The sequence below is a fragment of the Geodermatophilus sp. SYSU D01186 genome (assembly GCF_054050215.1).
On sequence record NZ_JBJGYW010000002.1, the window covers coordinates 1 to 57,290 of the forward strand.

Genomic DNA, 57,290 nt, shown 5'->3' on the forward strand with positions numbered 1-57,290 from the left:
TCCTCCTCGGTGACGGCCACGCAGATGTAGCCCGAGGTGTAGCGCACCATGAACGCCACCAGCTCCGGCGTGGCCAGCTCCGAGGCGAAGATCAGATCGCCCTCGTTCTCCCGGTCCTCGTCGTCCATGACGACGACCGGGCGGCCACGCTTGATGGCCGCGATGGCGTCCTCGATGGTGTCGAGCCGGGTCGAGGTGCTCACGAGCGCTCTCCCAACAGCCGTTCCACGTACTTCGCGATCACGTCGACCTCCAGGTTGACCGGGCTCCCCGGAGGCACCGCGCCGAGCGTCGTCTCGCGCAGGGTGGTGGGGATGAGGCTGATCTCGAACCAGGGCTCGGGGTCGCCGACCGCGCTGACGGCGCTCACCGTCAGCGAGACGCCGTCCACCGCGACCGACCCCTTCTCGACCACGTAGCGGGCCAGCTCGCGGGGCAGCGCGATCCGCACGACCTCCCAGTGCTCGCCCGGGGTGCGGGTGAGCACGGTGCCGACACCGTCGACGTGCCCCTGCACCAGGTGGCCGCCGAGCCGGGTGTGCGGGGTGACGGCGCGCTCGAGGTTGACCGGGTCGTCGTCCTGGAGGGCGCCGAGGCTGCTGCGGCGCAGGGTCTCGGCCATCACGTCGGTGGCCCAGACGTCGCCGTCGACGTCGGTCACGGTGAGGCAGACCCCGTTGACGGAGATGGAGTCACCCAGCGCCACACCCTCCAGCGCACGGTGCGCGCGGATGCGCAGCCGGGCGGCGTCCGCGAGGTCCTCGCGGACGAGCAGGGTGCCGATCTCCTCGACGATCCCGGTGAACACGATCAACTCCCTCCGGTCGCGGCCGGGCTGACCGCAGACCGACTGCCACCAGTGTGCCGGTTCGGACGCAGGCGGATGCCGACGTCCCCGCCCAAGCGGGTGACGTCGGCGACCGACAGGGTCAGCGCGTCGCCGATCCCGGTGATTCCCAGGTCACCGACGAGTGGTGCACCGGCGCCCAGGAGCTTGGGCGCCAGGTGCACCACCACCTCGTCGACCAGCCCCTCGCGCAGGAACGCGGCGGCGAGGGTCGGGCCGCCCTCGAGCAGCACCCGGCGGACGTCGCGGGTGAACAGCTCGGCCAGCAGCTCGCGGGGTCCGGGGGCGGCGCTGACCAGCGTGGGAGCCGCGTCGTCGAGGACGCGCGCCGCGCGCGGCAGCCGGCCGCGGCGGTCGAGCACGACCCGCAGGGGCTGGCGCTCGGCGTCCCGCCCCTCGGCGTCACGGACGGTGAGCTGGGGGTCGTCGGCCAGGACCGTGCCCGAGCCGACGAGGACCGCGTCGCAGGTGGCGCGCAGCCGGTGGACGGCGGCGCGCGCCTCGGGGCCGGTGACCCAGCGGCTGCTGCCGTCCGCGGCGGCCACGCGGCCGTCCAGCGTGCCGGCGACCTTCCACACCACCTGCGGCCGGTGCTCACGGACGCCGGTCAGCCAGGCACCCAGGGCGCCGTCCTCGGCCTCGGCCTGCTCCACGCCGAGCACCACCTCGACCCCGGCCGCCCGCAGCCGGGCGACCCCGCCACCGGCGAGCTCGGTGGGCTCGGGGACGGCGACGACGACCCGCGCCACCCCGGCCGCCAGCAGGGCGTCGGTGCAGGGACCGGTGCGGCCGGTGTGCGCGCACGGCTCGAGGGTGACGACGACGGTGCCGCCGCGGGCGCGGTCCCCGGCCTCGGCCAGCGCGCGGACCTCCGCGTGCGGCCCGCCGGGCGGGGCGGTCGCGCCCTCCCCCACCGGCGTCCCGTCGGCGGCGAGCACGACGGCACCGACCGGCGGGTTGGGGCTGGTGGCGCCGAGCACGCCGGCGCCGAGTTCCCGGGCGCGTGCCATCGCGCGCCGTTCCGGTGCCGTCGCCTCGCCGTCGGCGGCGGGGCCGGCGACCCGCTCCCCGGCCGGGCCGGGGCTCACCCGACCAGCGCCGCGGCCGCCTGCGCCCGCAGGCCGGCGATGGCGCGGGCGGGGTCGTCGGCGCCGTAGACCGCCGAGCCGGCCACGAAGACGTCGGCCCCCGCCTCGGCGGCGGCCTCGATGGTGTCGGCGTTGATGCCGCCGTCGACCTCGACGAACAGGTGCAGGTGGCCGGTGTCGACCAGCTCCCGGGCCCGGCGCACCTTGGGCAGCACCTCGGCCATGAACTCCTGCCCACCGAACCCGGGCTCGACGGTCATGACCAGCAGGGTGTCGAAGGCGGGCAGGACGTCGAGGTACTCCTCCAGCGGGGTGCCCGGCTTGAGCGCCAGCCCCGCCAGGGCCCCGGCGGCGCGCAGGTCGCGGGCGACGGCGCGGGGATCGGCGCAGGCCTCGGCGTGCACGGTGACGTTGCGCGCCCCGGCCTCGGCGTAGCCCGGCGCCCAGCGCTCGGGGGCCTCGATCATCAGGTGGCAGTCCAGCGGCACGGGGCTGACCGCCTGCACGGCCTGCATCACCGGGAGGCCGAAGGTCAGGTTCGGCACGAAGTGCGCGTCCATGACGTCGAAGTGCAGCCAGTCGGCGTCGGCCACCCGTCGCGACTCCTCCGCCAGCCGGGCGAAGTCCGCCGACAGCAGGCTGGGCGCGATCATCGGGGTCCGGGGCACGGCTGCCGAGTCTAGGCAGGCCGTCCGGGCCGCCCGGCGCGGGCGCGGCGGAACCACAGGCCGGCGGCGACCGCGGCGGCCGCGAGCACCCCCAGCGCGGCCAGCCAGCCGCCGCTGACCCCGCCCTCCTCGTCGGCCGGGACGGCGGCCGGGGTGGTCGCCGGGGCCGCGTCGGTCGCGGGCCCCGCCTGCGGTGCGCCGGACGGCGGGCCGGACGCGGCGGTGGCGGCCGGTGCCGGCGCGCCCGGGGCGACGGTCAGCACCGGCGCGGGCCGCTCGGGCTCAGGAGCACCGGCGGCCGGCAGCTCGATCCAGGCGTCCTCGCGGCCGTCGGCGTAGCGCTGCAGGGTCTTGAACACCAGCTCGGTGGTCCCGGCCGGGAGCCGCGCCACGGTCACCGCGTACTCGGCGTCCCCACCCGCCGGGAGCGCCGGGCCACCCACCTCGAAGCCGTCGGCGGTGGGCGCGAGCGTCCAGCCGGCCGGGCCGGAGGCCAGCGCCACGTCCGCGGGGGCGAGCCCGGCGGGCAGCTGGGTGCGCATCGCGACGATCCCGGTCGGCGCCTCCGACTCGGCGGTGAACGTGAGGGTGACCGGCCCGGTGCCGGCCGTCGCGCCCGGAGCGCTCACCTCGACGTGTGCGGCGGCCGCCCCGGGGACGGCGCCGACGAGGACGGCGGCCAGCACGCCGGTGGCCAGGGAGCGGCGCAGGGCCGCGCTGCGGGAGGTCACGTCCCTGTAGTCGCTCCGGCGGGCCGTCGGGTTCCCGGCGTGTCGCAACGGGGGGTGTCCTTGAAGGACCAGGTACTACGACCTAGGTCGAATGGAGCCGCGGCTGCGCGTCCCCCGAGGCTCCCGGGTGGTTCCAACGGAACGAAAGAGTCCGGCTTCCCGACCCTCACGGACACGCCAAGAAACGGCCCGCCCATGACGACGACGTCAGCGCCCCCTCCCTCCCCCCGTCCCGCACCGGGCACCCTGCGGCTGCGGCCGGCCGCCGCGGCGGTCTACGACGGCGGCCCACCCGCCCCCGAGCGGACCCTGTGGGACGTCCTCCAGGCCACGGTCCGGCGGTTCCCGGACGCGCCGGCCCTCGACGACGGGCGGTGGGTACGGACCTACGCCGAGCTGCTCGCCGAGGTGGCGGCGCTGCGGGACCGGCTCGCCGCGGCGGGGGTGGGCCGCGGGGACCGGGTCGGGGTGCGGGTCACCTCCGGGACCGCGGACCTGTACCTCGCGGTGCTCGCCGTCCTCGCCGCCGGGGCTGCCTACGTGCCGGTGGACGCCGACGACCCCGAGGAGCGCGCGCGGCTGGTCCTCGGGGAGGCGGGGGTGTGCGCCGTGGTCGGCGACGGCGGCCGGGTGACCGGGACCGGGACGCCTCCGGGCGGTCGGTCCGCCGCCGATCCCGGCCCGGACGACGACGCGTGGGTCATCTTCACCTCGGGGACCACCGGCACGCCGAAGGGCGTCGCGGTGACCCACCGCAGCGCGGCCGCCTTCGTCGACGCGGAGGCGCAGGTGTTCCTCCGGGCCGAGCCCCTCGGGCCCGGTGACCGCGTGCTGGCCGGGCTGTCGGTGGCCTTCGACGCCTCGTGCGAGGAGATGTGGCTGGCCTGGCGCTCGGGGGCCTGCCTGGTGCCGGCGCCCCGCGCGGTCGTGAAGTCCGGCCCGGAGCTGTGCGGGTGGCTCGCCGACCGGCGGGTCACGGTGGTGTCCACCGTCCCGACGCTGGCGTCGATGTGGCCGGTGTCCCTGCTCGGCGGCATCCGGCTGCTGGTCCTCGGCGGCGAGGCGTGCCCACCCGAACTGGCCGACCGGCTGGCCCGGGCGTGCGGCGAGGTGTGGAACACCTACGGCCCCACCGAGACGACGGTGGTCGCCTCCGCGGCCCGGCTGCGCCCCGGTGCGCCGGTGTCCATCGGACTGCCGCTGGCGGGGTGGGACCTCGCCGTCGTCGACCCCGCGTCCGGGGACCCGCTGCCGTGGGGCAGCACCGGCGAGCTCGTGATCGGCGGCGCCGGCGTGGCCCGCTACCTCGACCCGGCGAAGGACGCCGCCCGCTTCGGCCAGGTCCCCGCCCTGGGGTGGCACCGCGCGTACCGCAGCGGTGACCTCGTGCAGGCCGATCCCCGCGGGTTGCGCTACGTGGGGCGGGCCGACAGCCAGGTGAAGATCCGCGGCTACCGGATCGAGCTCGCCGAGATCGAGTCGGTGCTCGGCGAGCTGCCGGGCGTCGCCCGGGCCGTCGTCGGCACGTACGAGCCGCAGCCGGGGCTGGTCGAGCTGGTCGGCTACTACACCCTGGCCGACGGCGGGGCGCCCCTCGACGAGTCCGCCGTCCTGGACACCCTGCGCGGCCGGCTGCCGGCGCACATGGTCCCCGCCTCCCTGGAGTGCCTGGACCGGATCCCGACGGCCCGCAGCGGCAAGACCGACCGGGCCGCGCTCCCCCCACCGTCCCGTCGGGCGCCGGCCGGCGCCGCTCCGGCGACGCCGGCCGAGGCGGCCCTCGCGAGTGCGCTCGCGGAGGTGCTCGGCGTGGCGTCCGTGCCGGTCGACGCGCACCTGTTCGACCAGCTGCAGGCCAACTCGCTGGTGGTCGCGCACCTCGTCGCCCGGGCACGGGACGTCGACGGGCTGCCGCCGCTGTCCACCCGCCAGGTGTACCTGCACCCGACGATCCGCGAGCTGGCCGCCGTCCTGGGCGAGGACCCGGCGGGCGAGCCCGCGGCGGAGCCCGAACCGGCCGGACCGGCCCCCCGGTCCGGTACCGGCTCGGTCGTGCGGTGCGGCCTCCTACAGGGGCTGCTGCTCCTGGCCAACGTCTGGCTGGCGGCGGTGCTCCTGGACCGCGGCCTGGCCTGGCTGGCGCCCACGCCGGGCCTGCTGGACTCCTACCTGCGGGCGGTGGCCTTCGGCGCCGCCGGGTTCGCCGTCCTCTGCCTGCTGCCGGTCACGGTGAAGTGGCTGGTGGTCGGCCGGTGGCGGGAGGGGGAGATCCCGCTGTGGAGCCTGGCCTACGTCCGGTTCTGGCTGGTCCGGACCCTGCTGCGGGCCAGCCCCCTGGCCCGGTTCGGCGGCTCCCCCCTCTACGCGCTGTACCTGCGCGCGCTGGGAGCACGGGTCGGCCCGCGGGTGGTCATCCTGTCCCCCCACGTCCCCGTGTGCACCGACCTGCTGACCATCTCTGCGGACACGGTGATCCGGCGCGGCGCGCGGTTCTCCGGCTACACCGCGGTACAGGGCCGCATCCGCACCGGCCCGGTGACCATCGGGCGCGACGCCTTAGTCGGCCACGACAGCGTGCTGTCACCCGGGTCGGTCCTCGGCGACGGCGCCCAGCTCGGCCACGCCTCGTGCCTGTACGGCACGCAGGAGGTGCCCGCGGGCGAGCGCTGGCACGGCGTCCCGGCGCGGCGCAACGAGGTCGACCACGTGCGGGTGGAGCCGCTCGCGTGCAGCCGGTTGCGGCCGGCGCTGTTCGCCACCGGTCAGCTCGCGGTGCTCCTGCTGGTGACCCTGCCGGCCGCCCTGCTGCTCGCCGGGGTCGTCGTGCGCGGTCTCGCCGGGCTGGCCGGCGTCTCAGGCGGCGGGCCGGATTCGGCAGGGGGGCTCCTGCGCGACGCCGTGGTCGTCTCGGCGGTGTCCTACGCCGGTGGCCTCCTCGGCAGCCTCGCCGTCGCCACGACGGTCCCGCGGCTGGTGGGCCGGCTCCTGCTCCGCCCCGGCCGGACCCACGCCCTCTACGGCGTACACCACTGGGCGCAGCGGGTCGTCGAGCGGCTCACCAACATCCCGGTCCACCTCCAGCTCACCGGCGACACGTCCGCCGTCGTCCACTACCTCCGGCTGCTCGGGTACCGGATGCCCGACGTCGAGCAGACCGGTTCGAACTTCGGCGCGAGCCTGCACCACGAGAACCCCTACCTGGTCTCGGTGGGCCGCGGCACCCAGGTCTCGGACTCGGTGTCGTTCCTCGACGCCGACTTCTCCAGCACGTCGTTCCGGCTCACGCCGGTGTCTGTGGGCGCGCGCAGCTTCGTCGGCAACTCGGTGGCCTTCCCGCCCGGGCACCGGGTCGGCGCGGACTGCCTGGTGGGCAACAAGACGCTGGTCCCCCTCGACGGCGCGGTCCGCGAGGGGGTCGGCCTGGTGGGGTCGCCGCCGTTCGAGATCCCCCGCTCGATCGACCGCGACAGCCGGTTCGACCGCTTCCTGCACGGGGAGGCCTTCCGGCGGGGACTGGCCGGCAAGAACCGGCACAACCTCGCGACGATCGGCCTGTTCCTGCTCGTGCGGTGGTGCCTGTACCTGCTGCTCACGGTGCTGGTCATGGTGGCCTGGGGCCTGCACGCGCGCTTCGGGGTGGCCGCCCTCGCCGGGCTGCTCCTCGCCTCGTTCCTCCTCACGCTGCTCTACGACCTCGGCTCGGAGCGGCTGCTCGTGGGCCGGCGGCGGCTGCGGCCCACCGTGTGCTCGATCTACCAGCCCTACTTCTGGTGGCACGAGCGCCACTGGAAGCTGCAGTCGGCCGACCACACGCTCCCGATCCTCGACGGCACCCCGTTCAAGCCCCTGGCCTGGCGATTCCTCGGGGTCCGGACCGGCCGGCGGCTGTTCGACGACGGCTGCTCGCTGCCCGAGCGGTCCCTGGTGACCCTCGGGGACGACGTCGTCCTCAACGCCGGCACCGTCGTCCAGTGCCACTCCATGGAGGACGGCACCTTCCGCTCCGACGCCACCCGCCTCGGGGACCGGTGCACGCTCGGAGTCTCCGGCTACGTGCACTACGGGGTCACGATCGGGGACGACGCCGTGGTCGGGCCGGACAGCTTCGTCATGAAGGGGACGACGGTCCCGCCCGGCACCCGGTGGAGCGGCAACCCCGCCGCGGAGACCCGCGTCCCCGCGCCCCGGCCGGCGTGATCGAGCACCTGCTGCCCCCGGCGGTGGTGGCGGCCGAGGCCTTCGGCGACGGGCCGGCCGGCGTCCCCGTGCCGGGCGAGGAGCTGCCGGCCGGCGCGGCACCCGGGCGGAGTGCGGAGTTCGCCGCCGGGCGCGCGCTGGCCCGCGCCGCCCTCGGCCGGCTGGGCGTGCCGCCGTCGGCGGTCCCTCGCGGGCCGGGCGGGGCACCGGTGTGGCCGGCCGGCGTCCTCGGCAGCCTCACCCACTGCGCCGGCTACCGGGCGGCGGCGGTCGCGCGGGCCGGCACGGTGCCGGTGCTCGGGGTGGACGCCGAGCCGGCCGACCCGCTGCCACCGGGGGTGCTCTCGGTCGTGGCCCGGCCCGAGGAGCGCGTGCGGCTGCGCCGGCTGGCCGCGACCCACCCGGGCACCTGCTGGGACCGGCTGCTGTTCTGCGCCAAGGAGGCGGTCTTCAAGGGGTGGTTCCCGCTGACCCGGGCGTGGCTGGAGTTCGGCGACGTCCGCGTGCGCCTCCATCCGCACGGCCGGCTCTCGGCGCGCCTGCTCGTCGCCGTCCCCCCGCTCGACGGCACGCGGGTCGGCGGGTTCACCGGGCGCTGGCTCAGCCGCGACGGGCTGTTGCTGGCCGCCGTCTCCGGGCTCGCGGGCGGCGCCCGGAGCTGACCGCGCCCTCCCCCGCGCCGTCACGGGGTCGCCGGCCTCGCCGACCGCCCGCCGTCAGCGGGTGCGGCGCAGCAGCGCCATGAACATCGCGTCGGTGCCGTGCCGGTGCGGCCACAGCTGCCCGTACCGGCCGCGGGCCAGCCCGGGGACCTCCGGGAACAGCGGGGCGACCGGCAGCACCTCGACGTCGTCGCGCGCGGCGGCGGCGTCGGCCACCGCGACGGTCTCCGCGGCGTGCGGGGAGCAGGTCACGTAGGCGACCACTCCCCCGGGCCGCACCGAGGCCAGCGCCCCCTCGAGCAGTGCGGTCTGCAGCTCCACCAGCGGGGGGACGTCCTCGGGGGTGCGCCGCCAGCGGACCTCGGGCCGGCGGCGCAGCGCCCCCAGGCCGGTGCACGGGGCGTCCAGCAGCACCCGGTCGAACGACCCGGGCGCCCACGGCGGCTGCCGGCCGTCGGCGACGAGCACCTCGGTGCCGGCCTGCCCGGCCAGCGCCGACCGCACCAGCTCGGCGCGGTGCGGGGAGCGGTCGGCCGCGGTCAGCGCGACGCCGTCGGGACGTACCGCGGCCAGCAGGCCGGCCTTCCCGCCCGGCCCCGCGCACACGTCGAGCCAGGCGGTGTCCGGGCCCTCGAGCGGGGCGCGGGTCAGCAGGAGCGCGGCCAGCTGGCTGCCCTCGTCCTGCACGGCGGCGGCGCCGTCCCGGACCGCGGGCACGCGCCCCGGGTCGCCGCCGCCGAGCCGCACCGCGTACGGCGACCAGGGGCCCGGCGTCCCGCCGGACTCCTCGGCCAGCCGCTCGCGGGTCACCCGCCGGGCCACCAGGTGCACCTCCGGCGCGGCGTCGTCGGCCAGCAGCGCGGCCTCCAGCTCGGCGTCACCGCCCAGCGCCTCGCGCCAGGCCTCGACGATCCAGCCGGGGTGGTCGGTGGCGAGGGCCAGCCGCCGGTCGCCCTCGGCGTCGAGCCGGTCCAGCCAGGCGGCGCGGTCCCCGCCCGCGGCGACCTTGCGCAGGACGGCGTTGACGAGCCCGGAGGCACCGGCGCCGACGATCGCGCGGGTGAGGTCGACGGTGGTGTCCACCGCCGCGTGGGCCGGCACCCGCAGGTCCAGCAGCTGGTGGGTGCCCAGCCGGAGCAGGTCGAGGACCCGGGGGTCCAGCTCGCTCAGCGGACGGTCGACCAGCCCGGCCAGCACCGCGTCGAGGGTGCCCTGCGCGCGCAGCGTGCCGTAGGCGAGCTGGGTGGTGAACGCCGCGTCGCGCTGGTCCAGCTCGCGCTCGCGCAGCAGCTGCGGCAGCAGCAGGTTGGCGTAGGCGGCGCGGGAGGAGACGGCGTCCAGGACGTCGTAGGCGGTCAGCCGGGCACCGTCGAGCCGCGGGCGGGCGGGACGGCGTCCGCTCCGGTGTCCGGGCCGGGGCCGGCCGGGCCGGCGGGGCGGGCGGGTCACGGCTCCCCGAGCCTCTCCCCCGGCGCCGGGCGGGCGCCGCGGGCCCAGTCGGCGGCGGGCAGCACGCGCTTGCCCGCCGGCTGCACCTCGCCGAGCCGGACCGCGCCGCGACCGGTGCCGACGAGCACCCCGGTCGGCCCCACCGACAGCTCCCCGGGCGTCAGGCCCAGGGACGTCGGCAGCGGCTCGACCGGGCCCAGGCGCAGCCGGTCACCGCGCCAGGTGGTCCACGCGCCCGGGGCCGGGGTCACCCCCCGCACGCGCCGGTCGACGACGTGCGCGGGCAGGGCCCAGTCGACGCGGGCGTCGGCCGGCTCGATCCGCGGCGCGAGGCTGACCCCCTCGGCCGGCTGCGGCTCGGGGAGGACGGTGCCGGCCGCGATGCCGTCGAGCGTGGCCAGCAGCAACCGGGCACCGCTCCGGGCCAGCCGGCCCAGCAGGTCCCCGGCGGTGTCGCGGGGGGCGATCGGCTCGGTGACCACACCGAAGACCGGGCCGGTGTCCATCCCGGCCTCCAGCCGGAAGGTGGACGCGCCGGTCACCTCGTCCCCGGCCATGACCGCGTGCTGCACCGGGGCGGCCCCGCGCCAGGCCGGCAGCAGCGAGAAGTGCAGGTTGACCCAGCCGTGCCGGGGCAGGTCGAGCGCCGCCTGCGGCAGCAGCGCGCCGTAGGCGACCACCGGGGCGCAGTCGACGGCGAGGTCGGCCAGCTGCGCCAGGAACTCCGGCTCGCGCGGCGACCGCGGCTGCAGCACCGGCACGCCGGCGGCATCGGCCCGCTCGGCGACCGGCGAGCGGCTCACCCGGCGGCCGCGGCCGGAGCGGGCATCGGGACGGGTCAGGACAGCGGCCACCTCGTGCCCGGAGTCCAGCAGCAGGTCCAGCGAGGGGACGGCGACCTCCGGCGTCCCGGCGAACAGCAGCCTCAGTGGGGGCTCACCTCCACGCGCGGGACCCGGGCCCCCATGCCGGCCCACTCGGCCTCGGCGATGGCGGCCAGCGCGGCCTCCTTGGCCCCCGGCGCCAGGCGGTCGACGAACAGGACGCCGTCGAGGTGGTCGACCTCGTGCTGCACCGCGCGGGCCAGGAGGTGCGAGCCCTCCACCCGGACCGGCTCGCCGTGCACGTCGAAGCCGGTGGCGGCCACGTAGAGGTGCCGGCGGCAGTCGTAGGCGAGGCCGGGGATGGACAGGCAGCCCTCGGGCCCCTCCTCGGTCTCCTCCCCCACCAGCACGACCTCCGGGTTGACCAGGTGACCGAGCTGCCCGTCGACGTGCCAGGTGAACACCCGGACGCCGACACCGATCTGCGGTGCGGCCAGCCCGGCGCCGCCGGCGGCCAGCATGGTGTCGGTGAGGTCGTCGACGAGCCGGCGCAGCTCGGCGTCGAAGTCGACGACGGGGGCGGCGGGCGTGCGCAGCACCGGGTCGCCGTAGAGGCGGATGGGGGTCACGCTCACCGGTCGATCGTAGGGGGCGCCCCGCGGCTCCCCTCAGCCCCTCGGGGTGCGGCCGCGGTGTCAGCCGACGGCGACGGGCGCGGGGCGGTCGGCGCCGGGCCGCTGCGTCAGCAGCCCGTCGGCCCAGTCCGGCCAGGGCCGCTCGTCCTCGTCGCCGGCCAGCCGGATCAGGGCGCTCATGGCCTCCTCGACCGACGGCCGGCGGTCCGGGTCGTCGTCGGTCATCCGGTCGATGACCGCGTGGATCCTGTCCGCGCCCTTCGCCGCGGGGTCGAGCACCGCCCGCAGGGTCGCACCGACGCCGTAGACGTCGAACGCGGTCGTCACCGGTCGCACCCGGGACCGGTCCGCCTCCGGCGGGGCGTATCCCTGCGTGCCGATCCCCTCGCCCACCTGCAGCTGTGTGCCGAGGAGACGGGAGGAGCCGAGGTCGACCAGCCGCGGCCGCCGGTCCACGACGAGGACGTTGTACGGGTCGACGTCCATGTGCGCGATGCCCCGGGAGTGGAGCGCGCGCACGGCGCCGAGGACCTGGACCCCGAGGGAGGCGGTGTCGTCGGCGCGGAAGGCACCGTCCTCCTCGACGCACTCGGCGAGGTTGAAGCCGTCCATGTACTCGACGGCGATGAACGGCACGGGCTCGGTGTGACCGTCGTGCAGCAGCCGCGGCAGGGCCGGGTGCCGCAGCGCCGAGAGCGCCCGGATCTCGCGCTTGAGCGCGGTGACGTACTCGGGCTTCCAGTTCGGGCGGACGACCTTCACCACGGCCGGCGCCCACAGGTCCACCGACCAGCACAGCCAGGTCTCCCGGCGGTGCCCGACCATGAGGAGGTCCCAGGCCAGGTGACCCGGGACGATCGGGCCACCGGGTTCGGGGTCCCATCGGGGGCGGCCGTCCTCCTCGGCGAGGGCCACGTTCGGTTCCACTTCTGCTCCCTCGGCGGTTGAACGGCGTACTCGGGGGGAACTGGGGGTGCTGGAGGGTGACGAACGGGGTCGCCGCCCCGCCGGATGTCGGCCGGCGGGACGGCGACCGTGCGTTGCTGTGTCACCAGGAGTGCGAGTGGCTCTTGCTGCGGCTCTTCCACGTCTTGCTGGTGGTGCTGCTCCACCACCAGTGGCGACGCTTCCGCCTGCGGTACCCAGGGGCGGAAACCTCACCGACGATGCGACGGAAAGTGGTCATTGCGTTTCACCTCCTCTCGACCGGCTCGTGGTGCGCGGTGGAGGCGAGGGCACGACCGCGCCGACGGCCTCCGGAGTGTGATGTGCCGGCCGCGGCGCCGTCCCGGTGGGCACCCGACTCGCGGGGGGTGTCGTCGGACGGGCCGGTCCCGGCGGGTGTCCTCTCGGCCGGGACCGCGGGCGGGCGGTGGGCGGAGACGGCCACGGTCCGGTCGGCGATGGCCGCGAGGACCGGGTCGTGCGTCACGAGCAGGACCGTGCGGTCCCGGGTGGCCGAGCGGATGGCGCCGACGACCTGCCGTGCGGCCTCGGCGTCCAGCGACGTCGTCGGCTCGTCGAGCAGCACGACCGGCGCGGTCGACACCACGGCCCGGGCCAGGGCCACCCGGCGGCGCTGACCGCCGGAGAGCATGGCTCCGCTCTCGCCGAGCGGGGTGTCGTAGCCCTGCGGCAGGGAGAGCGCGAACTCGTCGACCCAGGCGGCCCGGCCGGCGGCGAGGACCTCGGCCCGGGTGGCGTCCGGGTTCCCGAAGGCGATGTTCTCCGCCAGCGTGCCGTCGAGCAGCCACGGGTCCTGCGGCACGAAGGCCAGCTGCCGTCGGAGCTCCACCGTCGCCAGCTCGCGGATGTCGACGCCGTCGAGCAGCACCCGCCCGGCGTCGGGGTCGTAGAGCCGCAGCAGCAGGGACAGGACCGTGCTCTTGCCCGCTCCGCTGGGACCGAACAGGCACACCGTCTCGCGCGCCCGGATGGTGAGGTCGAACTCGTGCAGCACCGGGCGGTCCGGGCCGTAGGAGAAGCTCACGGACTCCAGCCGGATGCCCTCCCGCACCGGCGGCACCGGCCGCGGCTCGGCGGGCTCGGGCACCGCCTCGGTGCAGGACAGCACCTGGTCGATGCGCTGCGCGCTGGCATGTGCCTTGGCCTGCACCGCCACCAGCCGCACCATGCTCCGCACGGGCGACTGCAGCGACCGCAGGTAGGAGAGGACGACGAGCAGCTGGCCGACGGTCAGCACCCCGTCGCGCACCTGGAGCCCGCCCGCGACGAGCACGATGCCCGAGCCGACGGTGAGCACGATGCCGGGGACCGGGCTCCAGCGGGCGTCCACGACCGCCGCGCGGGTCTGCGCCGCCACGACGCGCTCGTTGGGCTCACCGAAGAGCTGGTCGGCTCGGTCCTGGCGGGCGAAGGCCTGCACGGCCCGCACGTTGCGCAGCAACTCGGTGGCCGCTCCGGACAGCCGCCCGGCCGCCTCCCGCGCCGCGAGGGTCGCGGCCCGGACCCTGCGGCGCTGGACGGCGGTGAGCCAGGCCAGGACGGGCAGGACGACCAGGCCGAGCCAGGCCAGGGCCGGGTCGAGGGCGAACAGCAGGACCAGCGCGCCGACCAGGAGCAGCAGTTCGGGCAGCAGCTGCGTGAACACGGCCACCACCGCGTCCATCATCCGGCCGACGTCGGCGGTGAGCCGGGAGGTGATCTCCCCTGTGCGCGTCCGGTCGTGCCAGCGCAGCGACAGGGTGATCGCCCGTGAGAAGAGCGCGGTGCGCATGGCGCCGGCCATCCGCTCGGCGGCCCGCTCGGCCCAGATCCGGGTGCCGGTGTCCAGCACGGCTCCGAGGATCGCCAGCGCCACCATCGCGAGACCGGCGACGACCAGCAGGCCCAGCGGGCTGAGCCCGGACAGGATGCCGGCGGGGCCGTCCAGGGGCTTCCCACCGAGAGCGTGGTCGACCGCGAGCGCGAGCGGCCAGGGGCTCAGCAGTGACGTGGCCACCTCCACGACGGCGGCGCCGGTCGCCAGGCCCAGGAGGCCGGCCTGCGGCCGGATGAAGGGCGCCGCGACACGCAGCGAGCCCGGGGGCCGGTGCGCTGCGTGCGAGGACATGCGGAAAGGGTGGCCCGCCGGGGCGGTGAGTCTCCATACGTCCCTGGGAGTACGCCAAGGGTCCCTGTTGTCCTTGGACGCGGCGCGAGCAAAGTGGACGAAGGCGGCCCGGAACCGCCCTATGCTCCCGGGGTGATCTGGGTCACACCGGGGGGCCGGCGGCCACGGCCGGGCGTGCGACCGGTCTCCGTGGCCACGGTGGTCGCGCAGGTGACGACCGCCGGCGTCGTACTGGTCTTCGTCCTCGCCGTCGTCAGCGGGGCGCTCGCCCGCGACGTCGGCGACGAGCTCCGTGTCGGCGCGTTCGAGCAGCTGGCCCGCGTGACCGCCGCCGGCCTGGCCCCCGCCGTGGACGCCGACCCCACACTCCCGCCCGCCGCCCCCGACGTCCTCGACCGGCAGGTCATGGGCGTGCTGAGCGCCGGCCCGGTCGCCGCGGTGTCGATCCGGGACGCCTCCGGCCGGGTGGTGTGGTCCGACCGCGCCGACCGGATCGGCGAGGTGAGCCCACTGCCGGCCGACGCCCGCCGCGCACTCGACAGCGGGTCCGTGGTGTGCACCGTCGACGAGACCGGGTCGGGGTCGCCGCTGGTCGCCCACGCCGGGATCCGGGACGTCCACGGGACGCCGGTGCTCCTCGACCTCACCGAGCGCCCCGGCGACGCCCCTTCCGCCCCCCGCCAGGTGTGGCTCGCCCTCGTCCCGCCCGCGCTGGGGACGCTGCTGCTGCTGGTCGTGGTCGTGCTGCCGCTGACCTGGCGGCTGGCCGCCCAGGTGCGCTCCCACCAGCGCCACGACGCCGTGCTGCTGCGGGCGGCGGTCGACGCACCGGAGGCCGAGCGACGGCGGCTGGCCGGGGAGCTCCACGACTCGGTGCTGCCGGTCCTCTCCGGGGTGGCGATCGAGCTGGACGCCGCCCGCCTGCGGGCCGACGCCGCCGGCGCCTCGGAGGCGCGCCTGCCCCCCGGGGTGGTCGCCTCGGTGCGCCGGGCCATCGACGACCTGCGCGGGCTGGTGTCCGGCCCCCGGCCGGGCCAGGAGCGGGTGCCCGACCTCGCCGGCCGGCTGCGCAGCCTGGCCGCCGAGCAGGAGGACGCCGGCCTGAGCGTCACCGTGGTGGCCTCCGGGACCGCCGGCCTGCCCGACCCCGTCGCCGGGCTGCTGTACCGCAGTGCCCGCGAGGCGCTGCGCAACGCCGTCACCCACAGCCGGGCCACCTCTGCGGAGGTCACCGTCACCCGAGACGGGCCGACGGTCACCCTGGTCGTCGACGACGACGGCCGAGGCTTCGACCAGGAGAAACTGGCCGAGCGCCGCCGCGGCGGGCACGTGGGGCTGGACACCCTCGGCGACCTCGTCGTCCGTGCGGGTGGCTCCCTGACGGCGAACAGCTCGCCCGGCCAGGGCACCCGGCTGGTCGTCACCCTGCCGGTCGGCGCGCGCGTGGGGGCCCTGCGGTGATCCGCGTCCTGGTCGTCGACGACCACGCCGTCGTCCGGGAGGGGCTGCGCAGCCTCCTCGGCGCCGCCGGGGACCTCGAGTGCGTGGGCACGGCCGCCGACGGCGACGGCGCCGTCGAGCTCATCGACCAGCTCACCCCCGACGTGGTCATGCTCGACCTGGCGATGCCCGGGCAGGACGGGATCAGCGTCATCCGCAGTCTGCGGGGTCGCGGCAACGGCGTCCGCGTGCTGGTGCTCAGCTCCTACGCCGAGCGGCCCCTGGTGCTGGAGGCGCTCGACGCGGGCGCCGACGGCTACCTGCTCAAGCACGCCGCCGCCGAGGCCATCCTCGACGCCATCCGGGTGATCGCGGCCGGCGGCTCCACGATCGACCCCCAGGTGGCGCCCGCGGTGCTCTCGGCGCTGCGGGACCGCGGCCAGGGTGACTCCCTCACCGAGCGTGAGCGCGAGGTGCTCGAACTCCTCCGGCAGGGCCATTCCAACAAGGTGATCGCCCGCCGGCTGCGGATCACGGAGGCAACCGTGAAGACGCACGTGACCCACATCCTCCACCGGGTCGGCGCTGCCGACCGGACGCAGGCGGCCCTCTGGGCCGAACGCCACCTGCGCCGCCCGCGCCCCGCGGAGGGCGGCCGCTGATGGCCCGCGCCAACCGGAGGGACGTGCACGGCGCCCTCCCCGAGCTCCCGGACGTGCGGCACCGCCCGGTCGTGTTGCGGCGCGTGGCGGCGGCGGAGCCGACGCAACGGCGGTGGACGGCGTACGTGCGCGGGGCCGCCGGTGCCGTCCTCGTCGCCGCGACCCTGGTGCTGGTGGCCCTGGCGGGGAGCTGGGCGGGCCTGTCGCTGATCGGCACACCCCCACGCTCCGCCGCGAGTCCACCGCTGGCGCAGGGCCCGGCCACCGGGCCGGCGCTGCCCAGCCCGGCACCCGAACAGCCGGTCCCCGAGGCGGACCCGGCGCCGACGCCCCCGCCGGCCGAGCACGTCGCCGACGACGACGACGACGCCGACGCCGCCGCCGTCGGGCAGGAGCCGGCCGAACCGCTGCAGCCGATGTCGCAGGACGAACCGGCCCCTCCCGCCGCGCCACCGGCCGCGGCCGACGACCCCGCCGATGGCGGCGGCCCGGACACCACCCCCGCCGACGCGGTGCCGCCCGCCACCCCCACGGGTCCGGCCGCTCCCGCACCAGCCGTCCCCGCACCGGACGCGCCCAGCGCTCCCCCGGCGACCGACCGGGCGGCCGATCCGCCGCGCGCCACCCCGCCGGCAGACCCGTCCCCGCCGGCCTCACCGGGCCCGCCGGCCTCACCGGTCCCGCCGTCGTCCGCGCCGTCCCCGTCCGTGCCGCCGACGGATCCCGGTGAGGACGGGGACCCGCCCGACGACCCGCACGGCTACCCGACCCCGTCTCCTGACGCCCGGCCCCCTGGCGACGGCGGGTACCACCACGGGCACGACGGCGACGGTTACGGGGACCACCGATCCGGGTCCCGTGGCGACGGCGGCTGGGGGGAGTACGGACACCGGACCCCGGAGCCGACCGCCACCCCCGAGCCGACCGGAACCCCGCGGCCGACCGCCACCCCCGAGGCGACCGCCACCCTCGCCTGCGACACCCCCCTCTGAGCCCGGGGGCCGGCGACCGGGAGCTCCGCCCACGACCCCCGGTACCGGGCCCGGCGCCCCGCGCTCAGACCAGGTCGAGCGGGTCCAGTTGCACGCGCACGTGCTCGGCGGCCTTCTTGGCGCTGCGGACCCCCTGCACCTCGGCGAGCGCCGTGGCCAGCGCGACGCCCTCCGCGCGGGGCACCCGGACCAGATAGCGCTCCCGCTCGCCGTCCTGACCGGGCCTGGGGGGCTCGGGCACCGGCCCGAGCAGATCGGCGTCGTCGGGCAGCCGGGCGGCCGCCAGGAACTCCGCCAGGGCCGCCGGGGTGCCGGCCACCGCGGCCATGCGCGTGGCGGGCGGGAACCCCAGCTCCCGGCGGTCGGCGAGCTCACGGGCGGCCAGCCAGGCGGGGTCCCAGCGCACCAGCGCCTGGACGACGGCGTGGGCGGCGTCCGCGGCGACGACGACCTGGCCGCCGGCGGAGGCGGGCCGCACGAGCGCGGCGGCGTTCATCCAGCGGCGTAGCGTCTCCTCCCCCGCCCGCAGGTCGGCCCGGCCGAGCAGCGCCCAGGAGTCCAGCAGCAGCGCGGCTCCGTACCCGCCCTCGGCGACCGGCTCCGCGCCGGGTGTGGCGACCACCAGCGCCGGTCCCGCGGGCACCGACGCCAGGACCCCCGACCCGCGGCCGGACACCCGCACGGCCGCGCCCGGGAACGCCCGCCCCAGCTCCTCGGCGGTGCGCGCGGACCCGACCACCGAGGCCCGCAGCTTCGTGCCGTGGCAGTGGGGGCAGTCGAAGGTCGCCGCCGGGCGGGCACACCACCGGCAGGCCGGCACACGGGAGCCGCCCGGGCCGGGGGTCGGTGAGATGCCCAGCGGTCCGGAGCAGACCGGGCAGCGGGCCGGTGCGCGGCAGCGGTCGCACGCCAGGCCGGGCGCGTACCCGGCGCGGGGCACCTGGACCAGCACCGGGGCGCCGTCGGCCAGGGCCTGGCGGGCGACGCGGTGGGCGAGGCTGGGCAGCCGCGCGGTCCGGGCGGCGGGATCGCGGGCGAGCTCCGCGTCCGCGCCGAGGGCCTGCACGCGGGGCGCCGCGGCCCGCAGGGTGGCCCGGTCGGCGACGAGCTCGTGGGCCCACCCGCTCTCCACGAGCAGCTGCGCCTCGGCCGTGCGCGCGGTGGCGGCGACGACGGCGGCGCACGAGGCCAGGTGCGCCCGGTGGACGAGCACGTCGCGGGCGTGGGCGTAGGGCGCGCGAGGCTCGGCGTGCAGGTCGTCGCCGTCGTCCCAGACGGCCACCAGGCCGAGATCGGCCACCGGTGCCAGCGCCGCCGCGCGGGTGCCCAGCACCACGGTCGCGCTGCCGCGGGCGGCCTCGAGGAAGCGGCGGTAGCGGGCATCGGGGGCGGCATCGCCGCGCAGCACCACGAACGAGCCCGCGGGGAGCCGCTGCTCGGCCGCGGCGGCGAGCCGATCGAGGTCCCGGCCGTCGGGCACCACGACCAGCGCGCCGCGGCCGCCCGAGAGTGCCGCCTGGCACAGCTCGGCCAGGCGGGCCGGCCAGTCCTCGCCGGGCAGCGCCGTCCAGACCGCCCGCGCCGGCCGGCCCTCCGCGACGGCGGTCAGCAGCGCCGGACCGGTCGGGTAGCGGCCGAAGCCCGCCGGGTCGGGCGCAGCCGGGGCCGGCGGCCGCTCGGCCGGCGGGCGCTTCTCGGCCGCGGCCCGCCGGGGCGGGACGGCCAGCCGCAGCACGTCGGTGACGGTGCCGCCCCAGCGCTCGGCCACCGACCGGGCCAGCGCCAGCACCTCCGGGGTGAGCACCGGCTCGGCGGAGACCAGCTTGGCCAGCGGCGCGAGCTTCCCGCCGTGCTCGCTGGTGTCGCCCAGCTCCACGACGAACCCGTCGACGAGCTGGCCGGCGAAGCGCACCCGCACCCGGCAGCCCGGCGCCACGTCGGCGGCCATGCTCTCGGGGACGGCGTAGTCGAAGGGCCGGTCGAGGTGGGCCAGGGGCACGTCGACGACGACCCGGGCGACGGCCCCGCTGCAGGGGCCCCGGCCCTGTCCCGGGTCCCGCCCTGAGCCTGCGAGGGGTGGGGAGGACAGGGTCCTTCTCCGAGGCGTGGGGGGCAGCGGGGTCCTCTTTCAGACCCCGGTGGCCGAGCGGAGCGCCTCGACGCGGTCGAGCCGCTCCCACGGCAGGTCGACGTCGGTGCGGCCGAAGTGGCCGTAGGCCGCCGTCGGGGCGTAGATCGGGCGGAGCAGGTCCAGGTCGCGGACGATCGCGCCCGGGCGCAGGTCGAACACCGAGCCGATCGCCTTCTCGAGGACGTCGTCGGCCACCGTGCCGGTGCCGAAGGTCTCGACGAACAGGCCGACGGGGTGGGCGGCACCGATCGCGTAGGCGACCTGCACCTCGCAGCGGCGCGCGAGCCCGGCGGCGACCACGTTCTTGGCCACCCAGCGCATGGCGTAGGCGCCGGAGCGGTCCACCTTCGACGGGTCCTTGCCGGAGAAGGCGCCGCCGCCGTGGCGGGCCATCCCGCCGTAGGTGTCGACGATGATCTTGCGGCCGGTCAGCCCGGCGTCACCCATCGGGCCGCCGATGACGAACTTGCCGGTCGGGTTCACCAGCAGCCGGTACCCGGTGGTCGGCAGGCCGAGGGCGGCGAGCTCGGGCTCGACCACCAGCTCCTGGACGTCGGGGGTGAGCAGCTGCTCGATGGAGATGTCCTCCGCGTGCTGGGAGGAGACGACCACGGTGTCGACGCCGACCGGCCGGTCGTCCTCGTAGACGACGGTCACCTGGGTCTTGCCGTCCGGGCGCAGGTACGGCACCGAACCGTCCTTGCGGACCGCGGACAGCCGCCGCGCCAGCCGGTGGGCCAGCGCGATCGGCAGCGGCATCAGCTCGGGGGTCTCGTCGGTCGCGTAGCCGAACATCAGGCCCTGGTCGCCGGCGCCCTGCCGCTCGATCTCGTCCTCCGAGGTGCCCCCGGTGCGGGCCTCGTAGCCGGTGTCGACGCCCTGCGCGATGTCGGGGGACTGCGAGCCGATCGACACGCTGACGCCGCAGGAGGCGCCGTCGAAGCCCTTGCGGGACGAGTCGTAACCGATGCCGAGGATGGTGCGGCGGACGATCTCGGCGATCTCGACGTAGCCCGCCGTGGTGACCTCGCCGGCGATGTGCACCTGACCGGTCGTGATGAGCGTCTCGACGGCGACCCGGCTGCGCGGGTCCTGCGCGAGCATGGCGTCGAGGATCGCGTCGCTGATCTGGTCCGCGATCTTGTCCGGGTGGCCCTCGGTCACCGACTCGGACGTGAAGAGACGGCGTGGCACTCGGGGCTCCTAGGGTCGGGGACGGTTCGGCGTGTGACGGTGCCGCCGGCTGGCAGGTGCGTCCGGGTGCACGTTACCGGCGGGCGGCGACAGCGGGGCGGATCAGGGCAGCCGGGCGGTGACGGCGGTCCAGATGCCGGCCGCGACGGCGTCCTTGCTGCCCTCGGACAGCTCGGTGGCGGTGCCGTCGGCGCCCAGGACGACGGCGGCGTTGTCGGGCCGGCCGAACACCCGCCCGCCCGAGACGTCGTTGACGACGAGCAGGTCGCACCCCTTGCGGGCGAGCTTGGCGCGGGCGTGGGTGAGGACGTCGCCGGCGTCGTCCCCGGTCTCCGCGGCGAACCCGACGACCAGCTGCCCGGGCGGCCGCTTGGTGACCAGCTCGGCCAGGACGTCGGGGTTGCGCACCAGGGGCACCGCGCTGGGCTCGGCCGCACTGTCCTTCTTCAGCTTCGTCGCGGCGACCTCGGCCGGCCGGAAGTCGGCGACCGCGGCGGCCATGACGACGACGTCGGCGTCCGCCGCCTCGGCCAGCATCGCCGCGCGGAGCTCCTCGGCGGTCCCGACCGGGACGACGCGGACGCCGAACGGCGCCGGGAGGTCGACGTTGGCGGCGACCAGCACGACCTCGGCGCCGCGGGCGGCGGCGACCCGGGCCAGGGCCCAGCCCTGCCGCCCCGAGGAGCGGTTGCCGAGGTAGCGGACCGGGTCCAGCGGCTCCCGGGTGCCCCCGGCGCTGACGACGACCCGGCGTCCGGCCAGGTCGGGGGCGAGCGCGGCGACGCCGTCGGTCAGCACGACCGAGGCCAGCGCGGCGATGTCGGCCGGCTCGGGCAGCCGCCCCGGCCCGGAGTCCGGACCGGTCAGCCGACCCACCGCCGGCGGCAGCACGATCGCGCCGCGGCGGCGCAGGGTGGCCACGTTGTCCTGGGTGGCCGGGTGCAGCCACATCTCGGTGTGCATGGCCGGGGCGAACACGACCGGACAGTGCGCCGTGAGCAGGGTGGCGGCGAGCAGGTCGTCGGCACGACCGGCGGCCGCGCGGGCCAGCACGTCGGCGGTGGCCGGGGCGACCACGACGAGATCGGCGGTCTGCCCGATCCGCACGTGGGCCACCTCGTCGACGTCGGACCAGACGTCGGTGGTGACCGGGTGTCCCGAGAGCGCCTCGAAGGTGGCCGCGCCCACGAAGCGCAGGGCGGCGGGCGTCGGGACGACGCGGACGTCGTGCCCGCCCTCGGTGAACGCGCGCAGCAGCAGGGCGGCCTTGTAGGCAGCCACGCCGCCGCTGACACCCAGCACGATCCGGCTCATGCGCTCATCCTCCACACGCGAGAGCGCACCCGGCAGGAACCGCCGGGTGCGCTCTCATCACTCTGGGTGCCCCGGGGGGCAGCCGGCCTCAGTTCTCGCCGGCGGTGTGGGTCAGCAGGCCCTCGTTGATCTCGCGCAGGGCGATCGAGAGCGGCTTCTCCTGGGGGGCGGTGTCGACCAGCGGGCCGACGTACTCCAGCAGGCCCTCGGAGAGCTGGCTGTAGTAGGCGTTGATCTGCCGCGCGCGCTTGGCGGCGAAGATCACCAGGCCGTACTTGCTGCTGGTGCGCTCGAGCAGCTCGTCGATCGGCGGGTTGGTGATGCCCTCGGGGGCGGGTGCGACTCCGGACACGGGCGGGCGTGCTCCTCAGATCGTTCGGTGGGAGTGGCGGACGGCTGGGCTCCTGGCACGGAGGAGGCGGCCGCTACTCGTGGGCGTCGCTGCTCCGGGCGGGGCCGGGCGACGGCGCAGTCAGCAAGCCTACCAACTCGTCCGCGGCCCTGGCCACGTCGTCGTTGACCACGACGACGTCGAACTCCCCGGAGGAGTCCAGCTCTGCCTGCGCGATCGCCAGCCGCCGCTCCTGCACGGCGGGCGGCTCCGAGCCGCGGCCGGCCAGCCGGCTGGCCAGCTCGGCCCACGACGGCGGAGCCAGGAAGACCAGTTGCGCGTCGGCGTCGCGGGCGCGGACCTGCCGGGCGCCCTGCAGCTCGATCTCGAGCAGCGCCGGCGCCCCGGTGGCGAGTCGTTCGCGCACCGGGGCGACCGGCGTGCCGTAGCGGTTACCGGCGTACTCGGCCCACTCCAGGAGTCCGTCCTCGGCGATGAGCCGGTCGAACTCGGCGTCGTCGACGAAGTGGTAGTGCACCCCGTCGACCTCCCCGGGGCGGGGCCTGCGCGTGGTGGCCGAGACCGACACCCAGACCTCGGGGTACCGGCGCCTGACCTCGGCGAGGACCGTGCCCTTGCCGACCCCGGAGGGACCGGACAGCACGGTCAGCCGCGCCGGGGGGCGCTGGGGTGGTGCACTCGACACGCGTCGTCCTCGGCCTCCGGGTGCCTGGTCGTGCGGGTCAGCCCTCCGCGGAGACCTGGTCGGCGGCCACCTGCTCGCCGCCGAACTCCGTCTCCAGGGCCTTGCGCTGGTTGGCACCCAGGCCGCGCACCCGGCGGGTCGGGGAGATCTCGAGCCGCTCCATGATCTTGGCAGCCCGGGCCTTGCCGACTCCGGGCAGGGACTCCAGGACCGCGGAGACGCGCATCTTGCCGATCACCTCGTCGGTCTCGCCCTGGCGGAGGACGTCGCCGACGGTGGCGCCCTTGCTCTTGAGGCGCTCGCGGAGCTCGGCACGGGTCTTGCGGGCCGCTGCGGCCTTCTCCAGTGCGGCGGCGCGCTGTTCGGGGGTCAGGTCAGGAAGGGGCATGGTGCGACCCAATCGTGTCGTCGCCGGCCGTCTTCTCGACCGGCGGGGCTCGGGCTGTGTCGGGGGCAGAGCTCACTGCTGAGCCTGCCGGCCAACCTAGTTCCCGGTATATGCGCAGGTCACGCCCGGATGAACCGCCGCTCGCCAGCAATCGGTGACTTTTCCATCACTCTACGTACGAGCTGATCGTCACCATCCGTCATCTGCGCAGGTCAAGGCGGGCACAGGGACCGATGGCAGCAGCGGAGAAAGCGGACGGATCCGTCCAGACACACCGGGGACGACACGCCGACACGTCCCGGAAACCGCTGGTCGACGCGCCGGGAGGCCGGCCGGCGCCGCTGGTCAGCCCGCCGCGCGGCGTCCCGCCTGGCGGCCCAGGAGCCAGCCGCCGACTCCCGCCGGCACCAGCAGACCGAGCACCACCAGCCCGGCACCCGAGGTGTGCCGCCACGTCCAGAGCACGGCCTCGTCGACGCCGGGCACGAGCCGGCTCTCGTAGGCGGAGGCGCCGCCGGGTACCAGGGGCTCGTGGCCGCCGCCGTGGGTGATCCACCGGGCGGTGTTCGCCCACCAGGACACGACGACGCCGGCGAGGACCAGCGCCGTCCCCGCCCCGGCGGTCAGCCAGGGCGCCGCCCGCCTCACCCCGCCAGCTCGGCGGACCAGCGCTCCGCGGCGGCACGGAGCGCGGCGGGGTCGGGGCCGACGGCCAGCACGTCCCGGGACACGGTGGGGACGACGGCGGTGCCGGCGCCGAACAGCCGGCGCAGGTCGGCCACGGACCCGCCCTGGGCGCCCAGGCCGGGAGCGAGTACCGGGCCGCCGAGACCGGTCAGGTCGACGTCCAACTCGCGCAGCGTGGCGCCGACGACCACCCCGCACGAGCCGGTGGTGGGTCCCCACCGGCCCGCGAGGTCACGGACGGCGGCGACGTCGGGCAGGGGGTCGCCGACGACCCAGCCCGGGGTGTTCCAGCCGCGCACGGTGTCGACGACGACCTGGGCCACGCTGCGCTCGCCGACCAGCGCGTGCTGCAGGGTGCCCGCGTCGGGGTTGGAGGTGCGGGCGAGCACGAACAGGCCCCCGCCGCACTGCCGCGCGGTGTCGACGGCCGGCTGCAGCGAGCCGGGGCCGAGGTAGGGGCTGACCGTGAGGGCGTCGGCCGACAGCGGGTGCTCCGGGCGCAGGTAGTCGGCGTAGGCGTCCATCGTCGAGCCGATGTCGCCGCGCTTGGCGTCGAGCAGCACGAGCGCGCCGGCGGCCCGGGCCCGCGCGACGGCGTCCTCCAGCACGGCCAGGCCCCGCGAGCCGTGCCGCTCGTAGAACGCCAACTGGGGCTTGAGGACGGCGACGGTGCCGGCCAGGGCGTCGACGACCGTGTCGGTGAACCGCGCCAGCCCGTCGGGGTCGTCGCCGAGCCCCCAGCGCTCCAGCAGCGGGACGTGCGGGTCGATCCCGACGCACAGCGGTCCGCGGGTGGCGACGGCGTCGGCCAGGCGCTGCCCGAACGGGGCGCTCACGCCGGCACCGAGCGCGGCAGGGTCTGCCCGAGCGCGGCGACGCAGTCCCGGGCCAGGTACGGGTCGGCGAACGCCCCGGACGCCGACTGCACGGCGTCGGCGCCGGCGGCGAACAGCGCCTCGAACGAGGCGGGGTCGGTCACCCCGCCCATCGCCAGGACGTCGAAGGACCACCCGCCCGCCGCACGCAGGTCGACCAGGCGCCGGGTGAGGTCCAGGGCGGAGTCGCGGACGGCGACGCCGGAGAAGCCGGCCAGCTCCCGGCCGGGGAACGTCGCCGTCCCGTCGCTGCGGCGGACCCGGCTCTGCAGGGTGTTGATCCCCGCGACGCCGTCGACCAGCGGGGCGAGGCGGGGCACCAGCGCGGCCAGCGACGGCTCGTCGAGCCAGGAGAGCTTGGCGACCAGGCCGGTGCGGTCGTCCAGCGCCCGTCGCACGCCCTCGACGACGGCGACGGTCGCGTCGGCGTCCAGGCACAGCGGCGGCTTCACGCCGGCGGCCGACGGGCTGAGCGTGTTGGGGCAGGACAGGTTCAGCTCGACGACGGGTGCGCCGGCCTCCTCCGCCATCCGCGCGGTGCGGGCGAAGTCGTCGACCAGGGCGGTGCCGTCGCCCTCCCCCATGACGCTGACCAGCAGCAGCTGGTCGTCCCCGACCGCGGCCAGGGAGCGCTCGATGTCGGGCATCCACTCCTCCGGCTCCAGGGACGGGACGCCGAAGGAGTTGACCGTGCTGACGTCCGGGGCGCCGGGCGGCACCCAGTCCCACGGGTCGGCGGTGACGTCGGCGGCCGCGCCCGGCGGCAGACTCGACGTCTGCCGCGGCGCGAACACCCAGTTGGGCTGCTGGTTCGGCTCGTGAGCGCGGCTGCGCACCGTCTTGTAGGTCAGGACGCTGTAGCCGTTGCCCGCGAAGTGGCGCACCCACTGCTCGCCGCCGTTCAGGACGCACGCCGGCACCCCGATCGGGAAGCCGACCGACCGCCCCAGCACCCGCCAGCGGCGTCCGCCCGCGACCGGCCGCTCGGGCAGCCGCGGCCCGAGCGGCGTGGCGAGGTTGTCCCGGTAGGAGCCGAGGACGTCGTAGGCCGGCGTCCGGAGCCCGGCGGCGGCCAGCACCCCGGCCCGTCGCGCGAAGAACAGCACCCGGGTCAGCAGCGGCAGGTCGTCGTCCCCCGCCGTGCCCGACGCGAGCCGGGCCGCCAGCGCGCGGGCCGACTCCCCCAGCGCGTCCAGCTCCGGCTGCGGCGGCCGCGCGAAGCGGGTCACCCCGGCGAGGAAGGCCTCCGGCAGGCCGTCGAGCAGCCCGCGCCGCACGAGGTCCTCCCGCACCCGGGCGACGGCGCCGGGGGCGACGACCGCGGTCACGGCCGCGCCGCGGCGGCGGCCGGGGCCTGGGCGGTCAGGGCCGCGTGGACCTCCTGGAGGCTGCGGACGCCGACGTCGCCCTGGCGCAGCGCCTCGATGCCCTGCACCGCGGCCGCCAGCCCCTGCACGGTGGTGATCGACGGGATCCCGGCGGAGACCGCGGCGGTGCGGATCTCGTAGCCGTCCAGCCGCGGCCCGCTGTTGCCCGGCGACCCGAACGGGGTGTTGACCACGATGTCGACGTCCCCGGCGAGGATCCGCTCGACCACGTTGCCGGGCCCCTCGCTGAACTTGCCGACCACCTCGCAGGCCACGCCGTTGCGGCGCAGCACCTGGGCGGTGCCGGCGGTGGCCAGCACCCGGTAGCCGAGCGCGGCCAGCCGCTTGACCGGGAAGATCGCCGAGCGCTTGTCCCGGTTGGCCAGCGACACGAACACCGTGCCCTCGACCGGCAGCGAGCCGTAGGCGGCGGCCTGCGACTTGGCGAACGCCGTCCCGAAGCCGGTGTCGAGGCCCATGACCTCGCCGGTGGACTTCATCTCCGGGCCGAGCACCGTGTCGACGTTCTGCCCCTCGACGGTGCGGAAGCGGTGGAACGGCAGCACCGCCTCCTTGACCGCGATCGGCACGTCCTCGGGCAGGTCCGCGCCGTCCCCGGTCGCGGGCAGGACACCGGCGGCGCGCAGGTCGGCGATCGTCTCCCCGACCGCGATGCGGGCGGCGGCCTTGGCCAGCTGGACGGCGGTGGCCTTGGAGACGAACGGCACCGTGCGGCTGGCCCGCGGGTTGGCCTCCAGCACGTAGAGGATGTCGTCCTTGACCGCGTACTGGACGTTCATGAGCCCGCGGACGCCGATGCGGGCGGCCAGCTTCTCCGTCGCGGCACGGATCCGCACCAGGTCGGTGGAGCCCAGCGTGATCGGCGGCAGCGCGCACGCGGAGTCGCCGGAGTGGATCCCGGCCTCCTCGATGTGCTCCATGACGCCGCCGAGGTAGAGCTCGGTGCCGTCGTAGAGCGCGTCGACGTCGACCTCGACGGCGTCCTCGAGGAACCGGTCGACCAGCACCGGGTGCTCGGGGCTGACGTCGGTGGCCTTGGCGATGTAGGCCTCGAGGGTGGCGTCGTCGTAGACGATCTCCATCCCGCGCCCGCCCAGGACGTAGGACGGCCGCACCAGCACCGGGTAGCCGATGGCGGCGGCGATCTCCCGGGCCTCGGCGAAGGTGGTCGCCGTGCCGTGCTTGGGGGCCAGCAGCCCGGTGTCGTGCAGCACCCGGGAGAACACGCCGCGGTCCTCGGCGGCGTCGATCGACTCCGGCGAGGTGCCCAGGACCGGGACGCCGGCGTCCTTGAGCCGCTGCGCCAGGCCCAGCGGCGTCTGCCCGCCCAGGGTGCAGATGACCCCGGCCACCGGGCCGGCCGCGCGCTCGGCCTCGACCACCTCGAGGACGTCCTCGAAGGTCAGCGGCTCGAAGTACAGCCGGTCGGCGGTGTCGTAGTCGGTGGAGACGGTCTCGGGGTTGCAGTTGACCATCACCGACTCGTAGCCGGCGTCCTGCAGCGCCATGACCGCGTGCACGCAGGAGTAGTCGAACTCGATGCCCTGGCCGATCCGGTTGGGCCCGGAGCCCAGGATCAGCACCGCCGGCTTCTCCCGCGGCTCGACCTCGGTCTCCTCGTCGTAGGAGGAGTAGTGGTAGGGCGTGCGGGCGGCGAACTCCGCGGCGCAGGTGTCCACCGTCTTGTAGACCGGCCGGATGCCCATGCGCCAGCGCAGCAGCCGGACGCCGTCCTCCCCGGCCAGCTCCGGCCGCAGCACGGCGACCTGCCGGTCGGACAGGCCGTACCGCTTGGCCCGGCGGAGCAGCTCCGGGGTGAGGGACGGCGCCTCGCGCACCTGCTCGCCGATCTCGTGCACCAGGGCGATCTGGTCGACGAACCACGGGTCGAACCCGCTGGCCGCGGCCACCTGCTCGACGGTGGCGCCGGCGGCCAGCGCCCGCTCGGCGAGGTAGAGCCGCCCGTCGACGGGGGTGCGCAGCGCCTCGAGCAGCTCCTCGGCGGTGGACCCGTCGTCCCCGCCCGTCCAGAAGCCGGCCACCGAGGTCTCGGTGGACCGCATGGCCTTGCCCAGCGCCTCGGGGAAGTTGCGGCCCAGGGCCATGACCTCCCCGACGCTCTTCATCGTGGTGGTCAGCCGCGGGTCGGCTCCGGGGAACTTCTCGAAGGCGAAGCGCGGGATCTTCACCACGACGTAGTCCAGCGCCGGCTCGAAGGAGGCGGGGGTGACGCCGGTGATGTCGTTGGTGATCTCGTCGAGGGTGTAGCCGATGGCCAGCTTCGCGGCGATCTTGGCGATCGGGAAGCCGGTGGCCTTGGACGCCAGCGCGCTGGACCGGGAGACCCGCGGGTTCATCTCGATGACGACCAGCCGGCCGGTGTCGGGGTGGACGGCGAACTGGATGTTGCAGCCGCCGGTGTCCACACCGACCTCGCGCAGCACGGCGATGCCGACGTCGCGCATCCGCTGGTACTCGCGGTCGGTGAGGGTCATCGCCGGGGCGACGGTCACCGAGTCGCCGGTGTGCACGCCCATCGCGTCGATGTTCTCGATCGAGCAGATGACGACCACGTTGTCGCTGCGGTCGCGCATCAGCTCCAGCTCGTACTCCTTCCAACCGAGCACCGACTCCTCGATGAGGACGGTGTGCACCGGGGAGTCGGCCAGGCCGTGCCCGGCCATGCGGCGCAGCATCGGCTCGTCGGTGGCGATGCCCGAGCCGAGCCCGCCCATCGTGAAGCTGGGCCGGATGACGACCGGGTAGCCGACCTCCTCGGCGGTGCCGATCGCCTCGTCGATGCTCGCGCAGACCTTCGACCGCGGGGCGTCGGCGCCGATGGAGCGGACGATGTCCTTGAACATCTGCCGGTCCTCGCCGCGGTTGATCGCGTCGACGTCGGCGCCGATGAGCTGGACGCCGTACCGCTCCAGGACGCCGTTCTCGTACAGGCCGATCGCGATGTTCAGCGCGGTCTGCCCGCCGAGGGTGGCCAGCAGCGCGTCGGGGCGCTCCTTGGCGATCACCTTCTCGACGAACTCCGGGGTGAGCGGCTCGACGTAGGTGGCGTCGGCGACCTCGGGGTCGGTCATGATCGTCGCCGGGTTGCTGTTGACCAGGCTGACCCGCAGCCCCTCGGCCTTGAGCACCCGGCAGGCCTGGGTGCCGGAGTAGTCGAACTCCGACGCCTGGCCGATGATGATCGGCCCCGAGCCGATCACCATGACGTGCTGCAGATCGGTCCGCTTGGGCATCAGGCGCTCTTCTCCCCGGTCGTGTGCTCGACGACCGGCGGCGGACCGACGGCGTCCCCGGTGTCGCGGGCGGTCTCCATCAGGTCGACGAACCGCTGGAACAGCGGCGCGGCGTCGTGCGGCCCGGCGGCCGCCTCCGGGTGGAACTGGACGCTGAACGCCGGCACGTCCAGGCAGCGCAGGCCCTCGACGACGTCGTCGTTGAGGCCGACGTGGCTGACCTCGACCCGCCCGTAGGGGGTGTCGGTGGGCCGGTCCAGCGGGGCGTCGACGGCGAAGCCGTGGTTGTGGCTGGTCACCCGCACCGTGCCGCTGACCCGGTCGAGCACCGGCTGGTTGATCCCGCGGTGCCCGAAGCGCAGCTTGTAGGTGCCCAGGCCCAGGGCCCGGCCGAGGATCTGGTTGCCGAAGCAGATGCCGAACAGCGGCCGGCGGGCGTCGAGGACGCCGCGCACCGCCTCGACCGCGTAGTCGGCGGCGGCCGGGTCGCCCGGGCCGTTGGACAGGAACACGCCGTCGGGGCCGGCGGCCAGCAGGTCCTCGGCGGTCGCCGTGGCCGGCAGCACGCGGGTCTCGACGCCGAGGGCCGCCAGGTGCCGCGGGGTGGCGGTCTTGATGCCGAGGTCGAGGGCGGAGATGGTGAACCGCCGCTCCCCCTGCGCCGGGACGACGTAGGGGTCGTTGGCGGTCACCGACGGCGCGAGGTCCGCGCCGCTCATGCTCTCCGACGCCCGCACCCGCAGGAGCAGCTCGTCGGCCGACAGGCCCTCGCTGCTGATGCCGGCGCGCATCGCGCCGCGCTCGCGCAGGTGGCGGGTCAGCGCCCGGGTGTCGACGTCGCTGATGCCGACGACGCCCTGCGCGACCAGCTCGTCGTCCAGGCTGCCGGTGGCCCGCCAGTTGGCCGGCCGGCGGGCGGGGTCGCGGACGACGAAGCCGGCCACCCACATGCGGCGGCTCTCGTCGTCCTCGTCGTTGACCCCGGTGTTGCCGATGTGCGGGGCGGTCATGACGACGATCTGGCGGGCGTAGCTGGGATCGGTCAGCGTCTCCTGGTAGCCGGTCATCCCGGTGGCGAACACCGCCTCACCCAGCGTCGTCCCCACCGCGCCGTAGGCCTCGCCACGGAACGTGCGCCCGTCCTCCAGGACCAGGAGCGCTTCTGTCACTTGACTGCCCTTTCTGTTCGGTTCCGCGCTCGCTCCGCTCCTCGCTGGCAGAGCTCGCTGCGATGCTCACTCGCTGTCACCGAACGGCTTTTCCGTCGAGCACGGTCGCGGCCCCTCGCAGGAACGTCGCGACCACCCGGCCGGGGAGCTCCCGGCCGGCATAGGGGCTGTTGCGGCTGCGGCTGGCCAGCGCCGCCGGGTCGACGACCGACCGGGCACCCGGGTCCAGCAGCAGCAGGTTGGCCGGCTCGCCGGGGGCCAGCGGGCGGCCGTGTCCGTCGAGCCGGCCGATCGCGGCCGGGCGGGCCGACATGCGGTCGGCGACGCCGCGCCAGTCCAGGCGGCCGGTCTCGACCATGGTCTGCACGACCACCGCCAGCGCCTGTTCCAGTCCGAGCATGCCGGGCCGGGCGCTGGCCCACTCGGTCTCCTTGTCCTCCATCGCGTGCGGCGCGTGGTCGGTGGCGACCGCGTCGATCGTCCCGTCGGCCAGCCCGGCCCGCAGCGCCTCGACGTCGGCGTCGGTGCGCAGCGGCGGGTTGACCTTGAACACCGGGTCGTAGCTCTCGGCGCAGGCGTCGGTGAGCAGCAGGTGGTGCGGGGTCACCTCCGCGGTCACCTCGACGCCGCGGGACTTCGCCCAGCGGATGATCTCCACCGACCCGGCCGTGGAGACGTGGCACACGTGCAGCCGGGCGCCGACGTGGCCGGCCAGCAGCACGTCGCGGGCGATGATCGCCTCCTCGGCGGCGGCCGGCCAGCCGGTCAGGCCCAGCCGCGCCGACCGGTCGCCCTCGTGCATCTGCGCGCCGGCGGTCAGCCGCGGCTCCTCGGCGTGCTGGGCGACGACGCCGTCCAGCGCCTTGACGTACTCCAGCGCGCGCCGCATGAGCGCGGGGTCGGCCACGCAGTGCCCGTCGTCGGAGAACACGCGCACGCGGGCGGCGGAGTCGGCCATCGCGCCGAGCTCGGCCAGCCGCTCGCCGGCCAGCCCGACGGTCACCGCCCCCACCGGGACGACGTCGACCAGCCCGGCCTCCTGGCCCAGCCGCCACACCTGCTCGACGACGCCCGCGGTGTCGGCGACCGGGTCGGTGTTGGCCATGGCGTGCACCGCGGTGTACCCGCCGAGCGCGGCGGCGCGGCTGCCGGTCTCCACGGTCTCGGCGTCCTCCCGGCCCGGCTCGCGCAGGTGGGTGTGCAGGTCCACCAGGCCGGGCAGGGCGACCAGGCCGGCCGCCTCCACGACGTCCGCGCCGGGCACCGACAGCGACTGCCCGATCGCGGCGATGCGGCCGTCCTGCACCAGGATGTCGGCGGCGTCCTCGCCGTAGGGCCGGGCCCCGCGGATGAGAACGGTCATGAGGGGGCGCCTCCCAGCAGCAGGTACAGGACGGCCATGCGCACGGAGACCCCGTTGCCGACCTGCTCGACGATCGTGGAGCGGGCGGAGTCGGCCACCTCGGCGGCGATCTCCATCCCGCGGTTCATCGGGCCCGGGTGCATGACGATCGCGTCGTCGGCCAGGGCCGCCATCCGCCGGCCGTCCAGGCCGTAGCGGCGGCTGTACTCGCGGGCGCTGGGGAAGAACGAGGCGTTCATCCGCTCCGCCTGGACCCGCAGCATCATCACCACGTCGGACTTCGGCAGCACGGCGTCCAGGTCGTAGGAGACCTCCGCCGGCCAGCTGCCCACGCCGACCGGCAGCAGCGTCGGTGGGGCCACCAGGGTGACCTCCGCGCCGAGGGTGGACAGCAGCCGGACGTTGGAGCGGGCCACCCGGCTGTGCAGGACGTCGCCCACGACGGCCACTCGCACGCCCTCGAGCCGGCCCAGCCGGTGCCGGATCGTGTAGGCGTCCAGCAGCGCCTGGGTGGGGTGCTCGTGGGTGCCGTCGCCGGCGTTGACCACGCTGCCGCGCACCCAGTGCGCCAGCCGGTGCGGCGCCCCGGAGGCGCTGTGCCGGACGACGACGGCGTCCGACCCCATCGCCTCCAGGGTCAGCGCGGTGTCCTTGAGGCTCTCGCCCTTGGAGACGCTGCTGCCCTTGGCGGAGAAGTTGATGACGTCGGCCGACAGGCGCTTGGCCGCCAGCTCGAAGGAGATGCGGGTGCGGGTGGAGTCCTCGTAGAAGAGGTTCACCACCGTGCGGCCGCGCAGGGTCGGCAGCTTCTTGACCTCGCGGCCGGCCAGCGCCTGCTCGATCTGCGCGGCGGTGTCCAGCACCAGCGTCGCGTCGGCGCGGTCGAGGTCGGCGGCCTCCAGGAGGTGGCGCTTCACTGCTCGCCCTCCTCGTCGATGAGCAGCACCTCGTCGGCGCCGTCCACCTCGGTCAGGTGGACGCGCACCTGCTGGGTGCGCGAGGTGGGCACGTTCTTGCCCACGTAGTCGGCGCGGATCGGCAGCTCGCGGTGGCCGCGGTCGACGAGGACGGCCAGCCGCACCGCGCGCGGCCGGCCCAGGTCGCGCAGCGCGTCGAGCGCGGCCCGCACCGAGCGGCCGGAGTACAGGACGTCGTCGACGAGGACGACGAGGCGGTCGTCGACGCCGGCCTCGGGCAGCGTCGTCGGCTCCAGCGCGCGGACGCCGCGTCTCCGCAGGTCGTCGCGGTAGAGGGTGATGTCGACGGTGCCGACGTCGACCGGCGTCCCGGAGAAGGCCTCGATCCGGGCGGCCAGCCGGCGGGCCAGCGGGGCGCCGCGGGTCGGGATGCCGATGAGGACGACGTCCGAGAGGCCGCCGTCAGAGGACTCGGGGCTCGCGGCCGCGGCGCGCTCGATGACCTGGTGGGCCATCCGGTCGAGGACGCGGGCCACGTCGGCGGCGGAGAGGAGTGCTGCGGCGGACGGACCGGCAGGGGCCGGTGCGGCGTCCAGGGCAGGCTCGGGCGAATCGGCCATGAGGCCTCCTTCCCCGCCTCACTGGACGGGTCGTTAAAGGAGTGGTCGGACCGGGAGCGACGGTACTGCACGACCGGATGTGACCCGCACCGCGGCCCGAGGGGCCACGATGTGGGGCCTCGTCACCCCGGAGGGCTGTCCTGGTGTCGCCGACCCCGCGAGACCAGTACGCTCCGTGACGACAGAACGCCCACGACGACGGACAGTGAGCAGGAAGCGATGAGCACCGACTACTCACGGGCCCTCGGTGCCCGGCTCCGCGCCATCCGCAACCAGCAGGGTCTCAGCCTCCAGGGAGTCGAGGACAAGTCGCACGGCCGCTGGAAGGCCGTCGTCGTCGGTTCCTACGAGCGCGGCGACCGTGCGGTGACCGTGCAGCGGCTCTCCGAGCTGGCGGTCTTCTACGGCGTGCCGGTCTCCGAGCTGCTGCCCGACCCCCGCCCGAGCTCCGCGGTCACCTCGACGACGAAGATCGTGCTGAACCTCGAGTCGCTGGGCTCGCTGCCCGCCGACGAGGCCGGCCCGCTGGCGCGCTACGCCTCGACCATCCAGGCCCAGCGGCACGACTACAACGGCAAGGTCCTCTCCATCCGCGCCGAGGACCTCAAGTCGCTGGCGATCATCTACGACATGAGCCCCGACGAGCTGACCTCCCGGCTCATCGAGTGGGGCGTCCTCTCCCCCGGCATGGAGAGCGTCGTGGGCTTCGGCGGCGACGAGGACGAGGACGAGGTCAACCCCAACTGGGAGCGCCGCCGCACGCCCCGCTGAGGCTGCACCCCACCCTCCTCACCGCTCGCGGGCGGCCTCGGGACGGCCCGGGTACGCGAGAGGCCCCTGACCGGTGCGGTCAGGGGCCTCTCGCGTGTCCGGGCCCGGTCGGGGCCCCGCATTGGGGGATGAGAACTGTCAGCAGGGGGTCCTAGCGTCGGCGCCGTCGCACCGACCACCCGAGGAGCCCCCATGGAGCCGACCGAGCCGGCCACCGTCGTCCTGGACGGGCACCTCGAACGGGCTGCCCGCCGCCGGGCGGCCCTGCGCCGGGTGCAGCGCCGGCAGGCCACGGCCCGGATCAGCGCGATGCTGGCCGCCGCCGGCCCGCCGGTGTGACCCGGCCGGCCCCGCAGGTCAGCTGGTGGGCACCTCGGCGTCGAGGATCGCGCCCAGCACCCCGTTGACGTAGGCCGGCGAGTCGTCGGTCGACAGCGCCCGGGCCAGCTCCACCGCCTCGTCGATGACCACGGCGTCGGGCACGTCGTCGGCCCACAGCAGCTCGAACACCGACATCCGCAGGATGGCGCGGTCGACGTCGGGCAGCCGGTCGATCGACCAGCCCTTGGCGTGCCGGTCGATCAGCTCGTCGATGCGGCCGGAGTGCTCGACCGCCCCCTCCACCAGCCGGACGGCGTGGTCGGGCACCGGCGGCTGGGCGTCGGCCACCCGCTCGCGCAGCAGCGCGAGCGGGTCCGACCCGCGGAGGTCGGCCTCGTAGAGGACGTCGACGGCGCGCTTGCGCGCCTTGGACCGGGCAGCCATCGCCGGACGGGTCGTCAGTTGGCGCGGCCGAGGTACCGGCCGTCGCGGGTGTCGACCTTGAGCTTGTCGCCGGTGTTGACGAACAGCGGCACCTGGATCTGCGCGCCGGTCTCCAGGGTGGCCGGCTTGGTGCCGCCGGTGGAGCGGTCGCCCTGCAGGCCCGGGTCGGTGTGCTGGACCACGAGCTCCAGGGTCACCGGGAGCTCCACGTACAGCGGGCTGCCGTCGTGCACCGCGACGACGACCTCGGTGTTCTCCAGCAGGTAGTCCGCACCGCCGCCGACGGTCTCGGCCGGCACGTGGATCTGGTCGTAGGTGTCGCCGTCCATGAAGACGTAGTCGGCGCCGTCCTTGTACAGGTAGGTCATCGACCGCTTGTCGACGTTGGCGGTCTCGACCTTGGTGCCGGCGTTGAACGTCTTGTCGACGACCTTGCCCGAGAGCACGTTCTTCAGCGTGGTGCGGACGAACGCGCCGCCCTTGCCCGGCTTGACGTGCTGGAACTCGGTGACGGTCCAGAGCTGGCCGTCGAGGTTGAGGACCATGCCGTTCTTGAGGTCGTTGGTGGTAGCCATCTAGAGGACCAGCAGTTCCTTGCTCGTGAGGGTCAACAACTCGGGCGTGTCATCCGTGACGATCAGGGTGTCCTCGATCCGGACCCCGCCGTGGCCGGGCAGGTAGACGCCCGGCTCCACGGTGACGGCCATGCCGGCGGCCAGCGTACCCGCGCCGAGCTGCCCGATGCCCGGCGCCTCGTGGATCTCCAGCCCCACCCCGTGGCCGAGGCCGTGGGGGAAGTGCTCGCCGTGGCCGGCCGCGGCGATGACGTCGCGGGCCGCCGCGTCGACCGCGACCACGTCGGCGCCGACGGCGAGCGCCGCCCGCCCGGCCGCCTGCGCCGCCGCGACCAACTCGTAGACCTCGTGCTGCCAGTCGGACGCGTGCCCGAGGACCAGCGTGCGGGTCATGTCGGAGTGGTACCCGTCGACGGTCGCCCCGAAGTCGAGCTTGAGGAAGTCCCCGGAGCGCAGCTCGGTGGTGTCGGGGCGGTGGTGCGGGATGGCGGAGTTGGCGCCGGTGGCCACGATCGTCTCGAACGACGGGGCCTCGGCGCCCATGGCGAGCATCCGCGCGTCCAGCTCGCGGCCGACCTGCAGCTCGGTCCGGCCCGGGCGCAGCGCGCCCTCCGCCGCCAGCTCGGCCAGCGCGGCGTCGGCCACGGCGCACGCCCGGCGCAGCGCGTCGACCTCGTCGTCGTCCTTGACCGCCCGCTGCGCCTCCACCGCCCGCCGCACGCTGGCCAGCTCGGGCACGGTGCCGCCCGCCGCGGCGTCGGCCAGCACCGACTCCAGCGCGCGCAGCCCGTCGACGGTGAGGTGGTGGCTCTCGTAGCCGATCCGCTCCGCACCGCGCCGGACCGCCTCCCGCGCCAGGGCCGGCACGGTGGCGCGGTCGACCAGCAGCTCGACGTCGGGCACCTGGGTGCCGGCCTGGGTGGTGTAGCGGCCGTCGGTGCCGAACAGGTCCCCGCCGTCGGTGCGCAGCAGCAGGGCGCCGTTGGAGCCGGTGAAGCCGGTCAGGTACCGCACGTTGAGCAGGTCGGTGACCAGGACGGCGTCCAGCCCCCGCTCGGCCGCCGTCGCCCGGAGCCGCTCCCGGCGCTCCCCGTGCCTCACCGCGCCTTCCGTTCGGCTCCGCGGTCGCTCCGCTCCTCGCTCGCAGAGCTCGCTGCGATGCTCACTCCCTGTCGCCTCACCGGTGGCCCCGGGCGACCAGCCACTGCAGCGCCAGCACGTAGCCCTGCACGCCCAGCCCGGCGATCACGCCGTCAGCCACCCGGGAGACGTAGGAGAAGTGCCGGAACTCCTCGCGCCGGTGGATGTTGGTGATGTGCACCTCGACCAGCGGGCCGTTGAGGGTGGCCAGCGCGTCGTGCAGCACGACCGAGGTGTGCGACCAGCCGCCGGGGTTGATCACCACCGGGTCACCGGCGTCGGCCGCGGCGTGCACCCAGCCGAGCAGCTCGCCCTCGGAGTCGGTCTGGCGCACCCGCACCTCGGCGCCCAGCTCCCGGCCGGTGGCCTCCAGCAGCTCCACGAGCTCGGCGTACGTCGTCGTGCCGTACTTCTCCGGCTCGCGCAGCCCGAGCCGGCCGAGGTTGGCCCCGTTGAGCACCTGGATCGTCACGCGTTCTCCCCGTTCGTCGCGTCGGTGGGCCGGGTGGACGACACCGCGGCCCACGCCGCGTCCAGCCACGCCTGGTCCGGGTCGGCCAGGATCCGCGGGTCGCCCAGCCCGTCGAGGACGACGAACCGCAGCGAGGCACCGCGGGCCTTCTTGTCCACCCGCATGACCGACTGGAGCTGCGTCCAGTCGCCGTCGTACCGGGTGGGCAGGCCCATCGCGGCGACCAGCTCGCGGTGCCGGTCGACCTCGGCGCGGGTGAGCAGGCCGGCCTGACCGGCGAGCTCGGCGGCGAAGACCAGGCCGACGGCGACCGCCTCGCCGTGCCGCCAGCCGAAGTCCTCCACCCGCTCGATGGCGTGCCCCAGCGTGTGCCCGTAGTTGAGGAACTCGCGGCGCCCAGTGTCGAAGAGGTCCTCGCCCACCGCGTCCGCCTTGACCTGCACCGCCCGCTCGATGAGCTCGGCGGTGTCACGGCGGCCGGTGGGGTCGGCCTCGAGCAGGTCGAGGATGGTCCCGTCGGCGATGAAGCCGCACTTGACCACCTCGGCGAGGCCGGAGCGGAACTCCGCGTCGGGGAGTCCGGCGAGGACGTCGGTGTCGGCCAGCACCGCGGACGGCGGGTGGAAGGCGCCGACGAGGTTCTTGCCGGCCCCCGTGTTGATGCCGGTCTTGCCGCCGACCGCGGCGTCGACCATGCCGAGCAGGCTGGTGGGCAGGTGGACCACCCGCACGCCGCGGACCCACGTCGCGGCCAGGAAGCCGGCCAGGTCGGTGACCGCTCCCCCGCCGACGCCGACGACCGCGTCGGACCGGGTCAGCCCCAGCCGGCCGAACTCCTCCCAGGCCCCGGCCGCGACCTCGGCGGTCTTGGCGGCCTCCCCGTCGGGGACGACGACCGCCTCCGCGGCCACGCCGGCGGTCTGCAGCGTCTCCACCGCGGCACCGGCCAGGGCGGCCAGCGGCGGGGCGTGGACGACGGCGACCCGCGGCGTGCCGGCGAGCACCAGGGCGAGCTCGGCCTGGGCACCCGGCCCGATGACCACCTCGTAGGGCTTGCCGCCGGGGACGGTCACCCGCCTCACGTTGCCCTCCGTTCGCTCCTGCGGGGCGCTCCGCTCCTCGCCCGTTCCTCGCTGCGGTGCCGACGCCCGTGCCCGCTCACGGCGTCGTCCCGGCGCGCAGGGCCGCCGCCACGTCGGCGATCACGTCGCCGGGCTCGCGGCCGCCGGTGGGCACCGTGAGCGTGGCGACCTCGGCGTACAGCGGGGCACGCGCCAGCAGGAGGTTGCGCAGCGTGGCCCGCGGGTTCATGCCGAGCACCGGCCGGTCGCGCCCGAGCCCGACGCGCTGGGCGGCCGAGGCCAGGTCGATGTCGAGCCAGACGACGGTGCCGCCGGAGCGGGTGTAGTCGACCAGCAGCGCCCGCGTGGCGGCGCTGAGCACGGCGCCGCCGCCGAGGGCCAGGACACCGGAGTGGGCGCCCAGCGCACGGGCCACCGCCTGCTCCTCCAGGGAGCGGAAGAACGGCTCGCCGCGCTCGACGAACAGGTCGGCCACGGTCTGACCGGTGACGTCCTCGATGTCGGCGTCGGTGTCGCGGAACGGGACGCCGAGCAGCTCCGCGACGGCGGTGCCGACCGTCGTCTTGCCCGACGACGGCGGCCCGACCAGGACCAGGACCGGCCGGCTCATCGGATGGCCAGGTTCTCGAGGTAGGCCTGCGCGTTGCGGCGGGTCTCGGGCACCGAGTCGCCGCCGAACTTCTCCAGGGCCGCGTCGGCCAGCACGAGGGCGACCATCGCCTCCATGACGACGGCCCCGCGGGGCACCGCGCACGCGTCGCTGCGCTGGTTGATGGCGACCGCGGGCTCGCCGGTGGCGACGTCGACGGTGGCCAGCGCGCGCGGCACGGTCGAGATCGGCTTCATCGCCGCGCGGACGCGCAACACCTCGCCGTTGGTCATGCCGCCCTCGATGCCGCCGGCGCGGTCGGTCGTCCGCTGCACGCGGCCGTCGGCCAGGACGATCTCGTCGTGGGCCACCGACCCGCGGCGGCGGGCGGTCTCCAGCCCGTCGCCGACCTCGACGGCCTTGACCGACTGCACGCCCATGAGGGCGCCGGCCAGCCGGGAGTCCAGCCGGCGGTCCCAGTGCACGTGGCTGCCCAGGCCCGGCGGCAGCCCGTGGACGACGACCTCGATGACCCCGCCCAGGGTGTCGCCGTTCTTCCGGGCGTCGTCGACCTCGGCGACCATGAGCTCGCTGGTCGCCGGGTCGGCGCAGCGCACCGGGTCCTCGTCGATGCGGGGGTTGTCCTGCGGGCCGGGGACGATGCCGTCGGGCACGGTGACCGGCCCGATGCCCACGACGTGGCTGACCACCTCGACGTCCAGCACCTGACGGAGGAACGCGCGGGCGACGGCGCCGAGCGCGACCCGGGCCGCGGTCTCCCGGGCGCTGGCGCGCTCCAGGACGGGGCGGGCGTCGTCGAAGCCGTACTTCTGCATGCCGGCGAGGTCGGCGTGCCCGGGGCGCGGCCGGGTGAGCGGCGCGTTGCGGGCCTGGCCGGCCAGCACCTCGGGGTCGACCGGGTCGGCGGACATGACCGTCGTCCACTTCGGCCACTCGGTGTTGCCCACCTGGACGGCGATCGGGCCACCCTGGGTGATCCCGTGCCGGACCCCGCCGGTCAGGGTGACGACGTCCTGCTCGAAGGACATCCGGGCGCCGCGGCCGTGGCCGAGCCGACGCCGGGCCAGGTCGACGTCGAGGTCGGAGGTCTGCACCCGCACGCCGGCGGGCAGGCCCTCGAGGATGGCGGTGAGCTGCTGGCCGTGCGACTCACCGGCGGTCAGCCAGCGCAACATGCCCCGGATTCTGCCAGCCTCCGGTCCCGGGCCCGTCACGCCACCGGGAGTGGGCCCTCCAGAGCCAGCGCGAGCACCGCACCCACGAGCAACGGCGGGCCGAACGGCAGGGCGGTGCGCCACCCGGCCCGGCCGGTGGCCAGCAGGACGAGGGAGAGGACCGCCCCGGTGAGCAGCCCGAGGAACACACCGGCCAGCAGCGCACCCCAGCCCACCCAGCCGAGCACCAGCCCGAGCAGGCCCAGCAGCTTCACGTCGCCGTAGCCGAGCCCCTGCGGGGAGACCAGGGCGCCCAGCGCCGCCAGCCCGAACGCCGCCCCGGCGGCGAGCACCGCCCGCAGCAGCTCCGGCCAGGTCCCCAGCACCGCGGCGTCCACGAGGAGTGCCCCGGCGACGGCGACCCCGGCCGGGAAGGTGACCCGGTCGGGCAGCCGGTGCACGGCGAGGTCGACCGCGGCCAGCACCACCCCGGCCGCCGCGGCCCACCCGAACGCCACGGTGGCCGGGCGCAGCCCGCCGAGGGCCAGTGCGCCGGACAGCGCGACCGCGAGCACGGCGGTGGTCGTGAGCGCCCGCGCCGCGGACGCCGGGGCCGGATGGTCGCGCCGGGCCAGCCGGACCGACACGCGGGCCAGCCACGGCCCCAGCAGGACGGCGGCCACGGCCGCGACACCGGCGACCGCGGCCGGCGGGAGCGGTGCCGGCACCGGCGTCAGCGGGCGTGCAGGGCCGCGCGCATGGCCTCGATCGGCGCCGGCTGCCCGGTCATCAGCTCGACCTGCACGGTGGCCTGCCAGAACAGGACGTCCAGGCCGCCGACGACGGTGCCCCCGGCGTCGGTGACCGCGGTGGCCAGCGGCGTCGGCCACGGGTCGTAGAGCACGTCGAGGACGGTCTGGTCGGCCTGCCACGGCAGCGCGGCCACGTCCGGCTGCCCGCCCACCGGGACGGTGCTGACCACCGTGGTCGCGTCCACCACCGCCTCCCGCAGCGACACCACCGTCGTCGGCACGGCGAGGGCGTCCAGCACCCGCAGCAGGTCCGCGGCACGGGAGGGGTCGCGGACGACGACGTCCACGTGCCGGGCGCCGAGAGAGGACAGCGCGACCGCGGCGGCCGCGGCCGTGCCGCCCGCGCCGAGGATCGCCGCCCGGTCCACCTCGTCGACCCCGGCCAGCTGCAGGGCCATCCCGATGCCGGTGACGTCGGTGTTCTCCGCGCGCCACCCCTGGTCGGTGCGGACGAGCGTATTGGCCGCGTGCAGCAGCCGCGGCAGCGGCTCGACGACGTCGGCGACCTCGACCGCGGCCTGCTTGCACGGCATGGTCACCGAGAAGCCGCGCCACTCCTCACCGAGGCCGGCCAGCAGCACCGGGAGGTCCTCGGCGCCGACGTCCAGGGCGTCGTAGGTCCAGTCGGTCAGGCCCAGCGCGGCGTAGGCCGCCCGGTGCAGCAGCGGGGACAACGAGTGCCCCACCGGACGGCCGAGCACGGCCGCCCGCCGCAGACCGACCGCCGTGCCCGCGTCGGGCCCGTCAGCCACCGCAGCCGAGGCCGGCCGCGGCGCACCGCTCCCGGGCGGCCATGAACTCCGAGTAGTCGGCGGTGAAGAAGTGCCGTCCGTCGTCGGACTCCAGCACGTAGTACAGGAGGTCGCCGGTGGTCGGCGCCAGCGCCGCCTCGAGGCTGGCCTCGCCGGGCGAGCTGATCGCCGTGGCCGGCAGCCCGGCCCGCGTGCGCGTGTTGTACGGGCTGTCGGTCTGCAGGTCGGTGACGGTGAGGTCGTTGCCGTTCTTGCCCAGGCCGTAGGCCAGCGTGGCGTCGATGCCGAGCGGGATGCCCTGGCCGAGGCGGTTGTAGACCACCTGGGCCACGTCGGGCCGCTCCTGGTCGAGCCGGGTCTCCGACTGCACCATGGAGGCCACCGTGACGACGTCGTACACCGACCGGCCGGCCGCGGCGGCCCGCTGCTCCAGCTGGATCGCGGTGGCGGTCTCGGTGAAGCGGGAGACCATGGCCCGGAGCATGGTGACCGGGGTGTCGTCGGGCTGGAAGTCGTAGGTGGCCGGGAAGAGGAAGCCCTCGAGCTGGCCGTTGGCGTAGGCCGGCAGGCCGAGCGCGGCGGGGTCGGCGGCCGCGGCCTGGAGCTCCTCGACCGGCTTCTGGGTGCCCTCGGAGAGCCGCTGCAGGATCTGCTGCACGGTGAAGCCCTCGGGGATGGTGACCCGGGCGAACAGCCGGGTGGCCGGGTCGAGCAGCAGGTCCAGGGCGGCCTGGCCGCTCATCTGCTGGCGCATCGCGTACACGCCGGGCTGGATCCCGGTGGCGGCCGGCTCCAGTTCGGCGGCGTCGACGAACGGCCCGACGGAGGCGATGACGCCCGCGGACTCGAGCGTGCGGCCGATGTCGCTGAGGGTGTCGCCGACGGCGATGCGGATCTGCACCTCGCCGCTGCCCTGGCCGACGAAGTCCTCGCTGGGCGGGTTCACCAGGTTGATCAGCGCCTTGCCGCCGAGGACGATCCCGCCGACCAGGCCGGCAAGCACCACCAGGGAGAGGACGACGGCCACCGGGCTGCGCCGGCGACGCCTGCGCCTGGACGGTTCGTCACCGCCGTCGGCACGGCGCCGGGAACCGCGCGGCTCCTCACCGGAGGCGCCGAGCACCTCCAGGCCGCCGGTGGCTTCGCTGTCGTCGGGGTCGTCGTCCCAGGCGAACGCGTCGGCGTCGCGGTCGACGTCGGGTCGCTCACCGGGGACGCCGGGCTGGCTGCCCACGGGCTGGGCCACGGTCTGGGCGTCGTCGGGGTGGACGTCGGTGCGCCGCTGGAGGCGGGACCAGGTGCCGGCGGGCCGCGGCGGGAGGCCGGGCAGCGGCGCCGACGGGTGCGTGCCGCCGTGGGAGCCGCCGGCGGGCGGGGTGGGGAGGCCGCCGGCCTCGGCGCGGGGCAGCAGCGGCCCGGTGCTGCGGCCGTCGTCGGCGCGGCGTCCGCGGGCGCCCGCGTAGGGGGCGGCGCCGGCGGACCCGAGCCGGGCGTCGACGCGGTACGGGTCCGGCGCGGACGTGCCGGCCGGGTGCTGGTCGGTCGCCTGACGGGGCATGGAGGCCATCCACGCGGTGGCCGGGACCCCGCTGGGGTGGTCCGCCGAGTGCCGACCCCGCCGCGCGGACGGGGTCGGATCGCTCACGGGCGCTCCCGCTGGGCGTCCAGATAGGCCTGGAGGATGACCACGGCGGCGGCCTGGTCGATCACCGGGCGCTGCTGCCGGCTGTCGAGGCCGTTCGCCCGGAGGGAACTGGCTGCAGTCACGGTGGAGAGCCTTTCGTCGACGAGGTGCACGGGCACGGGCCCGATGCGCCCGGCGAGTGCCCGAGAGTAGGCGCGCGCCTCCTTCGCCGAGGCGCCCGACGCACCCGAGAGGTGTCTCGGCTCCCCCACGATCACCTCTGTCACCTCGTGTTCCGCCACGAGGGCCGCGATGTGGTCCAGGTCGGACTCGTCGCGGGCCCGCCGCACCGTCTCCAGGGGGCTGGCCAGCGTGCCGGTGGGGTCCGACAGCGCCACGCCGACCCGCACCGAGCCGACGTCGATGCCCAGCCGGCGGCCCTGCTTCGGGCGCCGCGGCGGGATCGGCAGCCCACCGGGCAGGCCGCCGGAGAGGTCGATCTGGCTGGTCTCGTGCCGCACCGGCGGGAACCCGGCGGACAGGTCGATCGCCTCGGTGCGGTGCTGGACCGGCGGGGGCGGGGCGGCGGGGCGCTGCCGGGTGGGCGGCGGCACCGCCGGGCGGCTCACCCGGCGCTCGCCCACCGGACCGGTCTCGTCGGGGCGCTGCTCAGGCACCTCGGTCACCTCCCTGCGGCGGTCGCGACCGCCTGTTCGCCGGCCTGGAGGGCCGCGGGGATGCCGGCGGGCTCGGTCCCGCCCCCCTGGGCCACGTCTGTCTTGCCGCCGCCCCGGCCACCGACCGGGGCCGCCGCCGCGCGCAGCACGTCGTTCGCCGACAGCCCGCGCTCCTGTGCGGCCGGGTTGAGGGCCGCCACGAGAGCCACCTTGCCCCCCGACTCCGACGCGAGCAACACCACGGCCGGCCTGTCGCCGGGCAGCCGGCCACGGACGTCGAGGGCCAGCGTGCGCAGGTCCCCGCCGCCCAGGCCCGCCGGCGAGCCGGTGACCACCGCGATCCCGCCGACGTCCCGCGCACCGGCGGCCAGCTCCCCGGCCGCGGCGAGGGTCTGCTGGGCGCGCAGCTCGGCGAGCTCCTTGTCGACGTCGCGCAGCCGGGCCAGCATGCCGCTGACCCGCTCGGTCAGGCCGTCGGTGGGGGTCTTGAGCAGGTCGGCGAGCTGGCGGACGAGGTCCCGCTCGCGGGCCAGGTAGCGGAAGCCCTCCAGGCCCACGACCGCCTCCACGCGCCGGGAGCCGGAGCCGACCGACGACTCACCGGTCAGGGCGAGCGTGCCGATCTGGGCGCTGCCCTGCACGTGCGTGCCACCGCACAGCTCCCGTGACCACGGACCGCCGATCTCCACCACGCGGACCTGTTCGCCGTAGGTCTCCCCGAACAGGGCCAGGGCGCCGATGGCGCGGGCCTCGGGCAGCGTCATGAAGTTCGCGCTCACCTTGTGGTCGGCGCGCACCGCGGCGTTGGCGACGTCCTCGATGTCGTGCCGCTGCTGCGCGGTGAGCGCGCCCTGCCAGGCGAAGTCCAGTCGCAGGTAGCCGGGCCGGTTGTACGAGCCGGACTGCAGCGCCTGCGGGCCGAGCACCTGGCGCAGCGCGGCGTGCACCACGTGCGTGCCCGAGTGCGCCTGGCAGGCCGACAGCCGCCACTCGCGGTCCACCTCGGCCACGATCTCGGCGCCCTCGCGCAGCTGGCCCTCCAGCACCCGCACCTGGTGGGCGACCAGGCCCTTGACCGGGCGCTGCACGTCGAGCACCTCGGCGCGGCCGCCGTCCCAGGTCAGGGTGCCCGCGTCGGCGACCTGGCCGCCGGACTCGGCGTAGAACGGCGTGCGGTCGAGGACGACGCGGGTGATCTCGCCCGGCCCGGCCGGGGCGCTCTCCCCCGCCTCGTCGTCGGCGAGCTCGGAGACCACCCCGAGCACGCGGGAGTCGGTCCGCAGGGTGTCGTAGGCCCGCCAGTCGGTGGGGCCATGGTCGGCGAGCAGCCGGCGGTAGGCCAGGACGTCGACCGAGCCGGTCTTCTTGGCGCGGGCGTCGGCGCGGGCGCGGTCCCGCTGCTGCTGCATGAGCGCGCGGAAGCCGTCCTCGTCGACGGTCACGCCCTGCTCGGCGGCCATCTCGAGGGTGACGTCGATGGGGAACCCGTAGGTGTCGTGCAGGGAGAAGGCCTGCTCACCCGAGAGCGTGGCGGCCCCGGCCCGCTTGGCGCCGGCCACGGCGGTGTCGAACAGCGTGGTGCCGGCGGTGAGGGTGCGCCGGAACGCCTCCTCCTCGGCGTAGGCGACGCTGGAGATGCGGGCGAAGTCGGTCTCCAGCTCCGGGTAGCTGGCCTTCATCGCGTCCCGGGAGACCGGCAGCAGCTCGGGCAGGGTGGCCTCGTCGACGCCGAGCAGCTTCATCGAGCGGACGGCGCGGCGCAGCAGGCGGCGCAGGATGTACCCGCGGCCCTCGTTGCCGGGCGTGACGCCGTCGCCGATGAGCATCAGGCCGCTGCGCACGTGGTCGGCGACCACGCGCAGCCGGACGTCGTCCTCGTGCGCGCGCCCGTAGTCGACCCCGGCGAGGTCGGCGGCGCGGCGCAGCACCGGGGAGACCTCGTCGATCTCGTACAGGTTGTTCACGCCCTGGAGCAGGTAGGCCACCCGCTCCAGGCCCATGCCGGTGTCGATGTTCTTGCGCGGCAGGTCGCCGACGATCCGGAACTCCGCCTTGCTCCGGACGTCGGCGAGCTCGTACTGCATGAACACGAGGTTCCAGATCTCGAGGAACCTGTCCTCGTCGACGACCGGACCGCCGTCCTGGCCGTGCTCCGGCCCGCGGTCGTAGTAGATCTCGCTGCACGGACCGCCGGGACCCGGCTGGCCGGTGTGCCAGTAGTTGTCCTTGTAGCCGCGGCGCTGGATCCGCTCCTCGGGCAGGCCCGCGATGCGCCGCCACGCGTCGGCGGCCTCGTCGTCGTCGTGGAAGACGGTGACCCAGATCCGTTCCGGGTCGAAGCCGAGCCCACCGGCGTCCACCGACCCGGTGACCAGCTCCCAGGCGTGCTGGATGGCCCCTTCCTTGAAGTAGTCGCCGAAGGAGAAGTTGCCGTTCATCTGGAAGAACGTGCCGTGGCGGGTGGTCTTGCCCACCTCCTCGATGTCGAGGGTGCGCACGCACTTCTGCACGCTGGTGGCCCGCGGGTAGGGCGCGGGCTCCCGGCCGGTCAGGTACGGGATGAACGGCACCATGCCGGCCACCGTGAACAGCAGCGACGGGTCGGGCGAGACCAGCGAGGCGCTGGGCACGACGGTGTGGCCGCGGGAGGCGAAGTGCTCCAGGAAGCGGCGGCGGATCTCGGCGGTCTGCATGGTCCTACTCGTGGGTCTGGAGGCGGGCGGAGCGGCGTCCTCCCGCGGGTGGTGAGGGGGTCAGCGGTCGGTCGGGCGGACGGCGTGCCGGCCGGGCAGCTGCACCTGCTCCCCGGTGGGGAGCGGGGCGTCCAGACCGGTGCCGGTGCGCAGCTCCTGCTCCCGCTCGGCGGCGGCGGCGCGCACGTCGGCCCCGAACTCGCCGATCGCGTCGGCGAGGTCGCGCAGCCCCTCCACGAGCGCGCCGGCGATGCCCTGCGGGGTCATCTTCTCGGCGGCCCGGGACAGCTTGCGGACGACGAGCGCACCGATGGTGATGCCCATGGCCAGCCAGAACAACCGGCGCATCAGGCGGCCCGCCGGGCGGCGCGGCGGGCGCGGCGCTCGTCCTTGTCGCGGCGGGCGGCGTCGGCCAGGGCCTGCCCCTCCCGCTTCTTCTTGGCGGCGCTGCGGACGCCGTAGCTGAAGGCGGCGACCTTGATCAGCGGGCTGCCCAGGGTGGCGGCGACCACGCTGCTCAGCGCCGCCACGTTGCTGGAGACGTTCGCGGCGTTGCCGGTGATGTCGTCGACCCGCTCGAGGTTGCTGTTGACGTGCGCGACCGTGGTCGAGGCCTGGCTCAGGATCGGCCCGCTCTGCTCCCGCGTCTGGCGGATGGTCAGCGTCGCCTCGTCCAGCGTGCGACCCAGCTTGAGGATCGGGACGGCGAGCAGCACCACCAGCAGCACCAGGGCCAGCGCTGCGATCAATCCGGCCCACTCTCCTGCGGACACGCGGGATCTCCTGTTCCTCGTCGGCTCCTGCCCCCACCCGCCGGTACGCACCGGTGGGCGTCGGCCCGGCGTGGTCACAGTAGTCGCGGGCGCCGACGCCCGTCCGTCCCCCGCCGGGACCTCAGCGGCCGCGACGGACGATCGCCCGCAGCTTGGCCAGCCGCGCCGCGATCGGGCCCTCGGCGCCACGGTTGGTCGGGCGGTAGTAGTCGCGGCCGACCAGCGCGTCGGGGGGGTACTGCTGCGGGACGATCCCGTCGGGCGCGTCGTGCGGGTAGCGGTAGGTCGAGCCGTGCCCCAGCTTCTTGGCCCCGGCGTAGTGGGCGTCGCGCAGCCCGGGCGGCACCGGCCCGGCCAGCCCCGCCCGCACGTCGGCCGTGGACTCGCCGATCGCGACGGTCAGGGCGTTGGACTTCGGCGCGGTGGCCAGGTGTGCGACGGCCTGCGCGAGCGGGAAGTGCCCCTCGGGCATGCCGATGAAGGCCACCGCGTCGGCGGCGGCGACCGCGGTGAGCAGCGCCGTGGGGTCGGCCATGCCGATGTCCTCGCTGGCGGAGATGACCAGCCGGCGGGCGATGAAGCGGGGGTCCTCCCCCGCCTCGACCATGCGCGCCAGGTAGTGCATCGCGGCGTCGACGTCGCTGCCGCGGATCGACTTGATCAGCGCGCTGGCGACGTCGTAGTGCTGGTCACCCTGCCGGTCGTAGCGGACCGCGGCCTGCGCGACCGCCGTCTCCAGCGTCTGCAGGTCGATCTCGGCCGCGCCCGCCGCCACCGCGGCGCCGGCGCCGGACTCCAGCGCGGTGAGCGCCTTGCGCCCGTCCCCGCCGGCGATGCGGACCAGGTGCTCCTCGGCCTCCTGGCTCAGCGTGACGGCGCCGTCCAGCCCGCGGTCGCTGGTCAGCGCCCGGCGCAGCAGCGTGCGGACGTCGTCGTCGGACAGCGGCTGCAGGGCGAGGACCAGGGAGCGGGACAGCAGCGGGCTCACCACGGAGAAGAACGGGTTCTCCGTGGTGGCGGCGATGAGGCTGACGATCCGGTCCTCGACGGCCGACAGCAGGCTGTCCTGCTGGGTCTTGGAGAAGCGGTGCACCTCGTCGATGAACAGCACGGTGCGCCGTCCGGCGTAGGTGAGCTCCCGCTTGGCGCCGGCGATGACGGCGCGGACCTCCTTGACCCCGGCGTCCAGCGCCGACAGCTGCACGAACTGCCGCTTGGTGGCCAGCGAGATGACGTGCGCCAGGGTGGTCTTGCCGGTGCCGGGCGGGCCGTAGAGGACCAGCGACATCGGCTCGTCGGCCTCGACCAGCCGGCGCAGCGGCGAGCGCGGGCCCAGCAGGTGCTGCTGGCCGACGACCTCGTCCAACGAGCGCGGCCGCATCCGGACCGCCAGCGGGGCACCCGGGTCGACCGCCGCCGCACCCTCGACCTCGGGCTCGTCGAACAGCGAACTCACGGCGTCCTCGGTTCGCTCCCGCGGGCCGCTCCGCTCCTCGGTCGCCGGCGCTCCCTCTCGGGCTTCCGCCCCTGTCCGCTCACGCTTGCGAACGCTACCCGCGGGGCACGACACCCCCGTGCAGCAACGACGCATCGGGGACACCACCGTCGGCGCCATCGGGCTCGGGGCGATGCCCCTGTCCACCAAGGAGGGCCGGCCCTCACCGGAGGACGCGGAGGCGGTGGTGCACGCCGCGCTCGACGCCGGGGTGACCCTCATCGACACCGCCGACGCCTACGCCCGCGACGAGGCGGAGTTCGGCCACAACGAGTCGCTGGTCGCCGCGGCGCTGGCCTCCTACGGGCCTGGCGCCGGGGACGTCCTCGTGGCCACCAAGGGCGGCCACACCCGCCGTGGCACCGACTGGGAGCTCGACGGGACGCCGGGGTACCTGCGCAAGGCCTGCGAGGGGTCGCTGCGGCGGCTGGGGGTGGACGCGATCGGGCTGTACCAGTTCCACCGTCCCGATCCCGCGACGCCGTGGGAGGAGACGATGGGGGCGCTGCGGTCGCTGGCCGACGACGGCCTGGTGCGGATGGTGGGCATCTCCAACGCCGACATCGCGCAGATCGACGTCGCCCGCTCGATCATCGGGCCGGCGCTGGTGAGCGTGCAGAACCAGTTCTCCCCCGGCTGGCGCCACTCCGCCGACGAGCTGGCGCACTGCGCGGCCCACGGGCTGGCCTTCCTGCCGTGGAGTCCCTTCGGCGGGGTGTCGGCGGCCGGCTCGCTCGACGCCACCGCGCCGGCGTTCGCCGAGGTCGCCGAGGAGCTGGGCGTCTCGGTGTACCGGGTGACCGTGGCGTGGCACCTCGCGCAGTCCGAGGCGGTCATCCCGATCCCGGGCGCGTCGCGGCCGGCGTCGATCGTCGACTCCGCGGCGGCCGCCGACCTCCGGCTGACCGCCGACCAGCTGGCCCGCCTGGACGCCTGACCCCGCTGTTACCGCTGCGCCCGACCGACCGCCCTCCTTCCTCCGCCCGCCCGCCCTCCCTCCGACCGCCCTCCTTCCTCCGACCGCTCTCGGCTGCCCGCCCGCTCTCCTCCCTCCCGCTCCGGGGGGGGGGGGGGGGGGGTGTGGGGGGGGGGGCGGCGCGCCCGCCCCCCCCCGCCCCCCCCCACCGCCCCCCCCCCCCCCACCCCCCGCCCCCCCCCCCCCCCCCCCCGCCCCCCCCCCCCCCCCGCCCCCCCCCCCCCCGCCCGCCCCCCCCCCCCCCCCCCCCCCCCCCCCCCCCCCCCCCCCCCCCCCCCCCCCCACCACGGGTCAGCCGGCGGCCGCGGCGTCGGCCGGCTTGGCCTTCTTCGCCCCGGCGGTGCGGACCAGCCGGCGGTTGGCGAACTCGAACATGCCCAGCTCGGAGAGCTCCCGGCCGTAGCCGGAGCGCTTCACGCCGCCGAAGGGCAGCTCCGCCGAGGTGCCCGACGGCGAGTTGATCCAGACCATGCCCGACTCGACCTGGTCGGCGACCTTGCGGGCGCGCTCGACGTCGCTGCTGAACACCGTCGCCGACAGCCCGTAGGGGGTGTCGTTGGCCAGCCGCACGGCCTCCTCCTCGGAGGAGACGCGGTAGACCACGCCGACCGGCCCGAACAGCTCCTCGCGGTAGGCCCGCATCTCGGGGGTGACGTCGGCCAGCAGGGTGGCGTTGACGTAGGCGCCCTCGCGGTCGGGCCGGTCCCCGCCGGCGAGCACGGTCGCGCCCTTGTCGATGGCGTCGCGCACCTGGGCGGTGAGGTCGGCCGCGGCCCGCTCGGACGACAGCGGGCCCAGCCGGGTGCCGGGGTCGCTCGGGTCGCCGGGCTGCAGGCCCTTGAAGACGTCGGCGAGGCCGGAGACGAACTCGTCGTAGACGTCGTCCATGACGATGAACCGCTTGGCGGCGATGCACGCCTGTCCGGCGTTCATGGTCCGCGACATCGCCGCGGCCTTCACCGTCTGCCCCACCTCGGGGGCGTCGAGGACGATGAACGGGTCGCTGCCGCCCAGCTCCAGCACCGACTTCTTCAGGTGCTTGCCGGCCAGCGAGGCCACGGCGCTCCCGGCCCGGTCGCTGCCGGTCAGCGTCACGCCCGCCACGTGCGGGTGCGCGATGACCCGCTCGACGTCGGAGATGCGCAGGAACAGGTTGGTGTAGACCCCGTCGGGGACGCCGGCGTCGTGGAACAGCTGCTCCAGGGCGAGGGCGGTCTGCGGGTTGTTCTCCGCGTGCTTGAGCAGGATCGCGTTGCCCAGGACCAGGTTCGGCGCGGCGACGCGGGCGACCTGGTACAGCGGGAAGTTCCACGGCTCGATGGCCAGCAGGACGCCGGTCGGCTCGTTGATGACCACCGCCTCGCCGTCCATCACGTCGATCGGGCGGGGCTCGAGGAAGCGCGGGCCGTTCTTCGCGTAGTAGTCGAAGATGCTCGCCACCAGCATCCCCTCGCCGGCCGCCTCGCGGATCGGCTTGCCCATCTCGGTGGTGATGAGGGCGGCCAGCTGGTCGCGGCGCTCGAGCACGAGCTCGCCGATGCGCGCGACGACGCCGGCGCGCTCCTCCACGGGACGGCGCCGCCACTCGAGGAAAGCGGCGTGCGCCCGCTCGACGACGCCGTCGACCTCGGCGCTGTCGAGGAAGGGGAACTCCTTCTCCGTCTTCCCGGTGGCCGGGTTGATCGTCGCGTACGGCCGGTCGCCCGCGTCGCTGGCGGTCTTGCCTGCTGGGGAGGTCTGGGTGGTGGTCACTGCTCGGTGTCCTCCGTCGCGTCTCGGTTGTGTCGCACCCCAGGTCTACCCCTGACCCCTGCGGGCACGCGCAGGGGCCCGCGCCCGAGTGACGACCGATCTAGGCTCGCGACCGTCGGGTCGCCGGCCGTCGTCCCGGCGGACCCGCGCCCGCCCGGGGAGGGAGTACGCACCGTGTGTGGCCGCTACGCCGCCAGCCGCCGTCCCGAGGACCTCGTCCTCGAGTTCGAGGCGGTCCGCGCCGACGGGCAGCCGGCGCTGCCGGCCGACTACAACGTCGCCCCGACCAAGGACGTCTACGTGGTCCGGCACAAGAAGGAGCGCGACGCCGAGGGCCGGCCCACCGGGGAGGGGCACCGGGAGCTGCGCGCCGTCCGCTGGGGGCTGGTGCCCTCGTGGGCCAAGGACGCCTCGATCGGCAACCGCATGCTCAACGCCCGGGTGGAGTCGCTGACGGAGAAGCCGGCGTTCCGCACCGCGGCCCGCTCGCGGCGCTGCCTGGTGCCGGCCGACGGCTGGTACGAGTGGGCCAAGCGGCTGGACTCGCCGGGCAAGCAGCCGTACTTCATCACCCCGGGGGACGGCTCCGGGCTGGCCCTCGCCGGGCTGTGGGAGGTGTGGGGCCGGGGCGAGGACCGCCTCTACACCTGCACCGTGGTCACCGCGCCGGCGGTCGGCGCGCTCACCGAGATCCACGAGCGGATGCCGCTGGTGCTGCCCCGCGACCGCTGGGCCGAGTGGCTGGACCCCGCCCGCGAGGACGTCGAGGCGCTCACGCAGCCCACGCCGCCGGACGTCGTCGAGCGGCTGGAGCTGCGACCGGTGGGCACCGCGGTCAACAGCGTCAAGAACAACGGCGCGGAGCTCACCGCGCGCGTCGAGTCGGTCGCCCCGCCGGCCGACCAGCCCGCGCTGTTCTGAGGTGGCCGGTACCGAGGAGGCGGTGGAGCGCACCGCGGGCAGCACCGCGCTGCCCGCCTGGGTCGCCGCCGCCGTCACGTTCCTGAGCTCGGGTGCGGTGCTGGTGCTGGAGATCGCCGGCCTCCGCCTGATCGCCCCCTACGTCGGCATCACGCTGCAGACCAACACCGCGGTCATCGGCTTCGCCCTCGCCGCGATCGCGCTGGGCGCCTGGTCCGGCGGCGCGGCGGCCGACCGCACCGACCCGCGTCGGCTCATCGCACCGCTCATGGTCGCCGGGGGCGCGCTGGTGGTCGCCGTGCTGCCGCTGGTGCGCTTCGCCGGGTCGTGGCTCACCGGCGCCGACGCTGGCAGCGTGCTGCTGCTCGCGGCGGTCGCCGTCGTCGTCCCCGCGGCGCTGCTGTCGGCGGTGCCGCCGATGGTGGTCAAGCTGCAGCTGGCCAGCCTGGCCGAGACCGGCGCGGTGGTCGGCCGGCTCTCGGGCATCGGCACTCTCGGCGGGATCGCGGCCACCTTCGTCACCGGCTTCCTGCTGATCGCCGTCTTCCCGACCAGCGGCATCCTCGTGGGCACCGGCGTCGTGACCGTGCTGGCCGGGGGAGCGGTGGGGCTGCTGCTGCGCCGGCGGTCCGGCGGCGGCGCCGGGCGGGTGCCGGCCGGGCTGTTCGTCCTCGCGCTGGGCGGCTCGCTGCTGGCCGCGGTCGCCCCGACCCCGTGCGAGGCGGAGACCGCCTACCACTGCGCCCGCGTGGTGGCCGACCCCCAGCGGGACGGCGGCCGGGTGCTCGTGCTGGACACGCTGCGGCACTCCTACGTCGACCTCGACGACCCCACCCACCTGGAGTTCGAGTACGTCCGCGCCATCGCCGCGGTCACCGACGTCGTCGCGCCCGAGGGGCAGCCGCTGTCGGCGCTGCACCTGGGCGGCGGTGGGCTCACCGTGCCGCGCTACCTGGCCGAGGTCCGGCCGGGCACGACCAGCCTGGTGCTGGAGGTCGACCCGGGCGTCGTCGAGATGGACCGGGAGCAGCTCGGGCTGACCGAGTCCGACGGCCTGCGGGTCCGGGTGGCCGACGCCCGGGTGGGCCTGGCCGAGGAGCCGGCGGGGGAGCGCGACCTCGTCGTGGGCGACGCCTTCGGCGGCCTCTCGGTGCCCTGGCAGCTGACCACCGTCGAGGCCCTCGACCTGGTCGACCGGACGCTCGCCGACGACGGCGTCTACGTCGCCAACCTCATCGACAACCCGCCGATGGGCTTCGTGCGCGCGGAGCTGGCCACCCTGCGCGCGGTCTTCGGCTCCGTGCTGCTGCTGGCCCGGGAGCCGGTGCTCGAAGGGGAGGACGGCGGCAACGTCGTCGCGGTCGCCTCGCGGGAGCCGCTGCCGGCCGACGCGATCGCCGGTGCGCTGCGCGAACGGGGCCTCACCTGGCAGGTGGCGCAGGGCGAGCGGCTGGCCGGCTTCGTCGGGGACGCCGACGTGCTCACCGACGACCACGCCCCGGTCGACCAGCTGCTCACCCCGTACGCGACCCCCGGGACCTAGCCGGCCTCAGCGGCCGATCGGAGCCGTGCGGGCGCGGGTGAGCCGCACCAGGTCGCCCGGCGCCAGCTCCACCTGCAGCCCCCGCCGGCCGGCGCTGACCAGCACCGTGTCGAAGCCGAGCGCGGAGTCGTCGACCACCGTCGGCAGGGCCTTGCGCTGGCCCAGCGGACTGATCCCGCCCAGCACGTACCCCGTCGTCCGCTCGGCGTCCGTGGGGTCGGCCATCGCTGCCTTGCGGCCGCCGGCCGCGGCGGCCAGGGCCTTGAGGTCGAGGCTGCCGCTGACGGGGACGACGGCGACGGTCAGCGCGCCGTCGACGCGGGCCACCAGCGTCTTGAACACCTGGCGCGGATCGGCGCCCAGCGCGGCGACGGCGGCCTCGCCGTGCCCCTGGTCGGCGGGGTGCTCCGGGTCGTAGGGGTGCAGGGTGTGCGTCACGCGGGCCTTCTCGAGGGCCCGCACCGCCGGGGTCGCCGCCACGGCGCGGCAGCCTATCCGCGGGCCGTCGCGACGGACGACGGAGATCCGGGTCGCAGGGGGAATGGCGACGCGCCACGGCGGAGTTGCAGTGCCCGTGAGCAGCACCCTGTCCTCCAGCGCCCGGCAGCGGGTCGCGCACCGGCGGCCCCCAGGCCGCCCGGACGCCGCGCGGCTAGGATCGTCCGAGGCGGTGTCCCGCGTCCGGGGGCCGCAGAGAGGACGGTCGGTGCCTGAGGAGTCCGCGGACCTGAACCCCGAGACGGCCCCGGTGGAGGTGCCCGAGGCACGCGCCGGTGGCAGCCGCACCGAGCTGGCCGAGACGCGAGCCGAGCGCGACGCCCGCTTCGAGCGCGACGCGCTGCCCTACCTCGACCAGCTCTACCCGGCGGCCCTGCGGATGACCCGCAACCCCGCCGACGCCGAGGACCTGGTCCAGGAGACGTTCGTCAAGGCCTACTCCGCGTTCCACCAGTTCGCCGAGGGCACGAACCTCAAGGCCTGGCTGTACCGGATCCTGACCAACACCTACATCAACAGCTACCGCAAGAAGCAGCGTCAGCCGCAGCAGTACCCCACCGACCAGGTGCAGGACTGGCAGCTGTACGCCGCCGAGGAGCACAGCTCCAGCGGCCTGCGGTCGGCCGAGATCGAGGCGCTGGACCACCTGCCGGACTCCGACATCAAGGAGGCCCTCCAGCAGCTGCCGGAGGACTTCCGCCTGGCGGTCTACCTCGCCGACGTCGAGGGCTTCGCCTACAAGGAGATCGCCGAGATCATGGGCACCCCCATCGGCACGGTGATGTCCCGCCTGCACCGCGGTCGCCGGGGGCTGCAGAAGCTGCTGGCCGACTACGCACGGGAGCGCGGCTTCGTCCGCGCCGGCGCCGGGGAGGGGGCGACGCAGTCGTGAGCGAGGACCGTGGCGAGCCCATCGAGATCAACTCCTGCGACGACGTCCTGTCCCACGTCTTCGAGTTCCTCGACCACGAGACCGACGACGCCCGGCGCGACGTGATCGCCGAGCACCTCGAGGACTGCTCGCCCTGCCTGCGCCAGTTCGGCATCGAGCAGGAGTTCAAAGCGCTGGTCCGCCGCCGGTGCGGTGGGGACGCCCCGCCGCCCGGGCTGCGCGACCGGATCAAGTTCCAGCTGACCACGGTCGCCTTCGAGGAGGACGGCACGCAGGTCAGCGTCGAGAAGCTGACGGTGGAGCACACGCAGGAGCGCCCCACCGCCTGACGACGACAGCAGCGCCCCACCGCCCGAGGCGGTGGGGCGCTGCTGTCGTCTGCGCAGGGTGGCCTGTCGTCAGGCGGTGCTCCCGGCCTGTGCTCAGGCGTTCCACCCTTGCGTGACTCCGCGCCCTGGTCGCGCCTCACTCGCTGGCGCTCGTTCGATGCTCCCAGGGCTGTCGTCACGCGTTGGGCCGCTTGCCGTGGTTGGCCTTGTTCCCCTTGCGGGAGCGCCGCTTGCGTCCACGCTTGGACATCGCTGCCCTCCTCTCCTCATCGCCGGTACGGGCCCGTGCCGGGCCCTCGGTGCCGCCGGGCACCCGGGGACCCGCGCGTGGGCGGTACCGGGGGACCGGTCAAGCTGACGCCTCCCAGCCTCTCACGCCCGCGCGCGGCGCCTCCCCTGTGGCGGGGGAACGGGGCGGCGGGTCAGGCTGTGAGTGGCACATCGCACCACTGGGGAGGGCCGGCACGGTGGCACAGGTCGGGATCGAGAGCGTGCTCGTGGCGGGCCGGGGGCCGGCGGCGTGCGCGGTGGTGGCGGCCTGCTCCCGGCTGGAGGTCAAGGCGGTCGCCGTCCACTCCGAGGCCGACCGCTCCGCCCGGCACGTCCGGCTGGCCGACGACGCGGTCCTGCTGGGGCCGGCGCCGGCCGCGGAGTCCTACCTGGCCGTCGACCGCATCGTGGAGGCCGCGCGCCGCAGCGGGGTGTCCGCGGTGCTCCCGGTGCCGCCGGCCCTCGCTGGCAACGCCCGGCTGGCCGGTGCGGTCGTCGCCGCCGGCCTCACCTGGGTCGGTCCCTCCGCCGCGGTGCTGGAGCGGCTGGGCGGCGACGGCGTGGAGCCGGCCAGCGAGCGCGGGTTCCTCGCCTGGGTCACCGACTCCGGCCTGCACCACACGACCGCGGTCTCCCGCGACCGCGCGGCCGGCATCGCCCGGGTCTCCTGGACGCCGGACGAGCCGGTCGAGTTGCCGGCGGCCGCCAAGCGGCTGGCCGAGGTGGGCTGGCGCGGGCTGGTGACGGTCGGCATCGACCCCGACGGCGAGCTGGCGGAGGTGGCCGCGGGCTTCTCCCTCGACATGGCCGTCCTGGAACGCGCGCACGGGGTGGACGCCGTCGAGCTCGCCCTGCGCAGCGCCGTCGGTGGCCGCGCCGCGGCGGACCCCGGCCCGGGGCGGGCGCCGCGCAAGGCCGTCGCCGTCCAGCTGCGCTCGACGCTGCCCCCGGGGCAGGCGGGCCGGGTGACCGGCCGGCTGCCCGACTCCGGCCGGCGCCGGGGCGGGGCGGACGGGGTCGAGGTCGTGGCCGTGAGCGGCTACGACCCCGGCGACCGGCTCGACGGCTGGTACGACGCCCTGCTGGCCACGGTGAGCGCCAGCGGGCCC

Annotated in this window: 55 protein-coding genes (1 of these 55 running past the window's edge); 13 read left to right on the plus strand and 42 right to left on the minus strand. The window is 75.8% G+C overall.

Annotation, left to right across the window (positions count from 1 at the left end):
• The 5 genes from ACI784_RS01425 to ACI784_RS01445 form a co-directional block, all read right to left on the minus strand.
• A partial coding sequence (locus tag ACI784_RS01425; protein WP_456924917.1) for a 3,4-dihydroxy-2-butanone-4-phosphate synthase occupies positions 1–203 on the minus strand: 203 nt, incomplete at its 3' end.
• Positions 200–808, minus strand: coding sequence for a riboflavin synthase (locus tag ACI784_RS01430; protein WP_456924918.1), 609 nt, complete (start codon positions 806–808; stop codon positions 200–202). The genes ACI784_RS01425 and ACI784_RS01430, both read right to left, overlap by 4 nt.
• Positions 809–810: 2 nt before the next feature.
• Positions 811–1,935, minus strand: coding sequence for a bifunctional diaminohydroxyphosphoribosylaminopyrimidine deaminase/5-amino-6-(5-phosphoribosylamino)uracil reductase RibD (ribD, locus tag ACI784_RS01435; protein ID WP_457012320.1), 1,125 nt, complete (start codon positions 1,933–1,935; stop codon positions 811–813).
• A complete protein-coding gene (gene rpe, locus ACI784_RS01440; RefSeq protein ID WP_457012321.1) occupies positions 1,932–2,603 on the minus strand; it encodes a ribulose-phosphate 3-epimerase in 672 nt (223 codons plus the stop codon). The genes ribD and rpe overlap by 4 nt, the downstream gene beginning before the upstream one ends.
• Positions 2,604–2,614: 11 nt before the next feature.
• The gene (locus ACI784_RS01445; protein WP_457012322.1) at positions 2,615–3,334 is read right to left on the minus strand and encodes a DUF1775 domain-containing protein; all 720 of its coding nucleotides are present in this window, start codon (positions 3,332–3,334) and stop codon (positions 2,615–2,617) included.
• A 195-nt stretch (positions 3,335–3,529) separates the two neighbouring features.
• Here ACI784_RS01445 and ACI784_RS01450 point away from each other — a divergent pair, with 195 nt between their 5' ends.
• Together ACI784_RS01450 and ACI784_RS01455 are read left to right on the plus strand one after the other, a co-directional pair.
• A complete protein-coding gene (locus ACI784_RS01450) occupies positions 3,530–7,531 on the plus strand; it encodes a Pls/PosA family non-ribosomal peptide synthetase (protein WP_457012323.1) in 4,002 nt (1,333 codons plus the stop codon).
• A complete protein-coding gene (locus ACI784_RS01455) occupies positions 7,528–8,193 on the plus strand; it encodes a 4'-phosphopantetheinyl transferase family protein (protein WP_457012324.1) in 666 nt (221 codons plus the stop codon). Before ACI784_RS01450 ends, ACI784_RS01455 begins: the two co-directional genes overlap by 4 nt.
• 54 nt (positions 8,194–8,247) lie before the next feature.
• Here the strand turns inward: ACI784_RS01455 and ACI784_RS01460 are convergent, their stop codons facing one another.
• The 5 genes from ACI784_RS01460 to ACI784_RS01480 all read right to left on the minus strand — a co-directional run bounded on the left by ACI784_RS01460 (position 8,248) and on the right by ACI784_RS01480 (position 14,174).
• Entirely contained in the window at positions 8,248–9,642 is a 1,395-nt protein-coding gene (locus tag ACI784_RS01460) for an RsmB/NOP family class I SAM-dependent RNA methyltransferase (RefSeq protein ID WP_456924922.1), read from the minus strand.
• Complete coding sequence (fmt, locus tag ACI784_RS01465; RefSeq protein ID WP_457012325.1) at positions 9,639–10,619, minus strand: methionyl-tRNA formyltransferase; 981 nt, start codon at positions 10,617–10,619, stop codon at positions 9,639–9,641. Before fmt ends, ACI784_RS01460 begins: the two co-directional genes overlap by 4 nt.
• Positions 10,568–11,101, minus strand: coding sequence for a peptide deformylase (gene def / locus ACI784_RS01470; RefSeq protein ID WP_457012326.1), 534 nt, complete (start codon positions 11,099–11,101; stop codon positions 10,568–10,570). The genes fmt and def overlap by 52 nt, the downstream gene beginning before the upstream one ends.
• 60 nt (positions 11,102–11,161) lie before the next feature.
• Positions 11,162–12,028, minus strand: a complete 867-nt coding sequence (locus ACI784_RS01475) for a protein kinase domain-containing protein (RefSeq protein ID WP_457012327.1) — start codon at positions 12,026–12,028, stop codon at positions 11,162–11,164.
• A 265-nt stretch (positions 12,029–12,293) separates the two neighbouring features.
• Positions 12,294–14,174, minus strand: coding sequence for an ABC transporter ATP-binding protein (locus ACI784_RS01480; RefSeq protein ID WP_457012328.1), 1,881 nt, complete (start codon positions 14,172–14,174; stop codon positions 12,294–12,296).
• Positions 14,175–14,348: 174 nt separating this feature from the next.
• On the opposite strand from ACI784_RS01480, the gene ACI784_RS01485 reads away from it, so the two are divergent.
• From ACI784_RS01485 to ACI784_RS01495, 3 genes are read left to right on the plus strand one after another with little or no spacing between them, the layout of a single operon-like run.
• Positions 14,349–15,635 (plus strand): sensor histidine kinase, encoded by a 1,287-nt coding sequence (locus ACI784_RS01485; RefSeq protein WP_457012330.1) that lies wholly within the window; start codon positions 14,349–14,351, stop codon positions 15,633–15,635.
• Positions 15,632–16,276: a response regulator gene (locus ACI784_RS01490; protein WP_457012331.1), complete on the plus strand. Its 645-nt coding sequence runs from the start codon at positions 15,632–15,634 to the stop codon at positions 16,274–16,276. The genes ACI784_RS01485 and ACI784_RS01490 overlap by 4 nt, the downstream gene beginning before the upstream one ends.
• Entirely contained in the window at positions 16,276–17,268 is a 993-nt protein-coding gene (locus ACI784_RS01495; protein ID WP_457012332.1) for a hypothetical protein, read from the plus strand. The genes ACI784_RS01490 and ACI784_RS01495 overlap by 1 nt, the downstream gene beginning before the upstream one ends.
• 64 nt (positions 17,269–17,332) lie before the next feature.
• On the opposite strand, the gene ACI784_RS01500 is transcribed toward ACI784_RS01495, so the two are convergent.
• The 14 genes from ACI784_RS01500 to pyrR all read right to left on the minus strand — a co-directional run bounded on the left by ACI784_RS01500 (position 17,333) and on the right by pyrR (position 33,605).
• Positions 17,333–19,384, minus strand: coding sequence for a primosomal protein N' (locus ACI784_RS01500; protein ID WP_456924968.1), 2,052 nt, complete (start codon positions 19,382–19,384; stop codon positions 17,333–17,335).
• A 12-nt stretch (positions 19,385–19,396) separates the two neighbouring features.
• Positions 19,397–20,593 (minus strand): methionine adenosyltransferase, encoded by a 1,197-nt coding sequence (gene metK / locus ACI784_RS01505; RefSeq protein ID WP_456924930.1) that lies wholly within the window; start codon positions 20,591–20,593, stop codon positions 19,397–19,399.
• 102 nt (positions 20,594–20,695) lie between these two features.
• The gene (gene coaBC, locus ACI784_RS01510) at positions 20,696–21,907 is read right to left on the minus strand and encodes a bifunctional phosphopantothenoylcysteine decarboxylase/phosphopantothenate--cysteine ligase CoaBC (RefSeq protein ID WP_457012333.1); all 1,212 of its coding nucleotides are present in this window, start codon (positions 21,905–21,907) and stop codon (positions 20,696–20,698) included.
• An 88-nt stretch (positions 21,908–21,995) separates the two neighbouring features.
• Entirely contained in the window at positions 21,996–22,259 is a 264-nt protein-coding gene (gene rpoZ / locus ACI784_RS01515; RefSeq protein ID WP_012949163.1) for a DNA-directed RNA polymerase subunit omega, read from the minus strand.
• A gap of 73 nt (positions 22,260–22,332) precedes the next feature.
• Complete coding sequence (gene gmk, locus ACI784_RS01520) at positions 22,333–22,944, minus strand: guanylate kinase (protein ID WP_456924932.1); 612 nt, start codon at positions 22,942–22,944, stop codon at positions 22,333–22,335.
• Positions 22,945–22,981: 37 nt separating this feature from the next.
• On the minus strand, positions 22,982–23,332 hold the full coding sequence (mihF, locus tag ACI784_RS01525; protein ID WP_457012334.1) for an integration host factor, actinobacterial type: 351 nt from the start codon (positions 23,330–23,332) through the stop codon (positions 22,982–22,984).
• A 345-nt stretch (positions 23,333–23,677) separates the two neighbouring features.
• Positions 23,678–23,980 (minus strand): hypothetical protein, encoded by a 303-nt coding sequence (locus ACI784_RS01530; RefSeq protein WP_457012335.1) that lies wholly within the window; start codon positions 23,978–23,980, stop codon positions 23,678–23,680.
• On the minus strand, positions 23,977–24,855 hold the full coding sequence (gene pyrF / locus ACI784_RS01535; RefSeq protein WP_457012336.1) for an orotidine-5'-phosphate decarboxylase: 879 nt from the start codon (positions 24,853–24,855) through the stop codon (positions 23,977–23,979). The genes ACI784_RS01530 and pyrF overlap by 4 nt, the downstream gene beginning before the upstream one ends.
• Entirely contained in the window at positions 24,852–26,222 is a 1,371-nt protein-coding gene (locus ACI784_RS01540) for a dihydroorotate oxidase (protein ID WP_457012337.1), read from the minus strand. The genes pyrF and ACI784_RS01540 overlap by 4 nt, the downstream gene beginning before the upstream one ends.
• The gene (carB, locus tag ACI784_RS01545) at positions 26,219–29,536 is read right to left on the minus strand and encodes a carbamoyl-phosphate synthase large subunit (RefSeq protein WP_457012338.1); all 3,318 of its coding nucleotides are present in this window, start codon (positions 29,534–29,536) and stop codon (positions 26,219–26,221) included. The genes ACI784_RS01540 and carB overlap by 4 nt, the downstream gene beginning before the upstream one ends.
• Positions 29,536–30,705: a glutamine-hydrolyzing carbamoyl-phosphate synthase small subunit gene (gene carA / locus ACI784_RS01550; protein WP_457012339.1), complete on the minus strand. Its 1,170-nt coding sequence runs from the start codon at positions 30,703–30,705 to the stop codon at positions 29,536–29,538. Before carA ends, carB begins: the two co-directional genes overlap by 1 nt.
• Before the next feature lie 76 nt (positions 30,706–30,781).
• Positions 30,782–32,068 (minus strand): dihydroorotase, encoded by a 1,287-nt coding sequence (locus ACI784_RS01555; protein ID WP_457012340.1) that lies wholly within the window; start codon positions 32,066–32,068, stop codon positions 30,782–30,784.
• Complete coding sequence (locus ACI784_RS01560; protein WP_457012341.1) at positions 32,065–32,985, minus strand: aspartate carbamoyltransferase catalytic subunit; 921 nt, start codon at positions 32,983–32,985, stop codon at positions 32,065–32,067. Before ACI784_RS01560 ends, ACI784_RS01555 begins: the two co-directional genes overlap by 4 nt.
• A complete protein-coding gene (pyrR, locus tag ACI784_RS01565; RefSeq protein ID WP_456924941.1) occupies positions 32,982–33,605 on the minus strand; it encodes a bifunctional pyr operon transcriptional regulator/uracil phosphoribosyltransferase PyrR in 624 nt (207 codons plus the stop codon). Before pyrR ends, ACI784_RS01560 begins: the two co-directional genes overlap by 4 nt.
• 219 nt (positions 33,606–33,824) lie before the next feature.
• On the opposite strand from pyrR, the gene bldD reads away from it, so the two are divergent.
• Entirely contained in the window at positions 33,825–34,376 is a 552-nt protein-coding gene (gene bldD, locus ACI784_RS01570) for a transcriptional regulator BldD (protein ID WP_091217936.1), read from the plus strand.
• 192 nt (positions 34,377–34,568) lie between these two features.
• Positions 34,569–34,715 (plus strand): hypothetical protein, encoded by a 147-nt coding sequence (locus tag ACI784_RS01575; protein ID WP_456924942.1) that lies wholly within the window; start codon positions 34,569–34,571, stop codon positions 34,713–34,715.
• Between the two features lie 18 nt (positions 34,716–34,733).
• Here ACI784_RS01575 and nusB read toward each other — a convergent pair whose 3' ends face one another.
• The 15 genes from nusB to ACI784_RS01650 form a co-directional block, all read right to left on the minus strand.
• Positions 34,734–35,141 carry a transcription antitermination factor NusB gene (gene nusB / locus ACI784_RS01580; RefSeq protein WP_456924943.1) on the minus strand — a complete coding sequence of 136 codons (408 nt, stop codon included), beginning with the start codon at positions 35,139–35,141 and terminating at the stop codon, positions 34,734–34,736.
• Between the two features lie 14 nt (positions 35,142–35,155).
• Positions 35,156–35,716: an elongation factor P gene (gene efp, locus ACI784_RS01585; RefSeq protein WP_456924944.1), complete on the minus strand. Its 561-nt coding sequence runs from the start codon at positions 35,714–35,716 to the stop codon at positions 35,156–35,158.
• Complete coding sequence (locus ACI784_RS01590; protein ID WP_457012342.1) at positions 35,717–36,817, minus strand: M24 family metallopeptidase; 1,101 nt, start codon at positions 36,815–36,817, stop codon at positions 35,717–35,719.
• A gap of 76 nt (positions 36,818–36,893) precedes the next feature.
• Positions 36,894–37,328, minus strand: coding sequence for a type II 3-dehydroquinate dehydratase (gene aroQ, locus ACI784_RS01595; protein ID WP_456924946.1), 435 nt, complete (start codon positions 37,326–37,328; stop codon positions 36,894–36,896).
• Positions 37,325–38,401 (minus strand): 3-dehydroquinate synthase, encoded by a 1,077-nt coding sequence (aroB, locus tag ACI784_RS01600; RefSeq protein ID WP_457012343.1) that lies wholly within the window; start codon positions 38,399–38,401, stop codon positions 37,325–37,327. Before aroB ends, aroQ begins: the two co-directional genes overlap by 4 nt.
• An 85-nt stretch (positions 38,402–38,486) precedes the next feature.
• Positions 38,487–39,020: a shikimate kinase gene (locus ACI784_RS01605; RefSeq protein ID WP_456924948.1), complete on the minus strand. Its 534-nt coding sequence runs from the start codon at positions 39,018–39,020 to the stop codon at positions 38,487–38,489.
• Positions 39,017–40,195: a chorismate synthase gene (gene aroC / locus ACI784_RS01610; protein ID WP_456924949.1), complete on the minus strand. Its 1,179-nt coding sequence runs from the start codon at positions 40,193–40,195 to the stop codon at positions 39,017–39,019. Before aroC ends, ACI784_RS01605 begins: the two co-directional genes overlap by 4 nt.
• Before the next feature lie 35 nt (positions 40,196–40,230).
• Positions 40,231–40,902 (minus strand): prepilin peptidase, encoded by a 672-nt coding sequence (locus ACI784_RS01615; protein WP_457012344.1) that lies wholly within the window; start codon positions 40,900–40,902, stop codon positions 40,231–40,233.
• Between the two features lie 5 nt (positions 40,903–40,907).
• Positions 40,908–41,738 (minus strand): shikimate dehydrogenase, encoded by an 831-nt coding sequence (locus ACI784_RS01620; RefSeq protein WP_457012345.1) that lies wholly within the window; start codon positions 41,736–41,738, stop codon positions 40,908–40,910.
• On the minus strand, positions 41,731–43,296 hold the full coding sequence (mltG, locus tag ACI784_RS01625; protein ID WP_457012346.1) for an endolytic transglycosylase MltG: 1,566 nt from the start codon (positions 43,294–43,296) through the stop codon (positions 41,731–41,733). The genes ACI784_RS01620 and mltG overlap by 8 nt, the downstream gene beginning before the upstream one ends.
• 83 nt (positions 43,297–43,379) lie before the next feature.
• Positions 43,380–44,039, minus strand: a complete 660-nt coding sequence (gene ruvX, locus ACI784_RS01630; protein WP_456924953.1) for a Holliday junction resolvase RuvX — start codon at positions 44,037–44,039, stop codon at positions 43,380–43,382.
• Positions 44,040–44,044: 5 nt separating this feature from the next.
• A complete protein-coding gene (alaS, locus tag ACI784_RS01635) occupies positions 44,045–46,732 on the minus strand; it encodes an alanine--tRNA ligase (protein ID WP_457012347.1) in 2,688 nt (895 codons plus the stop codon).
• Between the two features lie 60 nt (positions 46,733–46,792).
• Complete coding sequence (locus tag ACI784_RS01640; protein ID WP_456924955.1) at positions 46,793–47,080, minus strand: hypothetical protein; 288 nt, start codon at positions 47,078–47,080, stop codon at positions 46,793–46,795.
• Positions 47,080–47,505, minus strand: a complete 426-nt coding sequence (locus ACI784_RS01645) for a DUF948 domain-containing protein (protein ID WP_456924956.1) — start codon at positions 47,503–47,505, stop codon at positions 47,080–47,082. The genes ACI784_RS01640 and ACI784_RS01645 overlap by 1 nt, the downstream gene beginning before the upstream one ends.
• Before the next feature lie 121 nt (positions 47,506–47,626).
• Entirely contained in the window at positions 47,627–48,961 is a 1,335-nt protein-coding gene (locus tag ACI784_RS01650; protein WP_457012348.1) for a replication-associated recombination protein A, read from the minus strand.
• Between the two features lie 118 nt (positions 48,962–49,079).
• Here ACI784_RS01650 and ACI784_RS01655 point away from each other — a divergent pair, with 118 nt between their 5' ends.
• Positions 49,080–49,937 (plus strand): aldo/keto reductase, encoded by an 858-nt coding sequence (locus tag ACI784_RS01655; protein ID WP_456924958.1) that lies wholly within the window; start codon positions 49,080–49,082, stop codon positions 49,935–49,937.
• A gap of 330 nt (positions 49,938–50,267) precedes the next feature.
• On the opposite strand, the gene ACI784_RS01660 is transcribed toward ACI784_RS01655, so the two are convergent.
• Positions 50,268–51,728, minus strand: a complete 1,461-nt coding sequence (locus ACI784_RS01660; RefSeq protein WP_457012349.1) for an NAD-dependent succinate-semialdehyde dehydrogenase — start codon at positions 51,726–51,728, stop codon at positions 50,268–50,270.
• A gap of 174 nt (positions 51,729–51,902) precedes the next feature.
• Here ACI784_RS01660 and ACI784_RS01665 point away from each other — a divergent pair, with 174 nt between their 5' ends.
• Both ACI784_RS01665 and ACI784_RS01670 read left to right on the plus strand, forming a co-directional pair.
• Positions 51,903–52,649 carry an SOS response-associated peptidase gene (locus tag ACI784_RS01665; protein WP_456922304.1) on the plus strand — a complete coding sequence of 249 codons (747 nt, stop codon included), beginning with the start codon at positions 51,903–51,905 and terminating at the stop codon, positions 52,647–52,649.
• 1 nt (position 52,650) lies between these two features.
• Complete coding sequence (locus ACI784_RS01670) at positions 52,651–54,192, plus strand: fused MFS/spermidine synthase (RefSeq protein WP_457012350.1); 1,542 nt, start codon at positions 52,651–52,653, stop codon at positions 54,190–54,192.
• A 6-nt stretch (positions 54,193–54,198) separates the two neighbouring features.
• Here the strand turns inward: ACI784_RS01670 and ybaK are convergent, their stop codons facing one another.
• Positions 54,199–54,672, minus strand: a complete 474-nt coding sequence (ybaK, locus tag ACI784_RS01675; RefSeq protein ID WP_456922302.1) for a Cys-tRNA(Pro) deacylase — start codon at positions 54,670–54,672, stop codon at positions 54,199–54,201.
• A gap of 226 nt (positions 54,673–54,898) precedes the next feature.
• Between ybaK and ACI784_RS01680 the strand changes: the two genes are divergently transcribed.
• Positions 54,899–55,582 carry a sigma-70 family RNA polymerase sigma factor gene (locus tag ACI784_RS01680; RefSeq protein ID WP_456922301.1) on the plus strand — a complete coding sequence of 228 codons (684 nt, stop codon included), beginning with the start codon at positions 54,899–54,901 and terminating at the stop codon, positions 55,580–55,582.
• Entirely contained in the window at positions 55,579–55,911 is a 333-nt protein-coding gene (rsrA, locus tag ACI784_RS01685; RefSeq protein WP_456922300.1) for a mycothiol system anti-sigma-R factor, read from the plus strand. Before ACI784_RS01680 ends, rsrA begins: the two co-directional genes overlap by 4 nt.
• Before the next feature lie 175 nt (positions 55,912–56,086).
• Here rsrA and ACI784_RS01690 read toward each other — a convergent pair whose 3' ends face one another.
• Positions 56,087–56,161, minus strand: a complete 75-nt coding sequence (locus ACI784_RS01690) for a 50S ribosomal protein bL37 (protein WP_014377707.1) — start codon at positions 56,159–56,161, stop codon at positions 56,087–56,089.
• Positions 56,162–56,378: 217 nt separating this feature from the next.
• Between ACI784_RS01690 and ACI784_RS01695 the strand changes: the two genes are divergently transcribed.
• Positions 56,379–57,290 carry the 5' portion of a biotin carboxylase N-terminal domain-containing protein gene (locus ACI784_RS01695; protein ID WP_456922299.1) on the plus strand. Its footprint extends 132 nt past the window's final position, so the window shows 912 of its 1,044 coding nt (coding positions 1–912); it begins with the start codon at positions 56,379–56,381; its stop codon lies beyond the right edge, outside the window.

Coding starts and splice junctions, on each gene's coding strand:
- ACI784_RS01450 (WP_457012323.1), top strand. CDS start 3,530: ATGACGACGACGTCAGCGCCCCCTCCCTCCCCCCGTCCCGCACCGGGC.
- ACI784_RS01480 (WP_457012328.1), bottom strand. CDS start 14,174: ATGTCCTCGCACGCAGCGCACCGGCCCCCGGGCTCGCTGCGTGTCGCG.
- ACI784_RS01495 (WP_457012332.1), top strand. CDS start 16,276: ATGGCCCGCGCCAACCGGAGGGACGTGCACGGCGCCCTCCCCGAGCTC.
- coaBC (WP_457012333.1), bottom strand. CDS start 21,907: ATGAGCCGGATCGTGCTGGGTGTCAGCGGCGGCGTGGCTGCCTACAAG.
- mihF (WP_457012334.1), bottom strand. CDS start 23,332: ATGCCCCTTCCTGACCTGACCCCCGAACAGCGCGCCGCCGCACTGGAG.
- carB (WP_457012338.1), bottom strand. CDS start 29,536: ATGCCCAAGCGGACCGATCTGCAGCACGTCATGGTGATCGGCTCGGGG.
- ACI784_RS01555 (WP_457012340.1), bottom strand. CDS start 32,068: ATGACCGTTCTCATCCGCGGGGCCCGGCCCTACGGCGAGGACGCCGCC.
- pyrR (WP_456924941.1), bottom strand. CDS start 33,605: ATGGCCGATTCGCCCGAGCCTGCCCTGGACGCCGCACCGGCCCCTGCC.
- bldD (WP_091217936.1), top strand. CDS start 33,825: ATGAGCACCGACTACTCACGGGCCCTCGGTGCCCGGCTCCGCGCCATC.
- ACI784_RS01575 (WP_456924942.1), top strand. CDS start 34,569: ATGGAGCCGACCGAGCCGGCCACCGTCGTCCTGGACGGGCACCTCGAA.
- nusB (WP_456924943.1), bottom strand. CDS start 35,141: ATGGCTGCCCGGTCCAAGGCGCGCAAGCGCGCCGTCGACGTCCTCTAC.
- efp (WP_456924944.1), bottom strand. CDS start 35,716: ATGGCTACCACCAACGACCTCAAGAACGGCATGGTCCTCAACCTCGAC.
- ACI784_RS01605 (WP_456924948.1), bottom strand. CDS start 39,020: ATGAGCCGGCCGGTCCTGGTCCTGGTCGGGCCGCCGTCGTCGGGCAAG.
- aroC (WP_456924949.1), bottom strand. CDS start 40,195: ATGTTGCGCTGGCTGACCGCCGGTGAGTCGCACGGCCAGCAGCTCACC.
- mltG (WP_457012346.1), bottom strand. CDS start 43,296: ATGCCCCGTCAGGCGACCGACCAGCACCCGGCCGGCACGTCCGCGCCG.
- alaS (WP_457012347.1), bottom strand. CDS start 46,732: ATGCAGACCGCCGAGATCCGCCGCCGCTTCCTGGAGCACTTCGCCTCC.
- ACI784_RS01640 (WP_456924955.1), bottom strand. CDS start 47,080: ATGCGCCGGTTGTTCTGGCTGGCCATGGGCATCACCATCGGTGCGCTC.